The organism is Pseudomonas sp. BB438 (genome assembly GCF_057180225.1).
In genome coordinates this window covers 4486666-4542610 of sequence record NZ_CM170001.1, presented here as the reverse complement: position 1 = coordinate 4542610, position 55945 = coordinate 4486666, and the positions used below count along the sequence as shown (strand labels likewise).

Sequence of the window (55945 nt, the reverse complement as noted above, 5' to 3'; positions counted from 1 at the left end):
CCAGGCCGATGGCGTCGCCCAGGGCGGTATCCTTGCCGGCGATGCCGATCAGCGCTTCGTCCAGCCAGATGCGCACGGTGTGGCGGTCGAAGGTCAGCGGTGCCTGCAGGTAGGCGCGGGTGCCGAACAGGATCAGTCCGACGCGATCGCCCCGGCGGCCTTCGATGAAGTCGCCGAACAGCTTTTTTACCAGGCTCAGGCGGCTCACTTCCGCGCCGTCCCAGGTCATGTCGGCGTAGTCCATGGAGCCGGAGACATCGACCGCCACCAGCAGGTCGCGGCCTGTGGCGGGAATCGGCAGGGGGTCGCCAACCCACTGCGGGCGCGCGGCAGCCAGCAGCAGGAAGAGCCAGAGCAGGGCGAAGGGAGCCTGCTGGCGCCAGGCGGGAAGGCGCGCGCGGGCACGACGGCCGGCGAGTCCTTCCAGTTCCTTGAGGAAGCTGATCCTGATTGCCGCCTCACCGTTATCGGCAGGCGGCAGGATGAAGCGCATCACCCAGGGCAGCGGGGCGAGCAGGAAGATCCAGGGCCAGGCGAACTCAAACATGTTTGCGCACCCAGGTTTCCACCGAGGCAGCCAGGCCGTCGATGGCCTTGTCGTCCAGCTGGCATTCGGCGCGGTAGCCGCCCTCCACCAGGATCATCCAGCGGGTCAGGCCGGCGGCCGGGCAGCGGGTGTCGAGGAAGGCCAGCCACGCGCGGCCGCTGAGGGTGTGGCTGTGGCTTTCCGGCCAGCGGGCGCGTGACAGGCGCTTGAGCAGACCGTTGAGCGATTGCAGCCAGGGACCGGCCGGCGCGCGGTCATAGGGGCGCGGCAGGCTCCTGAGTTCTTCCAGGGCAGCCTCACGCAACGGGTCCAGCGGGGCCTCTTCGACGGTACGGGTCTTGCGCTTGGGCAGCCAGCGCCGGCGGTGGCGCCACACTGCCCAAAGCAGCAGCGGCACCAGCGCGGCGAGCAACCACCAGCCCGGCGCTGGCGGCCACGAGGGCACTGCGGCCGGTTCGATCAGCGGCTGCAACTGGTCGAGGGGATTCATTGGGCGTATCCCGGCTGGTGCTGTTCCAGCAGGTTGCGCAGCTGCTCCACCAGTTCTTCCTGGGTGGTCAGCGGCAGCAGCGGCACGCCCAGGCGCAAGGCGAGGCGCTGCCAGCGTTCGCGACGGGCCTCGCCGAGGGCGCGATAGGCCAGGCGCTGTTCGTCGATGTGGGTGTCCAGCTCCAACTGTGCCTGACCCTCCGCAAAGCGCAGCAGCCCGGCGGCAGGCAGCGCGTGGTCGAGCGGGTCGGACACCGGCAGCATCACCAGGTCGGTGTGGCGTGCCAGCAGGGACAGCTGTTGCTCGGCGACATCACTGAGCGCGCGCTCGTCGCAGATCACCATGATCAGGCTGCCCGGGCGCAGCACCTCGCGGGCGCGGCGCAGGGCCATGCCGAAGCCGTCGCCACTGTGGCTGAGGTGGGAGCCGGCGAGCAGGGCGTTGTTGGCGCGGACGATCAGGTTGAACAACTGCAGCAGGCTCTGCTTGCTGCGCCGTGGCTTGATCTCGTGGCATTCGCTGTCGGTGAAGACCAGCCCACCAATGCGGTCGTTGTGCGCCAGTGCGGCCCAGCCGACGAAGGCGGCGGCGCGGGCAGCGAGCACGGACTTGAAGCACAGGCCGGAACCGAAGAACAGCCGCGCGCTCTGCTCGACCAGGACGAACACCGGGCGTTCGCGCTCCTCATGGAACAGCTTGGTGTGCGGCTCCTGGGTGCGCGCGGTGACGCGCCAGTCGATGGTGCGCACGTCGTCGCCGGCCTGGTAGACGCGCACCTGGTCGAAGTCCACGCCACGGCCGCGCAGGCGCGAGTGGTGCAGGCCGATCAGCGGGCTGCGCCGTGAGGGCGTGGAGAACAGCTGGACTTCGCGCAGGCGGTGACGGATCTCGATCAGCTCGCCGAGCGAGACGGCCACGCCGGGCGCCAGGACATTGTGCATGTCAGGCGACGGCGACCACGTCGAGGATGCGCTGGACCACACGGTCCTGGTCGATCCCGGCGGCTTCCGCCTCGAAGGTGAGGATCAGGCGATGGCGCAGCACGTCGAAGAGCATCGCCTGGATGTCCTCGGGGCTGACGAAGTCGCGCCCGGCGAGCCAGGCATGAGCGCGTGCGCAGCGGTCCAGTGCAATGGAGCCGCGTGGGCTGGCGCCGTAGGACAGCCATTCGGCCAGCTCGGCGTCGTACTTGGCCGGGGTGCGCGTGGCCATGATCAGCTGCACCAGGTATTCCTCCACGGCATCGGCCATGTACAGGCCGAGAATTTCGTGGCGGGCGGCGAAGATGGCCTCCTGGGTGACCCGGCGCTCGGGCCGGGTCTCGCCGTGCAGCGCTTCGCCACGGGCCTGTTGGAGGATGCGGCGCTCCACGGAGGCTTCCGGGTAGCCGATCTTCACGTGCATGAGGAAACGGTCGAGCTGGGCTTCGGGCAGCGGGTAGGTGCCTTCCTGCTCGATGGGGTTCTGCGTCGCCATCACCAGGAACAGTGGCGGCAGGTCATAGGTGCTGCGGCCCACGCTGACCTGGCGCTCGGCCATGGCTTCGAGCAGGGCGGACTGCACCTTGGCCGGCGCGCGGTTGATTTCGTCGGCCAGCACCAGGTGGTGGAAGATCGGTCCCTGCTGGAACACGAAGCTGCCGTTCTCCGGTCGATAGATCTCGGTGCCGGTGATGTCCGCCGGGAGCAGGTCGGGGGTGAACTGGATGCGGTGGAAGTCGGCCTCCAGGCCTTCGGCCAGGTCCTTGATCGCCTTGGTCTTGGCCAGGCCCGGCGCACCTTCCACCAGCAGGTGGCCGTCGGCGATCAGGGCGATGAGCAGCCGCTCGATGAGCTTTTCCTGGCCGAGGATCTGGCTGGAGAGATACTGGCGCAGTGCAAGGAGCGACTCACGATGTTCCATCGCGTGGATTTCCTGGACGAAAAGGTGGGGCTGTCGGGCCGCCTACTTTACTGCATCGGCCGTCACTCTTGCAGCGCTGCGCTTCGAGCCTTGTGCGGCGCTAGTGGTTCCTGGGGCACCTGATCACCGGGCAGAGCGGTCAGGCAGCGCAGCGACGTGTTGGGGTTGCGCTGATGGCGCATGTCGCGCGCGCCGCCGTGGATCACGGCGAAACGATAGACCCAGGCCACCAGGCGCGGCATGCCGGCGTCCAGCAGCATGCGGTGGAACAGCTCGTCCGCCTCGGCCTTGGACACCGGGGCGACATTGAGGAACTGGTACAGCGCGTCATGCACGAGACTGGCGTGGTGCGCCACCGGCCAGAACATCACGCGCTCCTTCTGCTGGCCGTATCGCAGGCACTGCACGCTTTCCAGGTGTTCCCACCAGTCCGGCGTGCCGAGCGTGGCGACCCAGAAGAACGGCACTTTCGGTGAGCAGCCGTCCCAGGCGTAGGTGCGGGTGCAGTCGAAGTCATAGCTCACGGTGCCGGCGGCGAGGTCTACGCTGGCGGGGCCCGGGTTGATGATGATGCGCCCGTCGTGCACCACCAGCCACTCGCTATAGAAGAAGCGGCCTTTGAACACCGGGTCTTCGCAGACCAGCGGGAAGTCGATGTAGTTGATCCACGGGCCGTTGCGGTCGCGGCTGCAGAATCCCCACGCGCGCACCGAGCGTTCACGTGCAGCCTGGACCCGGCGCAGGCGCTCTTCGCGGCCGACGACGCGTGGCAGCAGCACCCCGAGATAGACCGGCACCGCACCGATCAGCAGTGGCCGCACGGCTTCGTCGAGGAACAGCCAGGCGAGGACGAGCAGCGCCGCGCCCAGCAGGGTGACCAGCAGGTTGTCCAGGTGGCGCAGCAGCGGGCGGTGCAGGGGTGGGTGGCGTTGCATGGCGTCCGTTCCGGAAGCGGAGTCACCATAATAGCGCTTTGATATTTGTGGCGGCAGATGCGGAACGAACGCACTGCGAAATCGGTCGTCTCTGCGTGAGAGCGGCGCCTGCATGCCGTTGACCGAATATGTCGCAGCCCCGTAAGCCAGCGCCGGGTGACTCCCGATAAGCTCGGTGCGATCGGTGACCGCCCGGTCGGGGCTGTCAATCGAGGGTCACACTGCCCGGCTATACCTGTGGCCCGACACAAGACGATATGCGTTCTACGCTCAATCCAATAAAACGAGCCCAGCGGAGTAACAACATGGCGTTCTTCACCGCAGCCAGCAAAACCGACTTCCAGCAACAACTGAAAGCGGCCCTGGCGCAGCACGTCGACGACAAGGGTCTGCCACAAGTGGCCCTGTTCGCCGAGCAGTTCTTCGGCTTCATCTCCCTCGACGAATTGACCCAGCGCAGGTTGTCCGACCTGGTCGGCTGCACCTTGTCTTCCTGGCGCCTGTTGGAACGCTTCGACCCCGCCCAGCCTGAAGTGGCGGTCTACAACCCCGATTACGAAAAGCACGGCTGGCAGTCCACCCACACCGCCGTGCAGGTACTGCACCCGGACCAGCCGTTCCTGGTCGACTCGGTGCGCATGGAGCTGAACCGCCGCGGCTACAGCATCCACACCCTGCAGACCAACGTGCTCAGTGTGCGCCGCAACGCCAAGGGCGAACTGCTGGAGATTCTCCCCAAGAACAGTACCGGCAAGGATGTGCGCCAGGAATCGCTGATGTACCTGGAGATCGACCGCGTCTCCCAGGCCGGCGAACTGCGTACCCTGGAGAAAGCCCTGCTGGAGGTGCTCGGCGAGGTCCGCCTGGCGGTTGCCGACTTCCCGGCCATGCGTACCAAGGCCGAAGAGCTGCTGGCCTGGCTGGGCAAATCCAAGGTCAAGGCCCGTGCGGAAGAGACCGCCGAGGTGCGCGCCTTCCTCGAGTGGCTGCTGGACAACCACTTCACCTTCCTCGGCTATGAGGAATTCACCGTGCAGGAGGAGGCCGACGGCGGCCACCTGGTGTACGACGAGAAAGCCTTCCTCGGCCTGACCCGCACCCTGCGGGCCGGCCTGAACAAGGAAGACCTGCACATCGAGGACTACGCGGTCGCCTACCTGCGCGAGCCGGTGCTGCTGTCCTTCGCCAAGGCTTCCCAGCCCAGCCGTGTGCACCGCCCGGCCTACCCGGACTACGTGTCGATCCGCGAGATCGACGCCAAGGGCAAGGTCGTCCGCGAGTTCCGCTTCCTTGGCCTGTACACCTCGGCGGTCTATGCCGAGAGCGTGTTCGACATCCCGTTCATCCGTGGCAAGGTCGCCGCTGTCCTGAAGAACTCCGGCTTCGACAGCAAGGCGCACCTGGGCAAGGAACTGGCGCAGATCCTCGAGGTGCTGCCGCGCGACGACCTGTTCCAGACCCCGGTGGACGAGCTGTACAGCACTGCCATGTCCATCGTGCAGATCCAGGAGCGCAACAAGATCCGCCTGTTCCTGCGCAAGGATCCGTACGGCCGCTTCGCCTACTGCCTGGCCTATGTGCCGCGCGACATCTATTCCACCGAAACACGGATGAAGATCCAGCAGGTGCTGATGGAGCGCCTGAAGGCCAGCGACTGCGAGTTCTGGACCTTCTTCTCCGAATCCACCCTGGCCCGCGTGCAGTTCATCCTGCGCGTCGACCCCAAGAACCGCATCGACGTCGACGCCGCTCAGCTCGAACAGGAAGCGATCCAGGCCTGCCGCTCCTGGCAGGACGACTACGCCGCACTGGTGCTGGAGAACTTCGGCGAAGGGCAGGGCAATACCCTGCTGGAAGACTTCCCGAAAGGCTTCCCGGCCGGCTACCGCGAGCGCTTCGCCCCGCACTTCGCGGTGGTGGACCTGCAGCACCTGTCCAGCCTGTCCGAGACGCGTCCGCTGGTGATGAGCTTCTACCAGCCGCTGGCCCAAGGTGAGCAGCAGCTGCACTGCAAGCTGTACCACGCCGATACGCCGCTGGCGCTGTCGGACGTCCTGCCGATCCTGGAGAACCTCGGCCTGCGCGTGCTCGGCGAGTTCCCCTATCGCCTGCGCCACACCAATGGCCGCGAGTACTGGATCCACGACTTCGCCTTCACCTACGCCGAAGGCCTGGACGTCAACATCCAGGAGCTCAACGAGACCCTGCAGGACGCCTTCGTCCACATCGTCAACGGCGACGCCGAGAACGACGCCTTCAACCGCCTGGTGCTGACCGCCGGCCTGCCGTGGCGCGACGTGGCGCTGCTGCGTGCCTATGCGCGCTACCTCAAGCAGATCCGCCTGGGCTTCGACCTGGGCTACATCGCCAGCGCGCTGAACGCCCATGTGGATATCGCCCGTGAACTGGTGCGCCTGTTCAAGACCCGCTTCTACCTGGCCCGCAAGCTCACCGCCGAGGATCTGGAAGACAAGCAGCAGAAGCTCGAGCAGGCCATCCTCACGGCGCTGGACGATGTCCAGGTGCTCAACGAGGACCGCATCCTGCGGCGCTACCTCGACCTGATCAAGGCGACCCTGCGCACCAACTTCTACCAGCCGGATGCGGCCGGGCAGAACAAGAGCTACTTCAGCTTCAAGTTCAACCCCAAGGCCATTCCGGAAATCCCGCGTCCGACGCCGAAGTTCGAAATCTTCGTCTACTGCCCGCGCGTGGAAGGCGTGCACCTGCGCTTCGGCGATGTGGCTCGTGGTGGTCTGCGCTGGTCTGACCGCGAGGAAGACTTCCGTACCGAAGTGCTGGGCCTGGTGAAGGCGCAGCAGGTGAAGAACGCGGTGATCGTGCCCACCGGTGCCAAGGGCGGCTTCATCCCGCGCCGTCTCCCGGTCGGCGGCAGCCGCGATGAAATCCAGGCCGAGGCCATCGCCTGCTACCGCATCTTCATCTCCGGTCTGCTCGACATCACCGACAACATCAAGGAAGGCCAGATCGTGCCGCCGGCCAACGTGGTTCGCCACGACCCGGACGATCCCTACCTGGTGGTGGCGGCGGACAAGGGCACCGCAACCTTCTCCGACATCGCCAACGGCATCTCCGCCGACTACAACTTCTGGCTCGGCGATGCCTTCGCCTCTGGCGGCTCCGCCGGCTACGACCACAAGGGCATGGGCATCACCGCGCGTGGCGGATGGGTCTCGGTGCAACGCCATTTCCGCGAGCGCGGCATCGACGTGCAGAAGGACAGCGTCACCGTCATCGGTATCGGTGACATGGCCGGCGACGTGTTCGGCAACGGCCTGCTGATGTCGGACACGCTGCAGATGGTTGCCGCCTTCAACCACATGCACATCTTCCTCGATCCCAATCCGGATCCGGCTACGAGCTTCGCCGAGCGCCAGCGCCTGTTCAACCTGCCGCGCTCCAGCTGGTCCGACTACGACGCCTCGCTGATCTCCGCCGGTGGCGGCATCTTCCTGCGTAGCGCCAAGAGCATCACCCTGACGCCGGAAGTACGTGCGCGCTTCGACATCGACGCCGAGCGCCTGACGCCGACCGAGCTGATCCACGCGCTGCTCAAGGCGCCGGTGGACCTGCTGTGGAACGGCGGTATCGGCACCTACGTGAAGTCCAGCGATGAAACCCATGCCGACGTCGGCGACAAGGCCAACGATGGCCTGCGCGTGGACGGCCGCGAGCTGCGGGTGAAAGTGGTGGGCGAGGGCGGCAACCTCGGCATGACGCAGCTGGCGCGGGTCGAGTTCGGCCTGAACGGCGGCGCGTGCAACACCGACTTCATCGACAACGCCGGTGGGGTGGACTGCTCCGACCACGAGGTGAACATCAAGATCCTGCTCAACGAGGTGGTGACGGCCGGCGACATGACCAGCAAGCAGCGCAACAAGCTGCTGGCGGAAATGACCGACCAGGTGTCCGACCTGGTGCTGGGCAACAACTACAAGCAGACCCAGGCGCTGTCCCTGGCCGAGCGTCGTGCCCGCGAACGCATTGCCGAGTACAAGCGACTGATGAGCGACCTGGAAGGCCGCGGCAAGCTGGACCGCGCCCTGGAGTTCCTGCCCACCGACGAGGGCCTTGCCGAGCGCATCGCCGCCGGCCAGGGCCTGACTCGCGCCGAGCTGGCTGTGCTGATTTCCTACAGCAAGATCGATCTGAAGGAGCAGTTGCTGGGCTCGTTGGTGCCGGATGACGACTACCTGACCCGCGACATGGAGACGGCCTTCCCGCAGACGCTGGTCGATACCTTCGGCCAGGCCATGCGCAAGCACCGCCTGAAGCGCGAGATCGTCAGCACGCAGATCGCCAACGACCTGATCAACCACATGGGCATCACCTTCGTGCAGCGCCTGAAGGAGTCCACCGGCATGACGCCGGCGAATGTGGCGGGCGCCTACGTGATCGTGCGCGATGTCTTCCATCTGCCGCACTGGTTCCGCCAGATCGAGGCACTGGACTACCAGGTGCCGGCAGAGGTGCAACTGACCCTGATGGATGAGCTGATGCGCCTGGGCCGCCGTGCAACCCGCTGGTTCCTGCGCAGCCGCCGCAACGAGCAGGATGCCGCGCGTGACGTCGCGCACTTCGGTCCGCGCATCGCCGCACTCGGCCTGAAGCTCAACGAACTGCTCGAAGGCCCGACCCGCGAGCTGTGGCAGGCGCGCTACCAGGCCTATGTCGATGCGGGTGTGCCGGAGCTGCTGGCGCGGATGGTCGCCGGTACCAGCCACCTCTACACCCTGCTGCCGATCATCGAAGCGGCGGATGTCACCGGCCGCGACCCGGCCGATGTGGCGCGCGCCTACTTCGCCCTGGGCAGCGAACTGGAACTGACCTGGTACCTGCAGCAGATCAGCTCCCTGCCCGTGGAAAACAATTGGCAGGCGCTGGCCCGCGAAGCCTTCCGCGACGACCTGGACTGGCAGCAGCGGGCGATCACCGTCTCCGTGCTGCAGATGCAGGATGGCCCGGCGGAGATCGACGCACGCGTGGCGCTCTGGCTGGACCAGCACGCCCCGATAGTTGCCCGCTGGCGGGCCATGCTGACCGACCTGCGTGCGTCCACCAGCACCGACTACGCCATGTACGCCGTGGCCAACCGCGAGCTGCTCGACCTGGCGCAGAGCAACCAGCAGGGCGTCTGCCCGGCCTGATGCCCTGAACCGTTTGACCTTTTGATGCTCCAGCCCCGCCTTGTGCGGGGCTTTTTTTCGGCTCGGGATTGGTCGGCGGAAGCGCTAGCAATGGGCACGGGCTCCCCGGCAGGAGCGTCCCATGGATGCGAACACGGGCCTGACCCGCTCCTGCAGGGGGCGGACGTCGGAATTTCCAGAAGGGCGTCAATGGCGCGGCGATGGAGGTCGTGCAGACGCGAGAAGAACGGCGCTTACGGGGGGGCGGGATCAGCTCCCGCTGCGCCCATCCTCGCGCGGCTCGGTCAGCGCCCGGCGGTACTTGGCGTACAGCTCGTCGGACAGGTTGCTGGCCCCCAGCATCTTCAGTGCGAAGGACTTCACTTGCTCATCGCTGTAAGGCTCTTGCTGCGGTGCCGGTTGGCTGGCGCAGCCGACCAGCCACAGGGGCAGGGTCAGAGAGAGAAGGGCGAGGGCACGGTTCATGATTTTCACACGCAGGCTGGTTCGGGATGGTTGTCAGGCTATCAACCGCCCGACGCGAGCAGAAATCATCCCGTTCGATAATGGGTATTGCTTCTGGCGACTTCCGACCGATCGGTCTGTCAGAAGGTTCCCCAACTACGGCGTTTTTCCCGTAATCCGGATATCCTTCCCGGCTGTTCATCTCTCTTCAGGACTTCCCCATGAAAGCGCAAATCGCCGAACTCCTCACGCTGATCAGCTCCGGCTGCCTGGGCGAGGAGGAGATCCAGCAGATCGCCGACGAGGCCTCGCAGGCCTATGCCGATCCGGCGGCGTTCCTGGCGGCCAATGCGGACATCAATTACGACGACGACTTCCCCATTCCGCTGGGTGAATGGGTCGTGGTGGGCAGCCTGCCGGAAATCGTGCTGTTCATGGGCGACAGCTACGAGGAGCTGTTCGGCGAGATCCGCGCCTCCTTCGACCCGAGCGTGAGCTTCGTGCTGCAGGCCAAGCAACTGCGCAAGACCGAACCGCTGACGGCGCTGAATCGCATCCAGACCCAGCTTGGCGCGCTCTATCCGGAAAAGGGCGGTTACGTGCTGGTGGATTTCAGCGAGCCGCTGGATACCGAGCTGCAGTGCGTGCTGGTCTACCGCAACGACCTTGAGCGCGTCATGGCGCTCTGCGTGGAAATCGGCATTCCTGCGGTGCCGGCGCTACAGGCGGCCCAGGAAGCGGATCAGGACTGACCCGGCGGGTGTCCGGCGCGGGGCGTCAGGCTCTTCGATCCGGTCGAGGGGGCTGGATGTCGAGGGTTCCAGCCTGCGCCCGTCGATCCATCTGGTGCGGTACTGGACGGTCAGGGCGCTGTACAGCGCCAGTTTCGGGGAGGATGCCCTGAGGGACTGAGCCTCAGGGCAGCTTGCCGGCAGCGCGCAAGTAGGCGATCACGTCCGGCGCGCCGGCTTCCCGCAGCCCCTGGCCGAAGGCGTCCGACTGCGGGTGATCCCGTGGCAGCAGCAGGCTTTCCGGGGTTTCCGAGTTGAACAGGCCGAAGCGTGCGTAGGGCATGCCGGTTTCCAGCAGCAACCCCATGAACGACGCGTCGCTCCAGGCCTTGGCCGGCATGGCCAGCATATGGAAGTCGCGTTCCAGCTCATCCAGTACGGACGGTTGCAGCTCGAAGCGCTGGATGCTTGCAGGCAGGACGATTTCCAGCCCGCGGCGGCGCGCGTAGACCACCGCATTGGCCAGCTCGCAAGGATGGTTGTCGTCGTCCCAGAACAGCCGTGCGCCATGCCAGCCGGCACTGCGCAACTGCAATTGCGCCTTTCGCTCGAAGCCGGGCAGGGCCACGCCCAGCACCTTGGTGAAGTCGTTGTAGCTGATGATCCGCACCTTGCGGCACTGCTCGCAGTTGGACAGCTCTTCCAGGCCCGCCAGCGGGCTGTCGAGCAGGCTGCGGCAGCACAGGCCATCGATGCTGCGCACGTCGACAGCGGGGTGTTCCTCGCGGTGGCTGGCCACCAGGCGCTTGAGGACTGCGTGGATGCGTGCCTTGTCTTCCTGTACAGGGCCGGACAGCGCGCCGCGCGGCAGGTCGATCAACCGGTAGAGCGGCGGGCCGGATTGCCAGCCAAGGCCGGCAGGCCAGTCCGGGAGGGGCTCGAAGGGCAGGGACAGGCTCCGGCTGCGCTCGGCGACGTTACGCCCATCGGCACTGCCGATGCCCAGGCGCTGGGCCAGGGCGGCCAGGCGGCTGGTCACGCTGCGGGGGCGGGGTGGTTGACTCATGGACGACGCTAGACTCCCGATGGCCAGTTGGTCAATGCAGGAAGCGCCGAGCCCGATGCACGGCGAATTGCCCTAAGCATAGAAAACCCTGGCGCCGTTGGGCGCATGCGTTGTGGCAAAATTCTTTCCTTCACTTCCAGGAGGCCTCCATGGCTTGCGTTGTGCTGGATATTTCCCTGCCGGCGGATCGGCTGCAGGCGCTCTATCGCGGGCAGGCGAACCGGGTTCAGGTGACCAGTCGGGATGGTCGGCAGGTCAATCTACCGGCGCATTACCTGCGCCCCTTCGTCACTCACTCCGGAGTTCACGGCAGCTTCGAGCTGGAATTCGACGATTCCGGGCGGCTGCTGGCGCTGCGTCGCCTCGCCTGAGCGAGGCCAGGCTGGCTATAATAGCGCCCCATTTTGCCGACCGATGCCCGACCATGTACAGCCTGGCCCGCGAGCTCCTGTTCAAGCTCTCCCCGGAAACCTCCCATGAATTGTCCATCGACCTGATCGGCGCGGGTGGCCGCCTGGGCCTCAATGGCCTGCTGACCCAGGCGCCAAAGAGCCTGCCAGTAAAGGTGATGGGCCTGGAATTCGCCAACCCCGTGGGGCTGGCCGCCGGCCTGGACAAGAACGGCGACGCGATCGACGGCTTCGCCCAACTGGGCTTCGGTTTCGTCGAGATCGGTACCGTTACCCCGCGTCCGCAGCCGGGCAACCCCAAGCCGCGCATCTTCCGCCTGCCGAAAGCCACCGCGATCATCAACCGCATGGGCTTCAACAATCACGGCGTCGATCACCTGATCGAGCGCGTCAAGGCGGCCAAGTACAAGGGCGTGCTGGGCATCAATATCGGCAAGAATGTCGATACGCCGGTCGAGCGGGCGGTGGATGACTACCTGATCTGCCTGGACAAGGTCTACGCCCACGCCAGCTACGTTACGGTCAACGTCAGCTCGCCGAATACGCCCGGCCTGCGCAGCCTGCAGTTCGGTGATTCGCTCAAGCAACTGCTCGAAGCGCTGCGCCAGCGCCAGGAAGACCTGGCCGTGCAGCACGGCCGCCGTGTGCCGCTGGCGATCAAGATCGCCCCGGACATGAGCGACGACGAAACCGCGATGGTCGCCGCCGCGCTGGTCGAATCGGGCATGGACGCGGTGATCGCCACGAACACCACCCTCGGCCGCGAAGGCGTCGAGCACCTGCCGTTCGGCAACGAGGCCGGCGGCCTCTCAGGCGCACCGGTACGCGAGAAGAGTACCCACATCGTCAAGGTATTGGCCGCTGAACTGGGCGGTCGCCTGCCGATCATCGCCGCCGGTGGCATCACCGAAGGCGCCCATGCGGCGGAGAAGATCGCGGCGGGTGCGAGCCTGGTGCAGATCTATTCGGGGTTCATCTACAAGGGCCCGGCACTGATCCGCGAAGCGGTGGACGCCATTGCAGCGGCCAAGCGGGCGTAAGTACAGGCAGTGGAAATAAGTAGGGCTCCTTTCGGAGCCCTTGGGCTTACGCCCTTTTCCGCCCGGATGGGGCGGCCTGGGGAAGTCGTGGGTGACCCTGGATTCAGCCTGTTGCGTGCTGCAATTGGTTCACTCGTTGAATACCGGCGGCGCCGGTCAAACCATCCCAGTTGTCGCCGCGGCCCTCACGCCAACCGTTGAGCCAGGATTGCCGGGTAGTGGGATGGGTAAACGGACAGAGGTCGCGAGATTTTCCAGTAATGCCGTGCTGATAACCGCGCAAAAAGGCTCTTTCCAACGGATCACGCTTAAGTCTTCTCATAGGGTGTTGCCCTCACTTGTTGACTGTTATGTCCCGTTGGCCCCCCTGGGAGGCCGGGCGGAAGTTTCCGCCAATGGGGCGCATTGCCGGCGTGACGCGCCCCGCCCAACACCATTGCGGTGAAGGATTACCCCGAGTTCTATCGAAAGGTTCCGGGGCTGTGAATGACCAATTTGTCATAAGGACGTAACTCTTATGGGGTCAGGCCATAAGGTTCGCCCGGTTTGCAAAGTGCCATTACGGCATAACCCGCCAGGGGCGGGTGGTTGCCGAGGATCAAGAGGAATGTGTGTCTAATTGAGACCATCTCTCGTTCCGACGAGTGGGATGACTTTCTGCGACGCGAGGCCGCAGGCCGGTCGCCGGTTCATCCCTGAAAATGAATACACGGGCCTCCTTGGATGAACAAAAGGTGGCCGACGAAGCCGTAAGCGGCTTTGCTGAAAGGGCTGTGGCCCGGGAACTATTTGCATGGCGGATTTGCACGATCTTTTCCTCACCTGCCCGAAAGGGCTCGATGGCCTGTTGCTGGAGGAAGCCCAGGCGCTCGGGCTGACCGAGGCGCGCGCCCAGGTTTCGGCTATTCGCGGCAAGGGCGACCTGGAGACGGCCTACCGCCTGTGCCTCTGGTCGCGCCTGGCCAACCGCGTGCTGCTGGTTCTCTCGCGCTTCCCGGTGAGCAACGCCGAAGACCTCTACCTGGGCGTCAATGCCGTGTCCTGGAGCGACCACCTGGACGCTGGCGGCAGCCTGGCCGTGGAGTTCAGCGGAAAGGGCTCGGGCATCGACAACACCCACTTCGGCGCGCTGAAGGTCAAGGACGCCATCGTCGACAACCTGCGTGCCGAATTCGGCAAGCGTCCGACCGTGGACAAGGTCAACCCGGATATCCGTGTGCACCTGCACCTCGATCGCGGCCAGGCCGTGCTGTCGCTGGACCTGTCCGGCCACAGCCTGCACCAGCGCGGCTACCGCTTGCAGCAGGGTGCCGCGCCGCTGAAGGAAAACCTCGCCGCTGCCGTGCTGATCCGTGCCGGTTGGCCGAAGATTGCCGCTGAAGGTGGCGCCTTGTCCGACCCCATGTGTGGTGTCGGCACCTTCCTCATCGAGGCCGGCCTGATCGCTGCCGACATCGCGCCGAACCTCAAGCGTGAGCGCTGGGGCTTCAGCAACTGGCTCGGACACGTGCCCGCGATCTGGAAGAAGCTCATCGAGGATGCCCAGCAGCGTGCGGAAGTCGGCTTGGCCAGGACGCCGCTGTGGATCCGCGGCTACGAGGCCGACCCGCGCCTGATCCAGCCCGCTCGCAACAACATCGAGCGCTCGGGCTTGGCCGAGTGGGTGAAGATCTACCAGGGCGAACTGGCCACCTTCGAGCCGCGTCCGGACAAGGGCCAGAAAGGCCTGATCATCTGCAACCCGCCCTACGGCGAGCGTCTGGGTGACGAAGCCAGCCTGTTGTACCTCTACCAGCACCTGGGTGAGCGTCTGCGCCAGAGCTGCCTGGGCTGGAGTGCCGGTGTGTTCACCGGCGCGCCGGAACTCGGCAAGCGCATGGGCATTCGTAGCCACAAGCAGTACGCCTTCTTCAACGGTGCGCTGCCTTGCAAGCTGATCATGCTTGACGTGGAACCACGCCAGTTCGTGACCGGTGACCGCGGCGAGCGCAGCGAAGCGTCTCCCGCTCAGGGCGCCACCGTGATCGAGCAGGCACGCCTGAGCGAAGGCGGGCAGATGTTCGCCAACCGCGTGCAGAAGAACGTCAAGGCGCTCGGCAAGTGGGCGCGCAAGGAAAAGATCGAATGCTACCGGGTGTATGACGCCGACATGCCCGAGTACGCACTGGCCATCGACCTCTACCGCGACTGGGCGCACGTGCAGGAATACGCTGCGCCCAAGTCCATTGATCCGGAGAAGGCACAGACCCGTCTGCTCGATGCGCTCGCCGCGTTGCCTCAGGCGCTGGGCATTCCCACCGAGCGCATCGTGATCAAGCGTCGCGAACGCCAGACCGGCAAGAAGCAGTACGAGCGCCAGAATGCCGAAGGCCGTTTCATGGAAGTCGAAGAGGGCGGTGTGAAGTTGCTGGTCAACCTGACTGACTATCTCGATACCGGCCTGTTCCTCGATCACCGCCCGATGCGCCTGCGCATTCAGCGCGAGGCTGCCGGCAAGCGCTTCCTCAACCTGTTCTGCTACACCGCCACGGCCACCGTGCATGCGGCCAAGGGCGATGCCCGCAGCACCACCAGCGTCGACCTGTCCAAGACCTACCTGGACTGGGCGCGGCGCAACCTGTCGCTCAATGGTTTCTCGGACAAGCAGCGCCTGGTGCAGAGTGATGTCATGGAGTGGCTGCGCGAGGACCGCGGCGAGTACGACCTGGTGTTCATCGACCCGCCGACCTTCTCCAACTCCAAGCGAATGGAAGGCGTGTTCGATGTGCAGCGCGATCATGTCGAGCTGATCGACCTGGCCATGGCCCGCCTCGCCAGGGGCGGAGTGCTGTACTTCTCCAACAACTTCCGCAAGTTCGAACTGGATGAAGGGTTGGCGGCGCGTTACCAGGTCGAGGAAATCAGCGCCCTGACGCTGGACCAGGACTTTGCTCGCAACAGCAAGATTCACCGCGCCTGGCGCATCACCGTCCGTTAAGGCCCGAGCGGCGTGCGGCCTGGGCCGTGCGTCGCGCCAACGCTGGGCAAAGGGCCATCGGCTGCTATAAAAACTGAGTCACCCTGAGAACGGGAATCCACATGACTCAGTTGCCGGCCTTCGAGCAGTTGCCTGCCGCTCAGGGAGTCGCCCGTCAGAGGAAGGCCCTGCATGCTGCCAGCGTAGTGTTGGTGGCGGGGCTGCTGCTGACGGCGCTGCTGGGCTGGAATGTCTGGCGCAATGCCCGCATGGCTCTGGAACAGCAGTTCGTGCTCACCGCAAATGAGCGCATCGACCGGGTGCGCGAGCGGTTGTCGATGCAGTTGAGCGAACTGGAGTCGATCCAGCGCTTTTTCGAGAACTCCCAGGACGTTTCCCGCGAGGAGTTCGAACACTTCGTTAGTCCATTGCTCGGCGATACCTTGGGGTATGCCTGGCTGCCCCGTGTCGATCAGCGCCAGCGCGACGCATTCGAGGCTCGCGCCCATACTGCCGGCATGCTCGACTACATGCTGTTCGAACTGGACCTGCAGGGGCGGCCGATCCCGGCACAGGTTCGCGAGCGCTACTTTCCTGTCCTGTATGGCGCCTCTGAATACCTGGAGGAGATGCCCCTGGGGCTGGACCTCAACTCCACCCTGCCGGGGCGGGAACTGACTCAGCGCGTGATGAAGACGCGCGCGGTGGCCGCCTCGATGCCGGTTGTGCTGCCCGGCGCGCCGCCGGCGGACTCCACCGGCCTGCTGCTGGCGGCCCCCCTCTATCGCAACAGCGCGATGCCCAGCTCGACGGCGGAGACGCGCATCGGCATCCGGGGCATTCTGCTGGCGGCGATCAGTTACCGTCTGCTCATCGAGCAGGGCTCGCAAGTACGTGGCGAGCAGTTGGCGTTGACCCTGCGCGATGCCGGCGATCCCCGTCCGGACGTGCCGCTATACCGCAGCCCGGTGTCGGCGGACCAGACGGCAGGGCTGGTCTCGGAACGCCACCTGCCGTTCGCCGGCCGCGACTATCTGGTGCGCGTCGAGCCGTCCAGTGACTTCCTCCGACGCAATCAGGGGCACCCGCAATGGTGGGTGGTGTTTGCCGGCGGGCTGACTTCGCTCCTGCTGGCCGGCTACGTGCTGACGCTGCTCGGCCAGCGCCAGCGCGCCCTGCAACTGGTGGACGAGCGCACTGCCGAGTTGCGGGCCAACCAGTTGGAACTGCAGGAGAATCAGGCGCGCCTGCACTTCGCCATGGACAGCGCGGGCCACGGCGTCTGGGACTGGAGCCTGGATACCGGCGACGTCTTCTACTCCCATGCCTGGAAGGCCATGCTCGGCTACCGCGACAGCGAGGTGGGCGCGACCACGGAGGAGTGCCTGAGTCGGGTCCACCCGGACGACAAGGACCTGCGTTGCGAGGCGTTGCGCCGGCATCTTCGCGGCGAGTGTTCGCTTTACCAGAGCGAGCACCGGCTGCGCTGCAAGAGCGGTCGCTGGCTCTGGGTGCTTGATAGGGGACAGGTGGTGGAACGCGACAACGAAGGTGCGCCGCGCCGCATGATCGGTACCCAGACCGACATCAGCTCGCGCAAGGCGGCCGAGTTGGAGCTGGGAGAGGTGAACAGTCGTCTGCATGGCTTGCTGGATGCGGCGACCCAGGTTGCCATCGTCTCCACCGACCTGCGCGGATTCGTGCGCAGCTTCAATGTCGGGGCGGAGCGGATGTTTGGCTACAGCGCCCAGGAAGTGATCGGCCGGCCGGTGCCGGAGAACGTCTTCGTCAAGGATGAGATCCGTCGGCGCGCACAGGACCTGTCGAGCATCCTCGGGCGGGAGATTCGCGGCTTTGATGTCGTCGGCGCACTAGTGGGCGAGGGACACGAAGAACACGAGTGGACCTGTGTGCGCCGTGACGGCCGCCAATTGAAGATCAATCTGATCATCACCGGCGTACGCGATTCGGTGGGGAACACCACGGGCTACCTGGGTATCGCCACCGATATCACCCGGCGCAAGGAGGCGGAGATGGAGCTGCGACGTCTGTCGGTGACCGATGCGCTGACCGGCATCCACAACCGCCGCTACTTCAAGGAGCAATTGGACCAGGCCATGGCGCGCTGTGCTCGCAGCGGCGAGCCGCTGTCGCTGGTGATGTTCGATATCGACCACTTCAAGGACATCAACGACCGCTTCGGCCACGAGGCGGGCGATATCGTGCTGGTGACCCTGTGCCAGCGGATTGCCCAGCGCCTGCGCAAGGTGGACGTTTTCTGTCGCCTGGGTGGAGAGGAGTTGGTGGTGCTCTGCCCGAGCAGTACCACGGAGCAGGCCTGGCAATTGGCAGAGGCGCTGTGGCAAGGCCTTCGCGGTCAGCCGATGGAAGGCGTCGGCGTGGTGACCGCGAGTTTCGGGGTCGCCTCCTGGAGCGCTGGCGAAAGCGCGGACGATCTGATGCGTAAAGTGGACCGCGCGGTCTATCGCGCCAAGCGGCTGGGCCGGGATCGCCTGGAGAAAGTCGAGGCCTGATGCGAGAACCCCGGCCATCGGACCGGGGTTCGCAAGGGTCAGTGCTTGGTGCTGCTGTAGAGGTCCAGCAAAACCTGATCGAGGATCGACGAGGCGCCCCACGGCCGATTGCTGTTGAGGATCGCCACCACCACCCAGGTGCGGCCGTTGGCGTCGCGGCTGAAGCCGGCGAGGGCTCGCACGGTGTTCAGGGTGCCGGTCTTCACGTGGGCTTCGCCCGCCATGGGCGTGCCGCGCAGGCGTTTGCGCATGGTGCCGTCCTTCGCCACGATCGGCAGCGAAGAGATGTATTCCGCGGCGTAGGGGCTGTGCCACGCAGCCTGGAGCATCGCTGCCATCTCGCGGGCGCTGACGCGCTCGTCACGGGAGAGGCCCGAGCCGTTCTCCATTACCAGGTGGCTCGCGGTGATGCCCTTGCGTGCCAGCCATTGGCGGATCACTCGCTGCGCAGCCTGGGCGTCGTCTGCGTCGGCACCGTTGCGGTACTGGCGGCCGACCGAAAGGAACAGTTGGCGGGCCATGGTGTTGTTACTGTATTTGTTGATGTCGCGGATGATTTCGACGACGTCCGGCGACATGGCGCGGGCCACCAGGGTGGCGTTTTTCGGCACGGTGCCTTCGCGGTCCTTGCCGAGGATGCTGCCGCCCAGCTCCTGCCAGATGCCGCGTACGGCGCCGGCGGTGTAGGCCGGGTGCTCGAGCAGCGACATGTAGGTCTGTGCGCTGCAGCCCTGGGGAATCTGTCCAGTGGCGACCAGCGAGGTGCCGTCGAACTGGGTCACCGGGTTGAAGCGCAGTTTTGGCCAGGCCGGGCAGGCTGCAGCCTTGCCCACCTGAATCTGGTTGTCGATGCGCACGTTCGCCAGTGGCGGGTCCATCAGCACGGTGGCCTTGCTGCCTTCGGTGCGGATCACCAGGCGCACGCTCTTCAGGTTGACCATCAGCGAGTCCGGGCCGACCAGGAACGGCTTGTTGTCGTCACCGCCGTCATCGTTGAACACCGGCAACTGCGGGATGTTGAAGTAGCTGCGGTCCAGCACCAGATCGCCGGTGACCTTGCTCACGCCATTGGCACGCAGGTCGCGCATCATCAGCCAGAGCTTCTCCAGGTTCAGCTTCGGGTCACCGCCCCCCTTGAGGTAGAGGTTGCCGTTCAGGATGCCGTCCTTGAGCTGGCCGTCAGTGTAGAACTCGGTCTGCCACTGATAGGTTGGGCCGAGCATTTCCAGGGCGGCGTAGGTGGTGAACAGCTTCATGGTCGACGCCGGGTTCACCGAGACATCGGCATTGAAATAGGTGGCGTTGCCGGGGCCTTCCAGCGGGATCATCACCAACGACAGGGCGTCATCGGTGAGCTTGCTGGCCCGAAGCGCTTTCTGTACGCGCTCGGGCAGGGTGTTGTTGATCTGGGCAACGGCCGGCAGGGCGAAAGGCAGCAAGGTGGCGAGAGCGAGGACGCGCAGAGACTTGAACATAGAAAAGATGACATCCCAATGGTAGGGCATTGACTTGAAAAAATGAAAAGATGAAGCGCAACACTACAGATGAAATACTCCCTGCTGGATCGGGAGCTGCGGCACATTATGCCGCAAGCCGATACGGTATGCGCAGACCTTCGGCTGCCGGTCGTCTCGCAGAAGCGCGCTGTGACTGAGGGACTAGGCGGCGGTGGATTGCACTGGGCGCATTAATCAACGAGAGGCAATTGTCCTCCTGAGGAGAGTTCGGATGGCTACCCATCGTTCCCGTCGTTTGCGCAAGAAGTTGTGTGTCGATGAGTTCCAGGAACTCGGGTTCGAATTGAGCTTCCAGTACAAGGAAGGGCAGGATGAAGAGGCTATCGACGCCTTCATGAAGCGCTTCGTCGAGACCGCCGTCGAACCCAATGATCTGGTCTATAGCGGGTGCGATGAGTACGGCTTCATCTGCCTGGCTCGGCGAGGGTCGGTGAGTGTGGAGCAGCGGGAGAGGGTCGAAGGGTGGCTGAGGCAGCAGCCTGAACTGGCGGGGGCTATCGTCAGCCCGCTGATCGACGCCTGGTATCCGGATCAACCCGTCAATCCACCTGTTCGCTGAGATGCCGACGAGGCCGTTTACCGCAACCTGCACCCGCCTGAGACAGGCCCCCCGCGGGCCTGTGCGGATGTGTGCGTGATTTGAATGATAGTTGCAAAGTGCGCTTCCCCTTCGCTTTTGATCATTCAGCAGGACTGGCCGGCGAGCACCACAGACATCAGCAGTCTATTCGATGTCATCAGAACTTCCAGATGTTGAAATTTCGGAAGTACTGATCAAGCAGGTTCTAGTGGTGCCTGCGTATTTTATTATTCTCAGTACAACCTTCGATTTGAAGGTGATCAGTTGATTCAATGTTGTACGTTATTAATGAGCTTGAACGTCAGTCTTCGCAGACGCGCCTCTTCTTCGCGGTGCATCTGTTTCGATATTCATGGTAGTGCCTGATTATACCGGGGGAGGGAGCTTTTTCTGGCTTCGGATTTGCTTTTTCTGAGTGTTTCGATGTTTGTGGGCTTAGCGATTGAGAGTTTGCTTGTGCTATTTCGCTCACAACGTATTGATAGTGCGATCATGGCTTGGCAACGTAAAGCTGCACTCGCAAGATCCCATGGCATGCCGATGTAGCCTGACCCCGTTAGCGGAGTTCTTGATGTGAGCAGGTTCTCGTTGTTTTGGGTGATAGAGAGACTGCTGGCGTTCGGAAAACAGGTAGATAGCTAAGGCATTTGCCGAGGCTTCGTAGGGTTGAATTCCGATCCAATCCTACTCATTGTCGGAATATTCTTATTGATTGAGTGGGATTGACGGGAGTGCGGTGCTTTTTTGTAGGATTTTTTTATAAGTTTGGTAGGAATTCCCTCTAACGATCAATAATGGAGGCGGGGCATCTCGACAGAATGAGGTCGGCATATATCTTACTGACGGATATTTCGTTTCTATCGGTCTGTGAGAGAGCCTGATGAGTAAAATTATTATTGTTGACGATCACCCGGTTATTCGCATGGCAATGCGCGTGTTGCTGGAAAAGGAAGGCCATATCATCGTCGGGGAAACTGACAATGGGGTCGACGCGCTTTCACTTGTGAAGGAACTGCTGCCCGATCTCGTCGTTCTGGATATCGGCATTCCTCGACTTGACGGTCTGGAAGTCATCAGCCGCATTTCTGCCCTCGAACTGTCGCTCAAGGTTCTGGTGCTGACGGGCCAGAGCGCCTCGCTGTTCGCCATGCGCTGCATGCAGGCCGGTGCGTCGGGCTTCGTCTGCAAGCAGGGTGGCCTGGCGGAATTGATCAGCGCGGTCAACGCGGTTGTCGCCGGTTACAACTACTTTCCCAGCAAGGCCGTACGCCAGCCTCGTCGCAACAACGAGCAGATGGACGACCAGGAACTCATCCAGCGTCTCTCCGATCGCGAGATGGCTGTCCTGCAGTATCTGGCCAATGGTTATTCGAACAAGGAAATCTCCGAGCAGATGTTCATCAGCAACAAGACGGTCAGTACCTACAAGACCCGACTGCTGCTGAAGCTCAATGCACATTCGCTGGTAGATCTGATCGAGTTCGCCAAGCGGAACGCGCTGGTTTGAGGTGCGTGATGTCCTGCTTGCGCCGTTGTATCGCCACGTTGTTGCTCATCGGTTGTGGATGGGCGATGGCGGAGCCGCGCGACTGGAGTCCAATGAACCTGCTGGCACGTCCGCTGGATGAGTCGGTCAAGGTAACGTTGGACGACAGGAGCTGGCAGTGGTTGAGGGACAAGCGGACACTCCGTCTGGGGGTTACCGCTCCGGACTATGCCCCATTCGATGTCACCACCACCGGCACGGAACTGGAGGGTGTCACGGCCGATATACTGGGCGTGCTTGCCGACACGCTCAACGTTCGGGTGGAGGTTCGGCGCTATGCTGACCGGGACGCGGCAGTCGATGCATTGGCCCATGGCGACATCGACCTGCTGAGTCGTGCCACGAACTACGAGTCGGCTCGGCCCGGCATCGTTCTGACCCGTCCGTATTTTTCCAACCAGCCCGTGGTCGTTGGCCCGGAAGGCACGCGGCTGGCAAGTGCGGGGCAACTTGTTGGCAAGCGCATCGCTGTGGTCAGCGACTATTACTCGGCCGAAGAGCGCGACAGGTACTTCAGTGGTGCATCGGAGAGGAGCTATCACTCCGTGCTCCGAGCGCTCGAGGCCGTGGCCTTCGGTCAGGCCGACTTGTATGTCGGTGATGTTTTCAGCGCGCAGTACCTGATCAGCCAGAGAAACCTGGCCAATCTCAAGGTACTTAATTTCGCGGGCTTCGATGGTCCAGGGTTCAGCTTCGCGGTAAGTGCATCGGAGCCGCAGCTTCGGGACATCCTTGACCGTACCCTGGCCGCTATTCCGCGCTCAGTGGAAGCCGCCATTCAACGTCGATGGAGTCCCGGTGGCGCCTACTCGATTGCTGATCAACGCCTGATACTGACTCCCCGCGAGCAACGCTGGCTGGACCGCCATCCCAGGCCAGTGGTTGTGGTTGACCAGGCCCTGGCTCCCATCTCGTTCTTCGATGCTCATGGCAAGTTTCGCGGCATCGCCGCCGATGTGCTGGAACTTATCCAGAGCCGTGTCGGCATTGATTTTGACGTGCGGCCGCAATCCAGTGCGGCAGCCATGTTGAGCCAGGCCCGCGCCGGCAAGGCCCAGGTGATAGCGGCCATGACGCCGACGGCAAAGCGAGAGGAGTGGCTGGGTTTTACCCGGCCTTATATGACGAATTCCTTTGTTGTCGTCGTATCTCAGCAGGCTGACTGGTTGCACTCACTGGATGACCTGGACGGGCGCCGCGTTGCGGTGTCCAAGGATTCCGCAATAGCGGAGTTCATGCGTGAGCGGCATCCCAAGGTGAAACTCGTCGAGGTCGAGACAAAACTTGACGACCTGTCCATGATCAGTGAGGGAAAGGTCGATGCGGGCATCCATATGCTGTCGCCTGCAAACTATCTGATTTCCCGGTATTACCCTGATTTGCGCGTCGCACTCGCCCTCGACCGGGAGCCGGGGCAGTTCTCCCTCGCTGTTTCCCGCGCGGATCCTGAGCTGCTCGGAATTCTGAACAAGGCAATTCTCGCCATCTCGCCCGAGGACATGAGCAACATCGTTGCTCGCTGGTCGGCCAGTGTGGAAAAGCCCGACAGCATCTGGCAGGGCTATCGTCTGCAATTCGTCCAGCTTGCCTGGGCCGCAGTCCTGATGTCCCTTCTTCTGCTGCTGTGGAACTGGCGCTTGTGGTTGAAGGTTCGGCGGCGCCAGGCTTCCGAGCGGGAACTCAACTACCGGCTCGCATTCAAGCGAGCGCTGATTGACGGCATTCCCCAGCCAGTGGCGGTGCGCGATTGTGACGGGCGTCTGGTCACGTGCAACATCGGTTTCCTCAGGGAGACTGGCATGTCCCGTGAAGCAGTCGCTGGCACCCGGGTGGGTGACTGCTCCTGGCTGGCGGCGCAGGATGCGGAGATGCTCGAGCTGATCCACCGGCAGGCGATGGATTCGGACGGCAATGTGGCTTCCGATCTGATGCTGCCGATTCACGATGATGTGCGCGAAATCCATTACTGGGCCACGCCGTATCGCGGTCCGGGTGGGGAGATATCCGGCGTAGTGACCGGCTGGATAGACGTCACCGAACGCGAGCGTCTCTACCATCAGCTGGAAACCGCCAAGGAGCAGGCGGAGGAGGCGAGTCGTGCCAAAAGCACCTTCCTTGCCACCATGAGCCACGAAATCCGTACGCCTATGAATGCGGTGATCGGAATGCTGGAGTTGGCGCTGACGCGTGCGGACCAGGGGCACTGGGAGCGGGAGCCGGTGGAGGTGGCCTACGACTCGGCGCGCTCGCTGTTGACGCTGATCGGCGACATCCTCGACGTGGCCAAGATCGAATCCGGACGCTTGATGCTGATGCCGGAACGCGCCCATTTGCGTGATCTGGTGGAGTCCGTTGCGCGCGTGTTCGATGGACTGGCGCGGCAGAAGGCGTTGGAGCTCAGGATGGAGATCGAGGCTGATGCGGCCTGCGACGTGCTGATTGATCCGCTGCGATTCAAACAGATCCTGTCGAACCTGGTCAGCAATGCCATCAAGTTCACCGACTTCGGCCATGTGAAGATCCGCGTCTACGGCGAGCGTGTCGCAGGTGAGCGTCTCGCACTCGAAGTCAGCGTACAGGACAGCGGTATCGGTATTTCCGAGGTGGACCAGCGCCAGTTGTTCGAACCGTTCAGTCAGGTTGCCCGCGGTGGCAGTACGAGCCGTGGCGGCACGGGATTGGGGCTCACCATCTGCCGCAAGCTGGCAGAGATGATGGGGGGCACGGTGCGAATGGAAAGCCGTCCGGGCGAAGGCACCACTGTCATCGTGCGCCTGCTGCTGCAGACGCTGGAAAGCCTGCCCGAAAGCGAAATCGTTGCGGCTGTGGCCCTTCCGAGGGCTGCGCAGCCACTGAAGGTCCTGGTGGTCGATGACCACGCCGCCAACCGCTTGTTGCTGAGCCAGCAACTGGAACACCTAGGACATCAGGTCGAGGTAGCGTCAGACGGTTCCCAGGCACTTCAGCTATGGCATCCGGGTGATTTCGATCTGGTGATCACCGACTGCAACATGCCGGTGCTCAACGGCTATGCTCTGGCCCGGCGAATTCGTGAGCTTGAAGACGAAATGGAAGCTGAGCCCTGCGTGGTCTTCGGGTTCACCGCCAACGCGCAGCCCGACGAGATCGAGAACTGCCGGCATGCAGGCATGGACGATTGCCTGTTCAAGCCCATTGGCCTGGACAATCTTCGTAGGCGCTTGGCGGCGGTGCCGAAGATTTCCTCTGCTGATAGCCTGCCAGCGAAGGAGCGGAACCGCGCCGAGGTGTTCGATCTGACGTCGCTGCAGGCAATGACCGGAGGCAATCCTGGTCTGACGCGCCGTTTGCTGGAGGAGCTGCATAGCAGCAACCGGTTCGATATCGATCAGATCGAGCCGCTTTGTGCGGCGGGTGACTGGAAACAATTGGCCAATCTGGCCCACCGCATCAAAGGCGCGGCGCGGCTGGTTCACGCCGAAAAGCTTCAGGATCTGTGCGACAAGCTCGAAGCTGGCTGCAAGGATGGGCTCGATAGCGTAGAGCTGCGCAGTCGGGCATTGGCGGTGGAGGCGGCGATGTCCGCCCTTCAGGATGACCTCCTGCAGCAGTTGAGCGCACCGGCCGCCTAGGGCAATCGCTGCTTCAGCTCGGGCTGGAACGGCCGGTCATCTCGCGGGCCATTTCGGTGGCGTAGCTGTCGGTCATGCCGGCGATGAAGTCTGTTACGCGCAAGAAGGAGCGATAGAGCGTCCAGCTCGGGTCCGGCGCGTAGTGACTCAACAGGTCGAGGATGCGCTGGTTCTTGAACGACGGTGAGCTCTGACGGTGCTGTTCGAGCACGGCGCCACAGAAGGAGTTCAGCAGTATTTCCAGGGTGGTGTAGGCGCCGATCTCATGCAGCGTCTTGCGCTTGTCCTGGAATATCTTTTCCCGGGCCATGCCTTTGGCTCGCTGCACACATCGCTTGGCCGGGCCATGCATGTGCTCCACCAGGTCGCCTTGCAGGGTGCCTGCGAGCAGGGCCGGCTCCTGCTCGACGAAAGCCCGTGCGGCGGCATTGGTGAGGTGCTCGATGGCCTTGCCTCGCAGGATCGCCATCTTGCGCCGGCGAGAGTCCTTCGGGCCGAGTTGGCGGTAGGTTTCAGGCAGGTCGTCACCTACCAAATCAAGCAGCAGGGCCTCCACTTCGCTGTAGTCGAGCAGCTCCATTTCCACACCGTCTTCCAGGTCGATCAGGCCGTAGCAGATGTCGTCTGCGGCCTCCATCAGGTAGACCAGCGGATGGCGCGCCCAGCGTTCGTCTTCCAGTTGCGGCATGCCCAGCTTCTGGGTGATCTGCTCCAGCAGCGGCAGCTCGCTGCGGTAGCAGCCGAACTTGTGTTTCTTGTATCCCAGGGAGTCGGCGTGACGTGCTGTCCACGGGTACTTCAGGTAGGTGCCGAGGGTGGCGTAGGTCAGGCGTGTGCCGCCGTCGAACTGGTGGTATTCGAGCTGGGTGAGGACACGGAAACCCTGTGCATTACCCTCGAAGTGCAGGAAGTCCGAGCGTTCTCCGTCGCTCATGCCATCCAGCCAGCCGCGCCCGGCCGCCTGCTGGAACCAGTGGCGGATGGCGTCTTCGCCGGAGTGGCCGAAGGGCGGGTTGCCGATGTCATGGGCGAGGCAGGCGGACTGTACGATCACGCCCATGTCGGCGGGGTCGCACCATTCGGGCAGGCGGTCGCGAATGATCTCGCCGACCCGCATGCCCAGCGAGCGGCCGACGCAGCCCACCTCGAGCGAGTGGGTCAGGCGGGTATGGATGTGATCGTTGCTCGAGACCGGGTGCACCTGGGTCTTGCGACCCAGGCGGCGGAATGCACCGGAGAAGATGATGCGGTCGTGGTCCTTGTGGAAGGCGCTGCGGCCGAGTTCGGCACTGCTGTGCACCGGTTTGCCGAGACGCTCCCGGGGGAGCAGGGTGTGCCAATCCATTCTTCTTTCCGCGATCGAGAGAGTTACCGGCAACGCTAGCCGTTCGCGCCGGCAATCTCAATCGCGGCGCTAGAGGCCTTCTGCGTCGATGTCGATGAGCAGAAGGCGTCGACCCTGGTCGATGAACTGACCGGCAGTCATGCAGTACTGGTTGGTGGTGGCGTCACGGTAGGTGTTGGAGAGTGTCAGGCGACGCTCTTCCCAGCCTTCGGCGAGCAACTGGTAGAAGTACGGCCGCCAGGACCAGTTGTGTCCCAGGTAGCGACGGTTCTCTTTCCAGAACAGGCCATTCCACTCCAGGTTCGGTGAGGTCTGGGTGCCGTGGCGGTCGCACTGGTAGATGCGCAGCAGGCGGCTGAAGGAATCCGGCGCCGGCGGCAGGCTGCTGAGCATGGCGCCGCCTTCTGCCCAGGGACGCAGCATGTTCATCAGTTCGGCGAGCTGTTGGCGCAGTTGGATGAGGTTGGCGCGTTCCTGCAGCTTGCGGTGTACGTAGTGGTCGCGGCGCTGGGCGAAGGCGTCGCGGAAGGCGTCGCTGGCCGGGAAGTCCAGCGCCGGTTTGGCGAACAGGAAGCCCTGTACGTAACGTGCTCCGCACTCCAGGGCGAAGTCCATTTCCTCTTCAGTCTCGACGCCCTCGGCGATGATCCAGCAGCCGGTCTTCTCGGCCATCTGTGCCAGCGCTTTCACCACCTCGCCGCTGGGGCCGCCGCGGGCGGCCTCCTGGAATAGGCGCATGTCCAGTTTGAGAATGTCCGGCTGCAGGGCGAGCACGCGGTCCAGCTGCGAGTAGCCGGCGCCGAAGTCGTCGATGGCGATGCGCGCACCGGCATCCCGATAACGCGCTACCACTTCCGGCAGGCGTTGGTGGGCGCCTCCCAGTTCGGTGATCTCGAAGACCACGCGCTCTGGCGGCACTCCCTGTTGCTGCAGTTGCTTGAGGCTGGGCAGCGGCTGGTTCGGACGCAGGCGGCTGATCCAGCGCGGCGAGATGTTCAGGCTGAGAAACCAGTCGCTGGGCGCTTCATGGATGCGAGCAAGGGCGGCGTCGCGGATCTGCCGATCAAGCCGGCGCAGTTCGGCCAGGCCGACTCTTGGGTTGAAGAACAGCGGGCCGACCGATTGCAGGTCGCCGTTGTCCTGGCGCAGCCGGCCCAGTGCTTCGACACCGGCGATCAGGCCGGTCGCGGTGTCGATGAAGGGCTGGAAGCAGGCGATGGGTTGCCCGTCGATCAAGGGACACATCCTTAGTGGCGTGACAGGAATGCGCTGGGGCGCGGCTTCCTGTTACTTAGCAAGAATGTGGCCAGTCTGAGCGTCAGAGATGCGTCGAAGGGGCGGGCGGCTCCGGGGGCTCGGGCTTCTTGCGCATCTGCAGGATGATCGGTGCAAGGGCCAATCCTACGCGTAGCAAGCGTATCCAGCGGTGCTTGCGGCTGAACAGCAGCGCCAGCGCTGCGGCGCCGCCAGCGCCCCATAGCGGGGTTGCGCTCCCCAGGCTGCTGCGCACGCTCTGTCCAAGGTTGCGGGCCTGCTTCAAGGGCTGCAGCAGGAGTTCGCCTTCCTGGCGAATCTGTTGGCGCTGCATTTCCATGCGCAGGCGGACAATGGCCTTGCGCAATTCGGCACGGCTCAGGTTGCGGGCGTCCGGCATTTCGCTCATGGCAACAGTCGCTCCCGGTCTCGGGCCAGTTCGTCGAGGGTTGCACTGAACGGCGAGCTTTCATCGCTGACCAGCATGTGCAGGCGCCAGGCGCAGAGCAGGCTGCCGCCGACGTAGAAGAGGCACAGGCCGATGGCGGCCTGCAGGCGGTAGGTGTCCCAGAAGAGGATCAGCACCAGCACCGACAGGGCGACCAGCAGGAGCAGGGCGAAGACCAAGGCGAGGCCGGCCATCAGCAGCATCTGCACCGTGCGGGTCTTTTGCTCCTGTAGCTCGATGCCGAGCAGCTCGACGTGCCCGTGCAGGAGGCCCAGGACCGCGGCGCCGAAGCGCCGCGGGGAAGGGGAGTTGGCCGAAGACTTCGGCCCGGCGTCCATTCCGTCGCTCATGAATCAGCGCCGGCTGACCAGCAGGCCGAGAAGGAAGCCGACACCGGCGGCGATACCGACTGCCTGCCACGGATGGTCACCGACATAGTCCTCGGTGGCGTCCACGGCGGCCTTGCCCTGGTCGCGCACGGAGTCCTTGGTGGAGTAGATGGCATCGCGGGCGCGCTTGAGGCTCTCGTGGATCTGCGCGCGCATCTGGTCGGCTTCGGCGCCAGCCAGGTCGGCCGAGCTTTGCAGGAGTTTCTCGGTGTCGCTGACGAGGGCCTGGAATTCGGCCAGGAGTTCATCCTTGGCGGCGTTCACTGCGGTCTTGCGAGGCATGTGATGCTCCTTGTGCGGGTTGAGGTTCCTAGATTTCGAGCGCCGGGGGTGCGGGAAAGTTTCTCATAATTTTGTCGCGGGGCTGCTCCCGCGTGCGAGCTAAAGCCTAGCCGTTGATTGATGCACCGGTGGTATGCCGCTTGCATTTCCCTGGTGCGCATGGAGAGCGGAGCGCCCCACGGCGGGGCGTTTCCGGTGCCTTGAATGGCCGGGAATCTGAGCTCAAATCACTGAAAAATCTAAGGAAGTACAGGAAATTGCGATGCTGGTCGGATAGCTCGTGGGCCAATCTGGATCAGCGCTCGGCTCCCCTGTAGTGCGCCACTGCTTCAGCGTGGTGCGACCCAGGGGCGCCGCGAGCCGTTTTGGTGCTTCCCCCTTGACCTCCGGGGCTGCCTGTAGCGATGGAAAACCTCAATAGTGCCGTAGAGACGCTGGTCCACGGCTCCAACACGCTGTTCCTGCTGATGGGTGCGGTCATGGTGCTGGCCATGCACGCGGGCTTCGCCTTCCTGGAAGTGGGCACGGTGCGCCTGAAGAACCAGGTGAATGCCTTGTCGAAGATCCTCTCGGACTTCGCCATCTCGACCCTGGCCTACTTCTTCATCGGTTACTGGATCGCCTATGGCGTCACCTTCCTGCAGCCGGCTGCGACGCTCGCGCAGGAAAACGGCTATGCCCTGGTGAAGTTCTTCTTCCTGCTGACCTTTGCCGCCGCGATTCCCGCGATCATTTCCGGCGGCATCGCCGAGCGCGCCCGGTTCGGCCCGCAATTGTGCGCCACGGCGCTGATCGTGGCCTTCGTCTATCCGTTCTTCGAGGGGCTGATCTGGAACGGCAACTTCGGATTCCAGGGGTGGCTGAAAGCGGAGTTCGGCGCGTCCTTCCATGATTTCGCCGGCTCCGTGGTGGTGCATGCCTTTGGTGGCTGGCTGGCGCTGGCGGCGGTGGTGTTGCTGGGGCAACGCAATGGCCGTTATCGCGAGGGCCGACTGGTCGCGTTCGCACCGTCGAACATCCCGTTCCTCGCGGCGGGCTCCTGGATCCTTATTGTCGGCTGGTTCGGCTTCAACGTGATGAGCGCGCAGTCCCTGGCCGGCGCCAGCGGGCTGGTGGCGGTGAACTCGTTGCTGGCCATGGTCGGCGGCACTGTGGCGGCGCTGCTGGTCGGCCGCAATGACCCTGGCTTCCTGCACAACGGCCCGTTGGCCGGGTTGGTGGCGGTCTGCGCTGGTTCCGACTTGATGCACCCGATCGGTGCCCTGGCGACGGGCATGGTGGCGGGTGCGCTGTTCGTCTGGGCGTTCACGGCGACCCAGGTGCGCTGGAAGATCGACGACGTACTGGGCGTCTGGCCGCTGCACGGCCTGTGCGGTGCCTGGGGTGGCATCGCCTGCGGCATCTTTGGCCAGCAGGCGCTCGGCGGCCTGGGCGGGGTCAGCTTGGCCAGCCAGACCATCGGCACCTTGCTCGGTGTGACGGTAGCCTTTGCCGGCGGACTGCTCGTATACGGCCTGGTGAAGTCCGCTGTGGGCATTCGCCTGACGAAGGAAGAGGAGTACTACGGCGCGGACCTGTCGATCCACAAGATCGGTGCGCTCAGCCAGGACTGATTCGTCCATGGAGGCAAAGAAAAAGCCCGGCCAATGCCGGGCTTTTTCGTCATGCCGTGCGGATTACCAGAGCGGCATGGTGTAGCTGACGATCAGGCGGTTCTCGTCGTAATCGTTGGTGTAGTTGGTACGCATGGTCGCGTTACGCCATTTCACGCCGAGATTCTTCAGCGGGCCGTCCTGGAAGACGTAGGCGATGTCGGTATCGCGTTCCCATTCCTTGCCTTCGCCGTCGGTGGTGATCAGGTCGATGTTGTCGCCTTTCACGTAGCGGGTCATGAAGGTCAGGCCGGGGATGCCGAGGCCGGCGAAGTTGTAGTCGTAGCGTGCCTGCCAGGACTTTTCGTCCTTGTTGGCGAAGTCGCCGATCTGGATGTAGTTCACCAGGTAGGGATCGGTGCCGTTGATGTAGGCGAAGCCGGTGTCGCCGCTCATCTTCTGGTAGCCGACGCCAAAGGCGTGGTAGCCCAGCGAGTAGGTGAACATGGCGTTGAGCGCCTGGTTGTCGACGTTGCTGCCGCCGTCGTCATCGGACTTGGCCCAGCGGATGTCGGACTTCAGCGACTGCTTGTCGGCGATCGGCAGCACGTGGATCAGTCCCAGGTAGTGCTGCTTGTAGATATCCTCCAGGCCGCCGTAGTGGTAGCTGGTGCTCAGGCTGTCTGTCCACTTGTAGGTGAGGCCGCCAAACAGGAACTTGTTGGACGTGAGGCTATCGCCGAGCTTGATGTTGCGCTTGCCGCCGCCGGTGATGGTCATGTCCTCGTAGTCCGAGGAGTCGCGCTGGTTGACCTGGTAGAGGCGGCCACCGTCGACGGTCAGGCCGTCGAGTTCCGCGGAGTTCAGGGCAAAGCCGCTGAAAGTCTGCGGCAGCAAGCGGGTGTCGTTGTACTGCACCACGGGCATCTTCGGCAGCAGGGTGCCGGCTTTCAGGGTGCTCTTGGACGCGCGCAGCTTGGCGGTGATGCCCAGGTCGCCGTAGCTGTCCTCGGCGCGCTTGTCGCTGAGCGAGCGCTGCAGCAAACCAGTGCCACTGCGGTCAGGCGAGGAATCGAGCTTCAGGCCCAGGGTGCCCAGGGCATCCACGCCGACACCGATGGTGCCGTCGGTGTAACCCGATTCGTACTTGAGAATGAAGCCTTGGGCCCATTCTTCGGCCTTGTTCTGGGTAGGTGCTGGACTGTCCTGGCGGAAGTCGCGGTTGAAGTAGAAGTTACGCAGTTCGACGGTGGCCTTGCTGTCCTTGATGAAGTCAGCGTGGGCGAGTGTCGGAAGGATAAAGCTGGTACCCAGCGTGGACAATGCCACGGCACGGGCGATCGGGGTCTTGCTCATTGTTATTGTCTCCTCGAGCGCTTGGGGCAGTTTGATGATGCCGACTGGATCAGGGTCGGCATGTCAATCTGTTACAGCCTATCTACTAAATCATTACCGAATGTTGACGACTCTTAGACCTTAGTCGCTGATTAGTGAGCTGGCTATTGAAGCGTCGAGCGGCGGCTGGCGTGGCTTTCACTGAATCCAGTGGGGGTAGTAGCCGAGTTTGTCCTGCACCAGGGCATCGTGGGCGGGCACTACGGTCAGCTTGGGGTAGGCCAGCATCAGTTCGTGGACGCGGGCCACTTCGGCCAGCGTCTGTTCGCGGTTGTTGTCCACCATGTTGCGGCTCACCCAGAACTTCTCGTGCGGCCCGGTGAAGCCGGACAGACGCCAGGTGGTGTCGCCGCTGAAGAAGAAGCGCCGGCCGTCGTCGAGGGTGATGAACAGGCCGACCGAACCCGGTGTGTGGCCGCGCATCGGCACCAGCACCAGGCTGCCATCGCCAAACAGGTCGAGGCTGCGGTCGTAGCTCAGGAAGGGGCCGGAATCGAACTGGAAGGGCACCCATTTCACCGGGTGGCGGAACTGGCTGGGGAACACCGCCGGCGGTTGAGCGATATGGGCATAGTTGATCTCGTCATAGGTTGCCCAGACCGGGACTTCAGGGAAGTCAGACAGTGCCGAAGCATGGTCCCAGTGGGCGTGGGACAAGATGATCCGATCGATGGAAATACCGCTGCCCTGCAATTGCTCGCGTGCCGGTTTCAGGCCTTCGTAACGGAACAGCGGCTTGTCCCACCACGGCATGTCCTGCTTGAACTGCGCGTCCGCCTGGCTGCCTAGCCCGGTGTCGAACAGCAAGGTGGCGGCATGGTGTTGGACCAGGACTGCGGTGTGGTTCATCGGGACTTTCCGCGTCCAGTCGCCCCCGGCCACGGTGAAGGCATCCAGGGTGGTGATGCCGGAGGTTCGGATCAGTGAGAAGCGCAGGTCGGCGGCCGGGGCGTTAAGGCTGGTGAGGGCGAGCAGAGCGACCAGCAGCAGGGATGGCAGACGCATCGGAATTTCCTTTTCGTGGAGCGGAGGGACGCCGCCGTATGGGCGGCGGCGTGGTCAATCGGACGAGCGTCAGAAGGCGGGTTGTGCGACGTAGCCGGGAAGGGCGCGCACACGGGCCAGCCAGTCGTTTACGTAGGGATAGCCGGACGGCTCCAGGCCACCTTCCGCCGCCAGGGCGACGTAGGGATAGATGGCGATGTCGGCGATGCTCGGTTGAGCCGTCTGCGCCAGCCAGGGGTGATCGGCCAGCGTCGCATCGAGCAGTTCCAGCGCGTGGCGGCCCTTGGCCTGTGCGGCCCCCAGGTCGCCGGGGCGCTTGAACAGCTGGATCACCCGCGCCATTGCCAGGCCGTGCTGCACCTCGTTTGCCGAGAAGCTCAGCCAGTTGGCGATGCGCCCCTGGGTGATGGCGTCCTGCGGGTACCAGTGCGCCTCGGCATACTGCCGGGCGAGGTAGGCAAGGATGGCGTGGGAGTCGCCCAGGCGCAGATCACCGTCCTCCAGCGCTGGCACCTGGCCGCGCGGGTTGATCGCCAGGAAGGCTGGGCGCTTGTGTGCACCGCCTTGCAGGTCCACCGGCACCAGCTCGGCCTTCTGACCGATGAGTCCGAGGAACAGGCGGACCTTGTAGCAGTTGCCGGAAAGTGCGACGTCGTGGAGTTTCATGGCGAGAGCCCTGTTCAGTGTTGTGGGGACGACGACATAGATATTAGACAGACAGGTCTGTATAGTTCAAGTGAAATGACCGCTTGCCAATCGAGGTCGCGTCGTCGATCCCGGCAACGCTCCGGCTCCCCACGGTCGCCGAGCCTCGCGCATAATGTGCGGTCAGGAGGAAATGCCATGGCATCCAGCAAACGCGAGCTGCTGCTCACCACCGCTCAGGACCTGTTCTACCGCGAGGGCTACCACGCCACCGGTATCGACCGAATCCTCGCCGAGTCGGGCGTCGCGAAGATGACGCTGTACAAGTATTTCAAGTCCAAGGACGAACTGATCATGGCGGCGCTGGAAGAGCGCCATGCCCGCATGGTCGAGCGCATGGAAGTGGCAGAGCGCGTCCTTGCCCCGCGCGAGTCGATCCTGGCGGTCTTCGACGGGTTGCAGGACGTGCTGAACAGCCCGGACTTCTGCGGCTGTGCCTTCATCCATGCCGCCGGCGAGTTCCATGACCGCGAACATCCCATTCATCAGCAGGCTGCCGAGCACAAGGCTTTTCTCGGCCGCTTCTTCGCTGCCCAACTGACGCGACTTGGCGTCGCAGAGCCGGAAGCCCTGGCCCGCCAGCTGCAATACCTGCTCGAAGGCGTTCTGGTGATGGCGCACATGCAGGGACCGGCGCAGCAAGGGCGCGAAGCCCGCACCGTCGCCGACACACTGCTCAAACACGCCGGAGTCTGAATCGATGTCGCCAACCCTGGAGTCCGCCATGCCCCCGGAATGCCAACTCTTCGGCACCCTTGGCTGCCACCTCTGCGAACTCGCCGAAGCCGTGCTGATGCCCTTTGTCGAACACGGCCTGCTGGTCGAACTGGTGGACATCGCCGACCGCGAGGAATGGGTCGAGCAGTACGGCCTGAGCATCCCGGTGCTGCGCCGTTGCGATTCCGGCGCCGAGCTGAACTGGCCCTTCGACGCCGAGCAGGTCGCCGCCTTCCTCAGCCGCTGATGCCTTCGGCGGCTTTCCCCCTCCTCAATCAACCGATGCGAGGCGCAATGCAATGAAGATCGGATTTCTCGGACTGGGTGGCATGGGCGCCGCCATGGCTGCCAACCTCATCAAGGCCGGTCACCAGGTCATCGTGTGGAACCGTTCCCCCGGTGCCGCCGAGCCGCTGGTGGAGTTGGGTGCCATCGCCGCCAGCACGCCTGTGCAGGCGTTCGATGTCGAACTGGTGATCTCCATGCTGGCAGACGATGCCTCCACTCGCGCCGTGCTGCTGGACAGCGGCGCACTGGCTTCGGCCAGGGCCGGGCTGGTGCACCTGAGCATGGCCACGTTGTCTACCGCCTTCGTTGGCGAACTGATCGAGTTGCACCGGGAGCGGAGCGTCGAGTTCGTCGCCGCGCCGGTGTTCGGCCGCACCGATGTCGCCGCCGCCGGAAAGCTGAACATCCTGGTGGCTGGCCCCGAGTCGGCCATCGCCAAGGCGCAGCCCCTACTCGACGTGCTGGGGCAGAAGACCTGGCCGCTGGGCGACGATCCGCTACGCGCGGTCGCGGTGAAGATCGCCGGCAACTTCATGATCGCCAGCGCCATCGAGGCGATGGGGGAGAGCGCTGCACTGGTGAAGACCTACGGTGTGGCGCCGGGCGAGTTCATGGAGATCATGGGCAACACCCTGTTCAACGCACCGGTGTACCGCAACTACGGCGCGCAGATCGCCGAGCAGCGCTTCGATCCGGCAGGTTTCCGTCTGGTGCTGGGGCTCAAGGACGTCGGCCTGGCGCTGTCGGCCGGGCATGAACAGCGTGTGCCGCTGCCGTTCGCCAGTATCCTGCGTGACAACCTGCTCGAGGCCATCGCCCACGGTGACGGCGAGCTGGATTGGAGCGCCCTGTCGCAAGTCGCGTTGCGCAAGTCCGGGCAACTCTGAGTCGCCCATAAAAAAGCCCGTCCTGGTGGATGGGCTTTTGTGCCTGCGAATTCTTTGTCCGAGGAAAAATCGCGAGCAATAAAAAACCCGCCGTTAGGCGGGTTTTTCGGGATTTGGTCGGAGCGACTGGATTCGAACCAGCGACCTTCTCGTCCCGAACGAGACGCGCTACCAAGCTGCGCTACGCTCCGTTTGTTGGCGCGCATTCTACCGAAAAACTTTTGATGCACAAGGGGTTAGCGAAAATTTTTTGAAAAAAGATTCTGCCCCCATGAAAACGCGAACGCCCCGCAGACCGCTCAGGGCCTGCGGGGCGTTTTCACCGCCGGGAGAATCAGAGGTCCTTGACGGTCCGAACCTGATCCTTGTTCACACGGGCGGTTTTACCATCCAGCTGTTCGAACTCATAGAAGCCGGATTCTTCGTCGTACTTGGGTTTGTCGACCGACTGAATCTCGCGACCATCGTTCAGAGTGATGACGGACGGAGTGGAGCAACCAGCGAGTACTCCAAAGCCCAGGGCGAGCAGGAAGGCGGGAAGCATCCGTTTGTTCATGAGTGAATCTCCTGATGAGCGAACAAAAAAGTACGAAAAGTCTGACCGGGTGCTTTGCGCCATAGTTCCCGGAAAATTTTCGAGTACGTCGCTATCGGTCGTGATAGAGCAGCTCCGGCGTATTCAGATTGGCCAGGCGAGGGTCATCGGCCGGGCAGTCCACTGCCTGCAGGCCCAGGTTCGCGAAGACATGACGGGGGCTGCGGTCACCCTGGCTCCAGGCTTGCTCGATTGGTGCACGCATCGCTACCGGGATGATGCTGAACAAGGGCTCCCATTGCGTCCCGCAGCGCAGCATATGCACGGCGTCCGGCGCCGCGGCCGAGGCACGCAACAGGCGCTCCAGCAACTCGGCATCCAGGCGCGGGGCGTCGCAGGGCAATACCAGAAGATGCGTATGCCGCGCAGCGGCCAGGCCGGCACGGATGCCGGCCAGCGGGCCGGGGAAGTCCGGGCTGTCGTCCTGCACCAGGCGGTCGGCGAAGCGGGCATAGGTATCCGCGTTGCGGTTGCAGGAAATGATCAGGTCGTCGCCGAAGGGGCGGGCGACAGCGGCGGCGTAGCTGACCATCGGTTGACCCTGCCAGTCCAGCAATCCCTTGTCCTGGCCGCCCATGCGCTGGCCGCGTCCTCCAGCAAGAATCAGGACGGAACAGGGGGACAGCGGGGCTTGTGGCATGTCAGGGTCTCCGGGGCGGGCCTGTGATATAACACCGCGCATTCCAACCTCACAAGCAAGGGCCCTCATCATGAGCCACAAGGCCGAGCAGCCATTCGTCCCGTTGAACATTGCCGTCCTCACCGTCAGCGATACCCGCACCCTGGAAACCGACACCTCCGGCCAACTGTTCGTCGATCGTCTTAAGTCCGCCGGCCACACTCTCGCCGCCCGCGTCCTGCTCAAGGATGACCTCTATCGCATCCGCGCGCAGGTGGCGACCTGGATCGCCGAGGACGAGGTGCAGGTCGTGCTGATCACCGGCGGCACCGGTTTCACCGGCCGCGACAGCACGCCGGAGGCGGTGAGTTGCCTGCTGGATAAGGTAGTGGACGGTTTCGGCGAGTTGTTCCGGCAGATTTCCGTGGCCGACATCGGTACCTCAACCGTGCAATCCCGCGCGCTGGCCGGCTTGTCCAACGGCACCCTGGTCTGCTGCCTGCCGGGCTCCACCAATGCCTGCCGCACCGCCTGGGACGGCATCCTCGCTGAGCAGCTGAACGCCAGCCACCGCCCGTGCAATTTCGTGCCACACCTGAAGAAGGCGGCGCCCTGCGAGAGCCGCGGATGAGCTGCTGCGACAAGCCGGGCCTGCTGCCGGTCGAGGACGCTCTGGCGCGCCTGCTGAGCCTGGCGGAGCAGGCGCCGATCCTCGACACCGAAACCTTGCCGCTCGCCGAGGTGGACGGCCGCGTGCTGGCCGAGCCGTTGCTGGCCGGGCTGGACCTGCCGCCATGGCCGAACAGTGCCATGGATGGCTATGCGCTGCGCCAGGCCGACTGGCAGGGCGAGGCGCTCGTGGTCAGCCAGAAGATCTTCGCCGGGCAGGCGGGCGAGCCGCTGCAGCCCGGTACCTGTGTGCGCATCTTTACCGGCGCGCCGGTGCCTGAAGGCGCCGATTGCGTCGAGATGCAGGAAAACGTCGACGTGCTGGAAGACGGCCGCGTGCGTTTCCTCGAGGTGCTCACGGTGGGCCAGCACGTGCGTCCGCAGGGCCAGGAAACCCGAAAGGGGGACTGCGTGCTGCCGGCCGGTACGCGCCTGGGGCCGATCGAGGCCGGGCTGGCCGCATCCCTCGGCCACGCTGAGCTCACTGTGCGCCGCCGTCCGCGCGTGGCGCTGCTGTCCACCGGTGACGAGCTGGTCGAGCCCGGCAAGCCGCTGGCGCTTGGGCAGATCTACAACAGCAACCGCCATCTGCTACGCACCTGGCTGCAGCGCTTCGGTTGCGAGGTGGTGGACGCCGGCATCCTCCCGGACGACCTGGCGCGCACTCGTGCGGCCCTGGCCGGATTGTCGACTGTGGACCTGATCCTTTCCACCGGCGGCGTCTCCGTTGGCGAGGCGGACTTCCTCGGTGCAGCCCTGCGTGAGGCGGGCGAGCTGGCACTGTGGAAACTGGCGATCAAGCCGGGCAAGCCGTTGACCGTCGGCCACTACCAGTTGGTCCCGGTAATCGGCCTGCCGGGCAATCCGGCGTCCACGCTGGTGACCTTTGCGCTGCTGGCGCGGCCCTACCTGATGCGTCGCCTTGGCATGCAAAAGGTCGAGCCGCTGCGCCTGCAGGTGCCGGCCGGGTTCAACTGGACCAAGCCGGGCAATCGCCGCGAGTACCTGCGTGCGCGCCTGGAGAATGGCCGTGCGGTGCCTTTTGCCAACCAGAGCTCCGGCGTGCTGCGCAGTGCCGCCTGGGCCGAAGGGTTGGCGGAAGTGCGCGAGGGCACGACGCTGGCCGAAGGCGATTGGCTGACCTTCATTCCCTTCAGTGAGTTGCTGGACTGAGCCAGCCTTCGTAGGCGCATTCCTAAGGGGCAGGTCCGGGCCGAGAGCCGGAGCGAAACCGCGCTATCCAATGAAAAACGCCGGTCTCAGACCGGCGTTTTTTTATGCTGCTGGCGGTACTCGCCGGGCGTCTGGTCGGTCCAGCCCTTGAAGCTGCGGTGGAATGATCGCGACTCGGTGAAGCCCAGGTACTGGGCGATGTCCTGGATCGGCAGGTCGCTGTGCACCAGGTAGTGCTCAGCCAGTTCCTGGCGCAGCTCGTCGAGGATCTGCTGGTAGCTGGTACCAGCCTGCTGCAGGTGGCGCTGCAAGGTGCGCACGGTCATCTCGAAGCGCTCGGCGACGCGCTCCTTGCGCGGCAGGCCATCCTTGAGCAGCAGGCGCAGGGCGTTCTTCACCCGCAGCGGTAGCGGTTCGTCGTCGTCCAGCCCGGCCATCAGCGCCAGGGCGTGTTCTTCCAGGGTGCGCAGCAGGTTGGCGTCGGCCTGGCGCAGCGGGTAGCTCAGCAATGGCAGCGGCACCAGCAGGGCGCTGAAGGATTGCTCGAAGCGCACCGGGCAGCCGAACAGCTGTTCGTATTCGACGACGTCGGTGCCCTCGGGCTGCGCGTGCTCGAACCAGACTTCCTGGGGCGAACCGTGGGTGTCGGCGATCCAGCGGGCGTAGAGCAGCCAGGACGCCAGCACATTCTCCACCATGTGCCGACGGATCTGCGCGGCCTCGTGGCGGCAGTTCCAGATCAGCTTGATGTGATCCGCCCCCGGTTCCAGGCGGCTGACGCCCATGTCGCCGACCAGCTTTTCGTAGGGAATGATGCGGCCCATGGCCTCACCCAGGTTGGCGCAGTTCATGGTGATGTAGCCCAGCACGCTCCAGGAGCCGGGCTGCACGAAGCGCGCGGAGTGCAGGCCGAACAGCGGATCGCCGGAGTGTGCGCACAGATGCTGCAGCAGGCGCTCGTGGGCCTCGCTGGGCAGCCGCTGGCTGTTGTCGTTCAGCTGTGAACGCTCAAGGCCCGCCGCTTCGAGGGCGACCTCCAGGTCCATGCCGAGGGACTCGGCGTGGCGCAGGTATTTCAGCAGTGCGGGGACGGATGTATAGCCGAGGGAATGCATGGCGTGAGTTCTTGTTCTTGGGTGTCTCGATCGGCAACTGCGCCTGTCTTGATCCGACAGTGACAGGGCAGGGCGGCTGGCTAGTATAGGCAGCCATCAAGCAGCACCGAAATAGCAATCGAAATAGCGGGTTCAGACCCTGAACAAGAAGGAGCGGGCATGCGACGCTGGAACGGCTGGGGTGAAGAAACGACGGTGGTGGAACTGCCCGACAACGGGCGCGGTTTTCTCGCCGAACTGGTCGGCCCGGGCCTGACGCTGCCGGACGCCACGCTGGAGCAGGTGCTGGCCAAGGTGCCAGCGTCGCGCCTGCCCGAGCATCCGCTGGTCGTGCGCGAGGCGCGCGATCGTCTGCTGCACGCCCGCGGCCAGAGCCTGCCGGACTGGCTGGCGATGCGCGAAGGCGAATTCGGCGTGTTCCCGGACGGTGTGGCCTATCCGCAGACCGCCGAGCAGATCCGCGAGCTGCTGAAGTTCGCCGAGCTCTGGGACTGCCTGGTGATTCCCTACGGCGGCGGTACCTCGGTGGCCGGCCACATCAACCCGCCAACGTCCGACAAGGCAGTGCTGACCGTTTCCCTGGAGCACATGAATCGCCTGCTGGAGCTGGACGAACAGAGCCTGATCGCCACCTTCGGCCCCGGCGCCAACGGCCCGCAGGTGGAAAGCCAACTGCGCGCCCGTGGTTACACCCTCGGCCATTTCCCGCAGTCCTGGGAGCTTTCCACCCTCGGTGGCTGGGTTGCCAGCCGTTCGAGCGGCCAGCAGTCGCTGCGCTACGGGCGCATCGAGCAACTGTTCGCGGGCGGCACCCTGGAAACCTTCGCCGGCAGCCTGGAGATCCCGACATTCCCGGCATCCTCCGCCGGTCCCGACCTGCGCGAAGTGGTGATGGGTTCCGAGGGCCGCTTCGGCATTCTCTCGTCGGTGAAGGTGCGGGTTACGCGCATCGCCGAGGACGAGCGCTTCTACGCGGTGTTCCTGCCGTCCTGGGGGCAGGCGCTGGAGGGTATCCGCACCCTGGTGCAGGCGCGCGTGCCGCTGTCCATGCTGCGCCTGTCCAATGCCGTGGAAACCACTACCCAGCTGGCACTGGCCGGCCATCCGGGGCAGATCGCCTGGCTGGAGCGCTACCTGAAGCTGCGCGGCGCGGCCGAGGGCAAGTGCATGCTGACCTTCGGCGTTACCGGCGACCGTGCGCAGAACGCGACGTCGCTGCGTGCTGCGCGGCGCATTCTGAAGAGTTTCGGCGGCGTGTTCACCGGCACCCTGCTGGGCAAGAAGTGGGCGCAGAACCGCTTCCGGTTCCCTTACCTGCGCGAGGCGCTGTGGGAAAACGGCTACGTGGTCGACACCCTGGAATCCGCCACCGACTGGTGCAACGTCGACAACCTGCTGAACCGCATCGAAGCCAGCCTGCGCGACGGCCTGGCCGCCGAGGGTGAGCGCGTGCATGTGTTCACTCACCTGTCCCACGTCTATGGCGAAGGGTCGAGCATCTACACCACCTACGTGTTCCGCCCAGCCGCCAGTTATGCGGAGACCTACGAGCGCTGGCGCAAGCTCAAGCATGCCGCCAGCCAGACCATCGCCCACAACCGCGGCACCATCAGCCACCAGCACGGCGTGGGCAAGGACCACGCGCCCTACCTGCCGGTGGAGAAGGGAGCGCTGGGCATGGCGGCGATCAAGGCGCTGGCCGGGCATTTCGACCCGTCTGGCCGGCTGAACCCCGGCACCCTGCTGCAGGACTGAGCCGATGCCTGCCTGGAATGCGGTGTGGCGCGCCGAGGCACTGCCAGTGCTGGCGGCGTGCGACTGGGACCTGCTCGTCGTCGGCGGCGGCATCACCGGCGCCGGCATCCTGCGCGAAGCTGCGCGGCGCGGCTGGCGCTGCCTGCTGATCGAGCAGCGCGACTTTGCCTGGGGCACCTCCAGCCGTTCGTCGAAAATGGTCCACGGCGGCCTGCGCTACATCGCCAAGGGCCAGTTCGGGCTGTCCCGCGATTCGGTGCGTGAGCGCCAGCGCCTGCTGGGTGAGGCGCCGGGGCTGGTCGATCCGCTGAGCTTCATCATGCCGCACTACCAGGGCGGCTTCCCCGGCCCGCGGGTGTTCGGCACGCTGCTGTCGCTGTACGACGCGCTGGCCGGGCGGCGCAATCACCTGTTCCATCGCCTGGAGGAGCTGCGTTACCTGGCGCCGGGCCTGAAGGAGGATCGCCTGCTCGGCGGCACCCGCTTCCAGGACGCGGTGACCGACGACGCGCGCCTGGTGATGCGCGTACTCGGTGAAGCGCGGGCCGAAGGTGGCGAAGCGCTCAATGGCCTGAAGGTGATGGAACTGGATCGCCGCGATGGCCGTGTGCAGGGGCTGGTGGCCGAGGATACTGAAAGCGGCGCGCGCTTCACCTTCCGCGCCCGCGCCGTGGCTGTGGCCACCGGCGCCTGGGCTGATGGCTTGCGCCAGAAGCACGGCAGCGAGCACATCCGCCCTTTGCGTGGCAGCCACCTGCTGATTCCGGCCTGGCGTCTGCCGGTCGCCCACGCCTTCAGCTTCATGCACGGGCAGGACAAGCGCCCGGTGTTCGTCTTTCCCTGGGAGGGCGCGACCGTGGTCGGCACGACTGACCTGGACCACCGCAACACGCTGGATGACGACGCCGCGATCAGCCGCGAGGAGGTGGATTACCTGCTGGCCGCCTGCGCGCAGCAGTTCCCCTCGGCGCAGATCAGCGCGAAGGATGTGCGCTCGACCTGGGCCGGCGTACGCCCGGTGGTCAGCGATGGCGCGCCGTCACTCAAGCCGTCCGACGAGAAGCGCGAGCATGCCCTGTGGGTCGAGCCCGGCTGCGTGACCCTGGCCGGCGGCAAGCTCACCACCTTCCGCTTGCTGGCGCTGGAGGTGCTGGCCGCCTGCGCGCCGATGCTGGATCGTCGGCTGGAAGTGGCAGGTGAGCAGGTCTTCGAGACGGTCGATGACGTCGATTTGCCGGGGCTGATGCCGTCGCAAAAGCGTCGCCTGCGTGGTCGACATGGCCGCGCGCTGACGGAACTGGCGCGGGTGCTGAATGCCGTGGGCAGCGAATGCATCGGCCACACCGATTCGCTCTGGGCCGAGTTGGCCTGGGCGGCGGAGGGTGAACTGGTGCTGCACCTGGATGACCTGCTGCTGCGCCGCACGCGCATCGGCCTGCTGCTGGCTGACGGCGGCGCCCACGAACTGTCGAGGATTCGCGCGCTATGCCAGCCACGCCTGGGCTGGGACGACGCGCGCTGGAAACGCGAAGAACAGGACTACCTGGCCTTGTGGCGTCGCTGCTATAGCCTTCCGCACTGACCCAGGTTCCACTGACCGAGAGCCCCATGGATAACAAGAACTACCTGCTGGCCATCGACAACGGCACCCAGAGCGTGCGCGCGCTGCTCTTCGATCTCCAGGGCAACCTGGTGGGCAAGGGCAAGGTCGAGCTGGAAGCCTATTTCTCCTCGCAGCCCGGCTGGGCCGAGCAGCACCCGGATTACTATTGGGAGCAACTGGGCGAGGCCTGCAAGCGCTTGTGGGCCAGCGTGGACATCGATCGCAACTGCATCCGTGGCGTCTCGCTAACGACCCAGCGCGGCACCGTGATCCACGTTGACGAGGCGGGCCAGGCACTGCGTCCGGCGATCATCTGGCTGGACCAGCGCCGCGCCGAACTGGGCGAGTCGATCAAGGGGCCCTGGGGCTGGCTGTTCAAGCTGGTGGGTGCGCAGGGGGCGGTGGACTACTTCCGCACCCAGGCGGAGGTGAACTGGGTCGCCCAGCAGCAACCGGACATCCACAGGCGCACGCACAAGGTGCTGCTGCTTTCCGGATTCCTCACCCAGCGCTTGTGCGGGCGCTACGTGGACTCGGTGGCCTGCAGCGTTGCCTACCTGCCGTTCGACTACAAGAAACTGCAATGGGCGGCGCCGCGCGACTGGAAGTGGCAGGCGCTGGACGTGCGCCGCGAGCAACTGCCGGAGCTGTTCAAACCGGGAGAAAAACTGGGCGAGATCAGCGCCGAGGCCAGTCGCCTGACCGGGATTCCCGAGGGGCTGCCGCTGATCGCCGCGGGCGCCGACAAGGCCTGCGAAGTGCTTGGCGCAGGTGCCATCGATCCGACCGTGGCCTGCCTGTCCTACGGCACCACCGCGACCATCAACACCACCCGCTCGCGCTACCTGGAGACCATCCCGCTGATCCCGCCGTACCCGGCGGCGATTCCCGATCACTTCAACACCGAGGTGATGATCTATCGCGGCTTCTGGATGGTCAGCTGGTTCAAGCAAGAGTTCGGTCTGCGCGAGATGCAGCGCGCCGAGGCGCTGGGCGTCGAGCCCGAGAAGCTGTTCGACGAACTGGTCAACAGCGTGCCCGCCGGCTCCATGGGCCTGATGCTGCAACCCTACTGGACGCCAGGCATCCGCGAGCCGGGGCTTGAGGCCAAGGGCTCGATCATCGGTTTCGGTGATGTGCACACCCGCGCGCACATCTACCGCGCCATTCTCGAAGGCCTGGCCTATGCGCTGCGCCAGGGCAAGGAGCGCATCGAGAAGCGCTCCGGCACTCGCATCCAGCGCCTGCGCGTGGCCGGTGGCGGATCGCAGAGCGACGCGGCGATGCAGCTCACCGCCGACATCTTCGGCCTGCCGGCGGAGCGCCCGCACGTCTATGAAGCGTCCGGTCTGGGCGCGGCTATTGATTGCGCGGTGGGGCTGGGGCTCTATCCGGACTTCACCAGTGCCATCGCCGCGATGACCCGCGTCGGCGATGTCTTCCACCCGCGCCCCGAGGCGCAGCGCACCTACGAGCGGCTGTACAGCGAGGTTTACCAGCGCATGTACAAGCAGCTCAAGCCGCTCTACCAGAGCATCCGGGAGATCACCGGCTACCCGGCCTGAAGGGCAAAACAAGTGAGAGGAAATGTCCTCGCGCTAGTCTGAGTCCATATCCAATGGACTCACCGGGAGGACACCCACCATGACGCAACCCAAGGCCCTGCTGATCCTGCATGGCAAACAAGCCGCCAACGACGAGGTGCGCGCCGCGGTGCTGGACGCGCGCAAGGCGGGTCGAGCGCTGGATGTCCGGGTGACCTGGGAAGGTGGAGACGCCCGGCGGCTGGTGGAAGAGGGGTTGGCGGCGGGTTACACGACGCTGATTGCCGGCGGCGGCGATGGCACCGTGCGGGATGTCGCCGAGGCGCTGGCCCAGGCTGGCGGCAAGGCGAGCCTGGCGATCCTGCCGCTGGGCACCGCCAACGACTTCGCCCGCGCGGCCGGCGTGCCGCTGGAGCCGGCCGCCGCGCTGGCGCTGCTGGACGTGCCGGCGCGGCCCATCGACCTGGGCGAAGTGGACGGGCAGATGTTCCTCAACATGGCCACCGGCGGCTTCGGCTCGAAGGTCACCGCCAACACCCCGGAAGACCTGAAGAAGCTGCTCGGCGGCGTTGCGTATCTGCTCACCGGGTTGACGCGATTTTCCGAGGTGCATGCGGCGCAAGGGCGCTTCACCGGGCCGGATTTCAGCTGGGAGGGCGAGTTCCTTGCCTTGGGTATCGGCAACGGCCGTCAGGCGGGTGGTGGGCATGTGCTGTGTCCGCAGGCCACCGTGGACGACGGGCTGCTGGACGTGAGCATCCTGCCGACGCCGCAGGACATGGTCGGTACCCTCGGTGCGCTGCTGGGCGGTGGTCTTGGCACCCAGGACGTCTTCGTTCGCGCGCGGGTGCCCTGGGTCGAAGTGGAGGCCCGCGAGGGGCTGGACGTCAACCTCGACGGCGAGCCGCTGGAAGGCCGCAAGCTGCGTTTCGAGGTACGCCCGGCGGCGCTCTCCATGCACCTGCCGGCGGACTCGCCGCTGCTCGCGTCCACTGGGCGACTCGGCACGCAGACGGGCTGATCGGTCTGGCCCGGACCGGGTAAGTCGTGCATGATGGCTCACGGCCAGTATCTTGTTCCGCAGGATTCGGCCGATAGCGTTCCCGCACGACTCATTCCGAATCTGGAGCAGGCATGGCCGGTATTCTCGACACTGTCGATCAACGCACCCAACTGGTAGGCGAAAACCGCCTGGAAATCCTGGTCTTCCGCCTGGCCGGACGACAGCAGTTCGCGATCAACGTGTTCAAGGTGCAGGAAGTGCTGCAACTGCCGCGTCTGACCCTGATCCCGCAGCGCCACCCGATGATCTGCGGGGTGATCAACCTGCGCGGCCAGACCCTGCCGGTGATCGATCTGTCGCGCGCCATCGGCATGCGCGCGCTGACCCCGGATGCCAACAGCACGATCATTGTCACCGAGTACAACCGCTCGGTGCAGGCCTTCCTGGTGGGGGGGGTGGAGCGCATCCTCAACCTCAACTGGGAGTCGATCCAGCCGCCACCCGGAGGCGCCGGCCGCCAGCATTACCTGACCGCGATCACCAAGGTCGAAGACCGCCTGGTGGAAATTATCGACGTGGAGAAGGTGCTGGCCGAGATCGTGCCGATGAACACCCGCGTCTCCAGCGACCGCCTGGACGACACGTTGCTCAGCCAGACCCGCGGCCGCGAAGTGCTGGTGGTGGATGATTCCAGCGTCGCCATCTCCCAGCTGCGAGACACGCTCGGCCAACTCGGCCTGCGCCTGCACGTCGCCACCGACGGTCTGCGCGCGCTGCAGCAGCTCAAGCGCTGGGCGGATGAAGGCGACGACATGGAAGAGAAGTTGCTGATGATCTTCACCGATGCCGAAATGCCGGAGATGGACGGCTACCGGTTGACCACGGAGATCCGCAACGACCCGCGTCTGCGCGACCTCTACGTGGTGCTGCATACCTCGTTGTCGGGCAGTTTCAACGACGCCATGGTGAAGAAGGTTGGCTGCGACGATTTCCTCTCCAAGTTCCAGCCGGATCAACTGGTGGAAGTGGTGCGTCGCCGGTTGCAGAAAGTCCCCGCCTGACACCGATCTTTCTCTTGTAGGAGCGAGCTTGCTCGCGAACCGCCTGCTGCCGATGTGCCAGGCAAAAAGCGTTCGCAAGCAAGCTCGCTCCTACACTGTACGTTGCCATTGCTAGGCGCCCGTTCCACGCCGTATAAGGTCCCTTTCGCCCGTACGAAAGGATGCTTCCGATGTTCACGCTCAGCGAGCTCTACCGCTACCCGGTCAAGTCCACCGCCTACGAGCCTCTGGAGGCTGTCCAACTGGACGCCCTGGGCCTGGAAGGGGATCGACGCTGGATGGTGGTGGAGGCATCCAATGGCCGCTTCCTGACCCAGCGACTGTTGCCGCAGATGGGGCGCATCGAGGCGCGTTGGCAGGATGGGTTCGCCGCCTTGCGCCTGCGTGCGCCGGGCATGGATGACCTGCTGGTGGACGTGCCGGGGCGCGACGACAACCTGCGCGGCGTGCTGATCTGGCGCGATATGCTGCAGGTGCCGGATGCCGGCGATGCGGCTGCGCAATGGCTGAGCGCCTTCCTCGGTCGCGACGTGCGCCTGGTGCAGATGCCTGAGCAGCGCGCGCGGCAGGTCGATACCGCCTACGCCGAACCCGGCGAGCACGTGCACTTCGCTGACGGTTTCCCGCTGCTGCTGATCGGCCAGGGCTCGCTGGACGATCTGTCGTCCAAGGTTGGCCGCCCACTGGAGATGCTGCGCTTTCGCCCGAACCTGGTGGTGACCGGCGCCGAGCCATTTGCCGAGGATGGCTGGAAACGCATCCGCATCGGTGACGTCACCTTCAAGGTGGCCAAGCCGTGCTCGCGCTGCATCCTCACCACCATCGACCCGCACACTGGCGAGCGCGATGCCACCCGCGAGCCGCTGGCGACCCTGCTGGGTTATCGCAACGTCAATGGCGAAGCCATGTTCGGCCAGAACCTGTTGGCGGAGAACCGCGGCGAACTGAAGCTGGGCATGCCGGTGGAAGTGCTGGAGTAACGCTGGAATGACGCTGAAGTGGCGCGCCCGGACGGGCGCGCTGGATGACGCGGGATTTACAGCTTGCTGTCGACGCAACCGGTGCTCTGGCACTCGCGCTCACGTTCGCGCAGCACGCTCAGGCGTTCATTGGTCTTGTCCACGGCGCACTGCAGGTTGACGAAGTAGCCGCCGTCGCGCTCGTAGCTGCACTGGGCGTCACGGTCCTTGATCCAGGCGATCTGGCTCTTCTTCAGCGCGGCCTTCTGGCCGTCGTTGAGCATCTTGCGCAGGGTGCCGAATTCGTTGTTCAGCTCGCGGTCGACCTGGGCGTATTCGGTGCTCAGGCAGTACACGCTATCGAAGGCGTTGCGCGGCTTCTCGCAGGCGGCCAGGGCCAGGTCCGCGCTGAGCAGGCCGGCGGCCAGGACGGTGAGGGAGAGGAGCGACTGGCGCATGGGAATTTCCTTTTCCTTGAAGGGATGAAGAACGCCCGGCGGGTGCCGGGCGGGTAATGGATCAGAGTTCGTCGAAGAAGCGCTCGTGCCAGTCGACGATGGGCTGCGGCGCGTTGAGCTTCTGCCCGTAGATCACCGCATAGGACAGCACGTTCTGCACGTAGGCGCGGGTCTCGTCGAACGGAATGGTCTCGACCCAGACGTCGAACGCCAGGTGGCGCGCATCCTTCAGCCACTGGCGGACGCGGCCGGGACCGGCGTTGTAGGCGGCGGTGGCGAGCACGCGGTTGCCGTTGAACTGGCCGTGCACCTGGCTCAGGTACGCAGCGCCGAGCTGGATGTTCACGTCCGGGACGATGAGTTGCTGCGGCGAGGCCAGCGGAATGCCGAACTTCTTCGAGGTTTCCTTGGCAGTGGCCGGCATCAGCTGCATCAGGCCGGTGGCGCCGACACCGGAGCGCGCATCGGACATGAAGGCGCTTTCCTGGCGGGTGATGGCGAATACCCAGCTCGAATGCAGGCCGCGGTTGCGGGCCTCGCGGACCAGGGTGTTGCGGTAGGCCATGGGGAAGCGGATATCGAGATCGTCCCAGTACTTGGCCTGGCTGATCGCACGGATCGCCGGGAAGTACCACTGCATGTCGTAGGCGATCTTGGCCTGGGCCAGCAGCTCGTCGTGGCTTAGGTGGCGGGCGGCGTGGTACCACTCGCGGCGCGCGTTGATGATCTCGCCGCGGGCATAGAACTCCAGGGCGCGGCGGGTGCTCGGCGCGTTGCGCACGCGCTGCATCGTCCCGGCATCGGGCGAAACGGGACGGTTGTTCAGCTGGTAGGGCGCGTTGATCCGGTCGGCGGCGAGGAAGCCATAGAAATCACGCTCGCCGGCCACCGGCTGGTACAGGCTGATGGCCTGCTTGTTCTGCGGCTGCGCCAGTTGCAGCGAGCGCGCCTGCCAGTATTTCCAGCGGTTGGTCTCGGCCAGCGAAGGTGGCAGCGCGCGGGTCAGCTCGTAGGCTTCTTCCCAGCGGCCCAGGCGCAGCAGCAGGCGCAGGCGCCACTCGGTGACGGTGTCGTCGCGCAGTTGCGGGTCGTACTTGACCATCATCGGCAGTGCGCGCGGGTCATAGCGACGCGCCAGGCTCAGGCCGATTTCGCGGGCGATCGAGACTTTCTCGTCGCTGGAGAAGGGCAGCACCGAGCTGTAGTAGTCGAGCAGGTTGATGGCCTTTTCCGGGTCCTGCTTGGCCAGCCGGCGCAGGCCCAGCCCGACGACGTCGGCGGTGGCATGGTCGCGGGCGCCGAAGCGGGTGGTCTGGCTCAGTTGCGCCGGGTTCTGAGCTACGTTGACCATCAGCGCGCCCTGGCTGCCGAGGGTCGGCAGGCGTTTGGAGAGCACGGTGGCGAGGCTGTAGTTGCCTTTCTCGGCCGCCAGCTTCAGCCGCTTCCAGACCTTCTCCTCGGTGAGCTGGCCATCAGCCTGCCACAGGGCGAAGGTCGTGTCGCAGGCGTCGGGTTGCGGCTTGCCGACCAGCCAGAGCTTCTCGGCGGTGGCATAACCGTCGGCCTTGTTGCCGTGGCCCAGTTGGTACTGGCCGTAAAGGCAGTCCAGCTCGGTGAAGTTCATCTTCGGGTCGTAATAGCGGACGAAGGTGTTCCAGTCGCCGCGGTCGGCCAGCTGGCGCATCCAGCGCAGTTTCAGCCAGTTGATCTGCGGCAGGTCGCCGTGCTGCTCGATGAAACGCTCGATCTCGGCGTTGCTGGCGCTTTTCAGGCGGTTGGTCAGCTCGTCGTAGGCGAGGTAGGGCTGCAGGGGATAATCGGCCAGTGCCGACTGATAGCTGAAGTACGGGCCGCTGTCGTTGCGCGCCAGTGCCTTCTGCGCCTCGTCGTACATCTGGCGCTGTTGGGGCAGGGACGCTGCGTGGGCTGTCGAAGCGGACAGGCTGAGGATCAGGCAGGAGAACAGGGAGAAAAGGCGACCGCGCATGGCTCTTCCGGGAAGATGATCGGTGGGCGCTGGATGGCGCGCGCCCGCTGCTACGTAGCTTAGCCTGTTGCGCGAGGACGGCGAAAGCGCCGCCGGAAACGCGCCGCGCAAAGCCGGACGCATGTCTCGTCGCGCGAGTTTGTGTGCGACCCTCTGACTTTTGCGCGCTTTCCCTTAAACTGCGCGCCCTGTTTGTGGAGATACCCAATGACCCTGCTCAAGTTCACCGACGTGTCCCTTGCCTTTGGCACCACTCCGCTGCTGGATAAGGTGTCCTGGCAGATCGCTCGGGGTGAGCGGGTGTGCGTCATTGGCCGCAACGGCACCGGCAAGTCGAGCATGTTCAAGCTGGTCAAGGGCGAGCAGAAGCCCGACGACGGCGACATCTGGCGCGCGCCTTCGCTGAAGATCGGCGAACTGCCGCAGGAGCTGCCGCGCGCCGACGACCGTACCGTCTACGACGTGGTTGCCGAAGGCCTGGCCGAAGTCGGCGAGTTGCTGGCCCGCTACCACCACCTGAGCCTGCACATTGAAAGCGAAGAGGACCTGAACAAGCTGGCTCGCGTCCAGCAGGACCTCGAAGCCCGCGATGGCTGGCGCCTCGGGCAACTGGTGGACACCACCCTGAGTCGCCTGCAACTGCCGGCCGACAAGACCCTCGCTGAGCTCTCCGGTGGCTGGCGCCGCCGCGTGCTGCTGGCCCAGGCACTGGTGGCCGAGCCCGACCTGCTGTTGCTGGACGAACCGACCAACCACCTGGACATCGGTGCCATCGCCTGGCTGGAAAACGCCCTGGCGGACTTCCCTGGCGCCGTGCTGTTCATCACCCACGACCGTTCCTTCCTGCAGGCCGTGGCGACCCGCATCCTCGAACTGGACCGCGGCCACCTGATCGACTGGAACGGCGACTACGCCAGCTTCCTCGTGCATAAAGAGCAGGAGCTGGCGGCGGAAGAGGCGGCCAACGCCCTGTTCGACAAGCGCCTGGCCCAGGAAGAAGTGTGGATTCGCCAGGGCATCAAGGCCCGCCGTACCCGTAACGAAGGCCGCGTGCGTGCGCTGAAGGCGATGCGCAACGAGCGCGCCGAGCGCCGCGAGCGCCAGGGCAAGGCCAGCTTCCAGATGGAGACGGCCGAAAAATCCGGCAAGCAGGTGATCGTCGTCGAGAAGGCCGGCTTTGCCCATCCGGGCGGCCCGGCGCTGATCCGCGATTTCTCGCTGGTCCTGCAGCGCGGCGACCGTATCGGCCTGCTGGGCGCCAACGGTACTGGCAAGACCACCTTGCTCAAGCTGCTGCTGGGCGACTTGCAGCCGACTTCTGGCAGCGTCAAGGAAGGCACCCGACTGGAAGTGGCTTATTTCGACCAGCTGCGTCACCAGCTCGAGCCGGAAAAGACCGTCATCGACAACATTTCCGAAGGTCGCGAATTCATCACGATCAACGGGCAGAATCGCCACGTCCTCAGCTACCTGGGTGACTTCCTGTTCTCCCCGCAGCGCGCCCGCACCCCGGTGAAAGCGCTCTCCGGTGGCGAGCGGGCACGCCTGTTGCTGGCGAAGTTGTTCAGCAAGCCGGCCAACCTGCTGGTGCTGGACGAACCGACCAACGACCTGGACGTGGAAACCCTGGAACTGCTGGAAGAAGTGCTGCTGACCTTCGACGGCACCGTGCTGATGGTCAGCCACGACCGGGCCTTCCTCGACAACGTGGTGACCAGCACCCTGGTATTCGAGGGCGAAGGTCGCGTGCGCGAATTCGTCGGCGGTTACCAGGATTGGCTGCGCCAGGGTGGTTCGCCCAAGCTGCTCGGTGTGGGCGAGGAGAAGGGCGACAAGCCTTCTGCCGCCCCCGCTCCCGAGCAGCCGGCGGCGGTGAGCGCGGCCGTTGAAGCGGCGCCGAAGAAAAAGCTGAGCTACAAGCTGCAGCGCGAACTGGAAGCCATTCCCGGGCAGATCGAAGTCCTGGAAGGGGAGATGGCCGCGCTGCAGGAAGAAACCGCGTCGCCGGACTTTTACCAGCGCCCGCAGAGCGAGGCCCAGGCCGCCCTGGCGCGCCTGAGTTCCCTGCAGGAAGAACTGGACCGGCTGATCGAGCGTTGGGCCGAACTGGAAGAGTGATCCGTTCGGTCTGGCGATGTGCCCGTGCGAATCGCTGATCAAAGACTGTTAGGGATGGCCGAATGGCAATCGAATACCGCATCACCCTGGATGATGAGCACGAGTTCAGTTACCGCATCGAGCTGGAACGCCAGTACGACCCTCAAATAGCCGCGCAGACGCCGCGCTGGACGCGTCTCGAGAACAACCGCTGCAGCAACTGCCCGCTGAACCCCGGACAGTACAGTCACTGCCCGGCGGCGGTGGACCTGCACCGGGTGATCGAGGATTTCCGGGGCCTGCCGGCTTTCAAGAAGGTCTCGGTGCTGGTCCGGACACCGGAGCGCGAGTACATCAAGCATGCCGGCCTGGAGGAAGGCCTGCGGGCGCTGCTCGGCGTCATCATGGCCACCAGCGCCTGCCCGCTGCTGGGCAAGCTCAAGCCGATGGCGCAGCAGCACCTGCCGTTCGCCAGTAATCAGGAGTTCATTCTCCGCGCGGTGTCGCTCTACCTGATGCGACAGTACTTCAACTTCCGCGAAGGGCGGCATGCCGACTGGGAATTGAAGGGGCTGGTAAAGCAGTTCCAGCAGCTGCAACTGGTCAACCAGGCGTTCTGGCAGCGCATTCACGAAACCTGTGATGGCGACTCGAACCTGAAGGCTTTCCTCAGCTTCTTCTCCATGGCCTCGAGCATGAGCTATTCGCTGGAGGCGCAGTTGCAGAAGGTGCGGCCGCTGCTGATGAGCGGGGACATGCTCGGGGCCTGAAACGATTCGGGCCCCGCGGGGCCCGATTCTACCTGGCGTGTTTCAGCTGGTTTTCTGCAGGCGAACGGCGAGGACGTCGCAAGGCGCACCGTGCAGCACGTCGTTGGCGGTGGAGCCCAGCAGCAGGGCGAGGCCGTGGCGGCCGTGGCTGCCGACGACGATCAGGTCGCAGTCCTGCTCATCGGCGAGGCGGTGAATCTCCTGGCGCGGCTGGCCATAGACCAGGTGGCATTGGGAGCTGGTGATCTCGGCGTAGGTGAGGGTGAACTGGTGCAGGCGCTCCTTGGCCTGGTCGAACTGCTGCTGTTGCAGCATCGACAGGTCCATCGGCACGTCGCCGCCGAACGCCATTGCCATGGGCTCGACCACATGCACCGCCGAGAGCCGGGCGTCATTGGCCTTGGCCAGGGCGACCGCCCGCTTCATCACCGGATCGCATTCTTCGGTAAGGTCGACGGCGACCAGAATGTGTTGGTAGGGCATGAGCGTCTCCTCCGGGGGACTCGTTAGTAATCAGTATGGCCCCAATGGCCGTGCTTGACCTGTTTGACCGGTATAACCGATATGACCGCCTGGATGGTAATTCTTCTCATCGCTTTGGTACTCAGCCCGCTGACCTGGCTGATTCCCTCTCGCGGCCAGCGTGGGCAGATGGACCTGCGCCTGCAGGCGAGGCGCCTGGGCCTGGCGATGCAGATGGCGCAGCAGGAGTGGCCGCACTGGCTGGAGCGGCAGCCGCCGCGTCAGTGTGCGCAGTACCACCGCGCCCGTGGCAGGAACCGCGAGACCTGGTGTTATTGGCAGAGCGAGCCGGGAGTGTGGCTGGACCGCTGGCGCGAGGCGAGCGCTCCGGCCGAGCTGGCACAGGCGCTGGCCAGCTTGCCGAAGGACGTCTACATGGTCGAGGCGACGCCCCAGTTCCTGGCGCTTTACTGGGGCGAGCGAGGCGACAGCAGCGACCTGGAGCGAGTCGCCACGTTCCTTAAGCAGCATGCCTGACGCGATCAGCTCTGCTGCGCGGCATAGAGACCGGAGACTTTCTCCAGGTCTTCGATGATGCGGTCGGAGTACTTGTTGATCAGGAAGGGCACGCTGTTCTGGTTGTAGTTCTGCAGCGATTTCTCGATGTAGCGCCACTTGATCGCCACGCCGCGCAGCTCCTGGCCGATCTCCGGCGTGGTCTGCGGCGCCTGTTGCAACTTCACCAGGTTGATCGCGAAGCGGTTGGCCAGATCGTCCAGCGGGCGTTCCTCGCCACCGCCGAAGAAGCTGGCGCCCACCGAAGCGTTGCGCGAGGCGTAGTCCACCGCGATGTCCTGCATCAGCAGGCTCTGCTCGCGGGTCTGCTGGGTCAGCGGCGGCACCTTGCTACCGCTTTCCTCCTGGATCCTGGTATAGAGCTGCTCGGCGGTATCCAGCAGCTTGCGGTTCTGTGCGGCGAGGTCGGCCACCGGCTGCAGGTCGGTGTAGCCACTCTTGTCCAGCGCACCGGTGAGCGTCTTCAGCTGACCCGCATAGGCCTTCCATTCATCCTGCAACTCGGCTTTGAGCTTCTTCGATTCGTTGCCGGGCATCTCCCCGAGCTTGCCCAGGGCGTCGGTGGCGCTCTGTGACGAGGCGTCGACCATCCTGGCGTACTTCTGGTCGCCCTCCATCGCATTGAACATGAAGAAGTCGCCGAGGCTGCGCTGGGCGGCGAGGCGGGCCTGATGGACATTGAGCAGGTCGCTGGCGGCGTCGGCGGCAGCGATGAGGGGCAGGGCGGTGAGCGCGAGCGCAGACAGCAGACGCACGAGCGGACGGCTGGGCATCGTTCCAACTCCTTGGAGCCATGGGCTTCTTGTTGTTTTGTATTCCACAGGTTCCAGGCGCCTGCCGCTGTTGGCAGAAGGCAGATCGCCATTGCGCCCGACTCTAGCGCGGGCCATGGGGTTTGAACAGTGGCTGTCGGGACGACGGTGCCAGCTCGCAAATGTCACGATAGACGTGGTGAATAGGGTGCCAGGGCCGCGCTGAATGCTCCGGCCCAGACGCCCTGGCCGCTTTGCGACTGTTACGTCTCGCCGATTGACAAGCATTGGCTTTTGCTAGAAGGTGGGCGCACCCAAATCAAACGGGCGTATGAATCGAGCGTTTGCCATGTGCGATGACTCGATCAGAACGCCCCGGCTATCGCGTCGGCGGGTGTGCCGCAAGCTTTGGGACTATCCTCGGCGCTGCCGAACGGTCCCGATACACGGTGTCCGACGTGTGATTTCAAGCTTCCCTAGCGTGGAGATCAGTTGATGATTTACCAAGGTAAAGCCATCACGGTTAAGGCTCTTGAGAGCGGCATCGTCGAACTGAATTTCGACCTCAAGGGCGAGTCCGTCAACAAGTTCAACCGACTCACCCTGAATGAACTGCGCCAAGCAGTCGATACCATCAAGGCCGATGCGTCCGTCAAGGGCGTGATCGTGACCAGCGGCAAAGGCGTGTTCATCGTCGGTGCCGACATCACCGAGTTCGTCGACAACTTCAAGCTGCCTGACGAAGAGCTGCTGGCTGGCAACCTCGAAGCCAACAAGATCTTCAGCGACTTCGAAGACCTGAACGTTCCGACCGTAGCCGCAATCAACGGCATCGCCCTGGGCGGCGGTCTGGAAATGTGCCTGGCTGCCGACTTCCGTGTCATGAGCGCCACCGCCAAGGTCGGCCTGCCGGAAGTGAAGCTGGGCATCTACCCGGGCTTCGGCGGCACCGTTCGCCTGCCG

At 64.5% G+C, this 55945-nt stretch carries 49 protein-coding genes and 1 tRNA gene (2 of these 50 running past the window's edge); 25 read left to right on the top strand and 25 right to left on the bottom strand.

Annotated elements, in window-relative coordinates; translation table 11 throughout:
• The 5 genes from AC1ZV1_RS20755 to AC1ZV1_RS20735 form a co-directional block, all read right to left on the bottom strand.
• Positions 1–547, bottom strand: partial view of a vWA domain-containing protein gene (locus AC1ZV1_RS20755; protein WP_484293404.1) — the 5' portion only. 488 nt of this gene lie to the left of the window's left edge; only the first 547 of its 1035 coding nucleotides appear in the window; the start codon lies at positions 545–547; the stop codon falls past the left edge of the window.
• Positions 540–1037 (bottom strand): DUF4381 domain-containing protein, encoded by a 498-nt coding sequence (locus tag AC1ZV1_RS20750; RefSeq protein WP_484293403.1) that lies wholly within the window; start codon positions 1035–1037, stop codon positions 540–542. The genes AC1ZV1_RS20755 and AC1ZV1_RS20750 overlap by 8 nt, the downstream gene beginning before the upstream one ends.
• Positions 1034–1978, bottom strand: coding sequence for a DUF58 domain-containing protein (locus tag AC1ZV1_RS20745; RefSeq protein WP_484293402.1), 945 nt, complete (start codon positions 1976–1978; stop codon positions 1034–1036). The genes AC1ZV1_RS20750 and AC1ZV1_RS20745 overlap by 4 nt, the downstream gene beginning before the upstream one ends.
• A 1-nt stretch (position 1979) precedes the next feature.
• Positions 1980–2939, bottom strand: coding sequence for an AAA family ATPase (locus AC1ZV1_RS20740; protein ID WP_484293401.1), 960 nt, complete (start codon positions 2937–2939; stop codon positions 1980–1982).
• A gap of 62 nt (positions 2940–3001) precedes the next feature.
• A complete protein-coding gene (locus AC1ZV1_RS20735; protein WP_484293400.1) occupies positions 3002–3874 on the bottom strand; it encodes a DUF1353 domain-containing protein in 873 nt (290 codons plus the stop codon).
• A 305-nt stretch (positions 3875–4179) separates the two neighbouring features.
• On the opposite strand from AC1ZV1_RS20735, the gene AC1ZV1_RS20730 reads away from it, so the two are divergent.
• Positions 4180–9042, top strand: a complete 4863-nt coding sequence (locus tag AC1ZV1_RS20730) for an NAD-glutamate dehydrogenase (RefSeq protein WP_484293399.1) — start codon at positions 4180–4182, stop codon at positions 9040–9042.
• Positions 9043–9291: 249 nt separating this feature from the next.
• On the opposite strand, the gene AC1ZV1_RS20725 is transcribed toward AC1ZV1_RS20730, so the two are convergent.
• Positions 9292–9507: a hypothetical protein gene (locus AC1ZV1_RS20725; protein WP_484293398.1), complete on the bottom strand. Its 216-nt coding sequence runs from the start codon at positions 9505–9507 to the stop codon at positions 9292–9294.
• 200 nt (positions 9508–9707) lie between these two features.
• Between AC1ZV1_RS20725 and AC1ZV1_RS20720 the strand changes: the two genes are divergently transcribed.
• A complete protein-coding gene (locus AC1ZV1_RS20720) occupies positions 9708–10238 on the top strand; it encodes a hypothetical protein (protein ID WP_484293397.1) in 531 nt (176 codons plus the stop codon).
• Between the two features lie 163 nt (positions 10239–10401).
• On the opposite strand, the gene AC1ZV1_RS20715 is transcribed toward AC1ZV1_RS20720, so the two are convergent.
• Positions 10402–11283, bottom strand: coding sequence for a DUF6685 family protein (locus tag AC1ZV1_RS20715; protein ID WP_484293396.1), 882 nt, complete (start codon positions 11281–11283; stop codon positions 10402–10404).
• A gap of 149 nt (positions 11284–11432) precedes the next feature.
• Here AC1ZV1_RS20715 and AC1ZV1_RS20710 point away from each other — a divergent pair, with 149 nt between their 5' ends.
• Together AC1ZV1_RS20710 and AC1ZV1_RS20705 are read left to right on the top strand one after the other, a co-directional pair.
• Positions 11433–11654 (top strand): DUF2835 domain-containing protein, encoded by a 222-nt coding sequence (locus tag AC1ZV1_RS20710; RefSeq protein WP_484293395.1) that lies wholly within the window; start codon positions 11433–11435, stop codon positions 11652–11654.
• Between the two features lie 53 nt (positions 11655–11707).
• Positions 11708–12733: a quinone-dependent dihydroorotate dehydrogenase gene (locus AC1ZV1_RS20705; RefSeq protein ID WP_484293394.1), complete on the top strand. Its 1026-nt coding sequence runs from the start codon at positions 11708–11710 to the stop codon at positions 12731–12733.
• A gap of 103 nt (positions 12734–12836) precedes the next feature.
• Here the strand turns inward: AC1ZV1_RS20705 and rmf are convergent, their stop codons facing one another.
• Positions 12837–13055, bottom strand: a complete 219-nt coding sequence (gene rmf, locus AC1ZV1_RS20700) for a ribosome modulation factor (RefSeq protein WP_081519407.1) — start codon at positions 13053–13055, stop codon at positions 12837–12839.
• 471 nt (positions 13056–13526) lie between these two features.
• Between rmf and rlmKL the strand changes: the two genes are divergently transcribed.
• Together rlmKL and AC1ZV1_RS20690 are read left to right on the top strand one after the other, a co-directional pair.
• Positions 13527–15710 carry a bifunctional 23S rRNA (guanine(2069)-N(7))-methyltransferase RlmK/23S rRNA (guanine(2445)-N(2))-methyltransferase RlmL gene (rlmKL, locus tag AC1ZV1_RS20695; RefSeq protein ID WP_484293393.1) on the top strand — a complete coding sequence of 728 codons (2184 nt, stop codon included), beginning with the start codon at positions 13527–13529 and terminating at the stop codon, positions 15708–15710.
• A gap of 101 nt (positions 15711–15811) precedes the next feature.
• On the top strand, positions 15812–18223 hold the full coding sequence (locus AC1ZV1_RS20690) for a sensor domain-containing diguanylate cyclase (RefSeq protein ID WP_484293392.1): 2412 nt from the start codon (positions 15812–15814) through the stop codon (positions 18221–18223).
• Positions 18224–18261: 38 nt separating this feature from the next.
• Here AC1ZV1_RS20690 and dacB read toward each other — a convergent pair whose 3' ends face one another.
• A complete protein-coding gene (gene dacB, locus AC1ZV1_RS20685) occupies positions 18262–19698 on the bottom strand; it encodes a D-alanyl-D-alanine carboxypeptidase/D-alanyl-D-alanine endopeptidase (RefSeq protein ID WP_484293391.1) in 1437 nt (478 codons plus the stop codon).
• 253 nt (positions 19699–19951) lie between these two features.
• Between dacB and AC1ZV1_RS20680 the strand changes: the two genes are divergently transcribed.
• The 3 genes from AC1ZV1_RS20680 to AC1ZV1_RS20670 all read left to right on the top strand — a co-directional run bounded on the left by AC1ZV1_RS20680 (position 19952) and on the right by AC1ZV1_RS20670 (position 25477).
• Complete coding sequence (locus tag AC1ZV1_RS20680; protein ID WP_484293390.1) at positions 19952–20299, top strand: YggL 50S ribosome-binding family protein; 348 nt, start codon at positions 19952–19954, stop codon at positions 20297–20299.
• Between the two features lie 901 nt (positions 20300–21200).
• Complete coding sequence (locus AC1ZV1_RS20675) at positions 21201–21827, top strand: response regulator (protein ID WP_484293389.1); 627 nt, start codon at positions 21201–21203, stop codon at positions 21825–21827.
• A gap of 92 nt (positions 21828–21919) precedes the next feature.
• Positions 21920–25477 carry a transporter substrate-binding domain-containing protein gene (locus AC1ZV1_RS20670; protein WP_484293388.1) on the top strand — a complete coding sequence of 1186 codons (3558 nt, stop codon included), beginning with the start codon at positions 21920–21922 and terminating at the stop codon, positions 25475–25477.
• A 13-nt stretch (positions 25478–25490) separates the two neighbouring features.
• Here AC1ZV1_RS20670 and AC1ZV1_RS20665 read toward each other — a convergent pair whose 3' ends face one another.
• The 5 genes from AC1ZV1_RS20665 to AC1ZV1_RS20645 form a co-directional block, all read right to left on the bottom strand.
• Complete coding sequence (locus tag AC1ZV1_RS20665; protein ID WP_484293387.1) at positions 25491–26822, bottom strand: deoxyguanosinetriphosphate triphosphohydrolase; 1332 nt, start codon at positions 26820–26822, stop codon at positions 25491–25493.
• Positions 26823–26891: 69 nt separating this feature from the next.
• Entirely contained in the window at positions 26892–28058 is a 1167-nt protein-coding gene (locus tag AC1ZV1_RS20660) for an EAL domain-containing protein (protein ID WP_484293386.1), read from the bottom strand.
• A gap of 82 nt (positions 28059–28140) precedes the next feature.
• Positions 28141–28485 carry a hypothetical protein gene (locus AC1ZV1_RS20655; protein WP_484293385.1) on the bottom strand — a complete coding sequence of 115 codons (345 nt, stop codon included), beginning with the start codon at positions 28483–28485 and terminating at the stop codon, positions 28141–28143.
• Positions 28482–28862 carry a phage holin family protein gene (locus AC1ZV1_RS20650; RefSeq protein ID WP_484297596.1) on the bottom strand — a complete coding sequence of 127 codons (381 nt, stop codon included), beginning with the start codon at positions 28860–28862 and terminating at the stop codon, positions 28482–28484. The genes AC1ZV1_RS20655 and AC1ZV1_RS20650 overlap by 4 nt, the downstream gene beginning before the upstream one ends.
• Positions 28863–28877: 15 nt before the next feature.
• Positions 28878–29195 carry an ElaB/YgaM/YqjD family protein gene (locus AC1ZV1_RS20645; RefSeq protein WP_045211754.1) on the bottom strand — a complete coding sequence of 106 codons (318 nt, stop codon included), beginning with the start codon at positions 29193–29195 and terminating at the stop codon, positions 28878–28880.
• Positions 29196–29599: 404 nt separating this feature from the next.
• Here AC1ZV1_RS20645 and AC1ZV1_RS20640 point away from each other — a divergent pair, with 404 nt between their 5' ends.
• Entirely contained in the window at positions 29600–30808 is a 1209-nt protein-coding gene (locus AC1ZV1_RS20640; RefSeq protein WP_484293384.1) for an ammonium transporter, read from the top strand.
• A gap of 63 nt (positions 30809–30871) precedes the next feature.
• On the opposite strand, the gene AC1ZV1_RS20635 is transcribed toward AC1ZV1_RS20640, so the two are convergent.
• From AC1ZV1_RS20635 to AC1ZV1_RS20625, 3 genes are all read right to left on the bottom strand, one after another.
• Entirely contained in the window at positions 30872–32143 is a 1272-nt protein-coding gene (locus AC1ZV1_RS20635) for an OprD family porin (protein WP_484293383.1), read from the bottom strand.
• Positions 32144–32320: 177 nt separating this feature from the next.
• Positions 32321–33187, bottom strand: a complete 867-nt coding sequence (locus tag AC1ZV1_RS20630) for an MBL fold metallo-hydrolase (RefSeq protein WP_484293382.1) — start codon at positions 33185–33187, stop codon at positions 32321–32323.
• A gap of 69 nt (positions 33188–33256) precedes the next feature.
• Complete coding sequence (locus AC1ZV1_RS20625; protein ID WP_484293381.1) at positions 33257–33853, bottom strand: glutathione S-transferase family protein; 597 nt, start codon at positions 33851–33853, stop codon at positions 33257–33259.
• A 177-nt stretch (positions 33854–34030) separates the two neighbouring features.
• On the opposite strand from AC1ZV1_RS20625, the gene AC1ZV1_RS20620 reads away from it, so the two are divergent.
• The 3 genes from AC1ZV1_RS20620 to AC1ZV1_RS20610 are packed head-to-tail and all read left to right on the top strand — an operon-like array spanning position 34031 to position 35784.
• Positions 34031–34588: a TetR/AcrR family transcriptional regulator gene (locus AC1ZV1_RS20620; protein WP_484293380.1), complete on the top strand. Its 558-nt coding sequence runs from the start codon at positions 34031–34033 to the stop codon at positions 34586–34588.
• A gap of 28 nt (positions 34589–34616) precedes the next feature.
• Positions 34617–34856, top strand: a complete 240-nt coding sequence (locus AC1ZV1_RS20615) for a glutaredoxin family protein (protein WP_484297595.1) — start codon at positions 34617–34619, stop codon at positions 34854–34856.
• 52 nt (positions 34857–34908) lie between these two features.
• Positions 34909–35784, top strand: a complete 876-nt coding sequence (locus tag AC1ZV1_RS20610) for an NAD(P)-dependent oxidoreductase (RefSeq protein WP_484293379.1) — start codon at positions 34909–34911, stop codon at positions 35782–35784.
• 114 nt (positions 35785–35898) lie between these two features.
• Here the strand turns inward: AC1ZV1_RS20610 and AC1ZV1_RS20605 are convergent.
• The 3 genes from AC1ZV1_RS20605 to mobA form a co-directional block, all read right to left on the bottom strand.
• Positions 35899–35975, bottom strand: a tRNA-Pro gene (locus tag AC1ZV1_RS20605).
• A 143-nt stretch (positions 35976–36118) separates the two neighbouring features.
• The gene (locus AC1ZV1_RS20600; RefSeq protein ID WP_017519306.1) at positions 36119–36340 is read right to left on the bottom strand and encodes a YgdI/YgdR family lipoprotein; all 222 of its coding nucleotides are present in this window, start codon (positions 36338–36340) and stop codon (positions 36119–36121) included.
• 91 nt (positions 36341–36431) lie between these two features.
• Entirely contained in the window at positions 36432–37019 is a 588-nt protein-coding gene (gene mobA, locus AC1ZV1_RS20595; protein WP_484293378.1) for a molybdenum cofactor guanylyltransferase MobA, read from the bottom strand.
• Positions 37020–37089: 70 nt separating this feature from the next.
• Between mobA and moaB the strand changes: the two genes are divergently transcribed.
• Together moaB and AC1ZV1_RS20585 are read left to right on the top strand one after the other, a co-directional pair.
• The gene (gene moaB, locus AC1ZV1_RS20590; RefSeq protein ID WP_484293377.1) at positions 37090–37629 is read left to right on the top strand and encodes a molybdenum cofactor biosynthesis protein B; all 540 of its coding nucleotides are present in this window, start codon (positions 37090–37092) and stop codon (positions 37627–37629) included.
• Positions 37626–38840: a molybdopterin molybdotransferase MoeA gene (locus tag AC1ZV1_RS20585; RefSeq protein ID WP_484293376.1), complete on the top strand. Its 1215-nt coding sequence runs from the start codon at positions 37626–37628 to the stop codon at positions 38838–38840. Before moaB ends, AC1ZV1_RS20585 begins: the two co-directional genes overlap by 4 nt.
• A gap of 86 nt (positions 38841–38926) precedes the next feature.
• Here AC1ZV1_RS20585 and gliR read toward each other — a convergent pair whose 3' ends face one another.
• On the bottom strand, positions 38927–39955 hold the full coding sequence (gliR, locus tag AC1ZV1_RS20580; protein WP_484293375.1) for an AraC family transcriptional regulator GliR: 1029 nt from the start codon (positions 39953–39955) through the stop codon (positions 38927–38929).
• Between the two features lie 159 nt (positions 39956–40114).
• Between gliR and AC1ZV1_RS20575 the strand changes: the two genes are divergently transcribed.
• The 6 genes from AC1ZV1_RS20575 to AC1ZV1_RS20550 all read left to right on the top strand — a co-directional run bounded on the left by AC1ZV1_RS20575 (position 40115) and on the right by AC1ZV1_RS20550 (position 47901).
• Positions 40115–41710, top strand: coding sequence for an FAD-binding oxidoreductase (locus AC1ZV1_RS20575; RefSeq protein ID WP_484293374.1), 1596 nt, complete (start codon positions 40115–40117; stop codon positions 41708–41710).
• Between the two features lie 4 nt (positions 41711–41714).
• On the top strand, positions 41715–43292 hold the full coding sequence (locus AC1ZV1_RS20570; RefSeq protein ID WP_484293373.1) for a glycerol-3-phosphate dehydrogenase/oxidase: 1578 nt from the start codon (positions 41715–41717) through the stop codon (positions 43290–43292).
• 26 nt (positions 43293–43318) lie between these two features.
• On the top strand, positions 43319–44878 hold the full coding sequence (locus AC1ZV1_RS20565; protein ID WP_484293372.1) for an FGGY-family carbohydrate kinase: 1560 nt from the start codon (positions 43319–43321) through the stop codon (positions 44876–44878).
• A gap of 79 nt (positions 44879–44957) precedes the next feature.
• Positions 44958–45878, top strand: a complete 921-nt coding sequence (yegS, locus tag AC1ZV1_RS20560; RefSeq protein WP_484293371.1) for a lipid kinase YegS — start codon at positions 44958–44960, stop codon at positions 45876–45878.
• 113 nt (positions 45879–45991) lie between these two features.
• A complete protein-coding gene (locus AC1ZV1_RS20555) occupies positions 45992–46921 on the top strand; it encodes a chemotaxis protein CheV (RefSeq protein ID WP_484293370.1) in 930 nt (309 codons plus the stop codon).
• 170 nt (positions 46922–47091) lie between these two features.
• Positions 47092–47901 carry an MOSC domain-containing protein gene (locus tag AC1ZV1_RS20550; protein ID WP_484293369.1) on the top strand — a complete coding sequence of 270 codons (810 nt, stop codon included), beginning with the start codon at positions 47092–47094 and terminating at the stop codon, positions 47899–47901.
• Between the two features lie 56 nt (positions 47902–47957).
• On the opposite strand, the gene AC1ZV1_RS20545 is transcribed toward AC1ZV1_RS20550, so the two are convergent.
• Both AC1ZV1_RS20545 and AC1ZV1_RS20540 read right to left on the bottom strand, forming a co-directional pair.
• Positions 47958–48338, bottom strand: a complete 381-nt coding sequence (locus AC1ZV1_RS20545; protein ID WP_484293368.1) for a lysozyme inhibitor LprI family protein — start codon at positions 48336–48338, stop codon at positions 47958–47960.
• Positions 48339–48399: 61 nt separating this feature from the next.
• Complete coding sequence (locus AC1ZV1_RS20540) at positions 48400–50325, bottom strand: transglycosylase SLT domain-containing protein (protein WP_484293367.1); 1926 nt, start codon at positions 50323–50325, stop codon at positions 48400–48402.
• Positions 50326–50532: 207 nt separating this feature from the next.
• Here AC1ZV1_RS20540 and AC1ZV1_RS20535 point away from each other — a divergent pair, with 207 nt between their 5' ends.
• Positions 50533–52443 carry an ATP-binding cassette domain-containing protein gene (locus AC1ZV1_RS20535; protein WP_484293366.1) on the top strand — a complete coding sequence of 637 codons (1911 nt, stop codon included), beginning with the start codon at positions 50533–50535 and terminating at the stop codon, positions 52441–52443.
• Positions 52444–52505: 62 nt separating this feature from the next.
• Complete coding sequence (locus AC1ZV1_RS20530; protein ID WP_484293365.1) at positions 52506–53192, top strand: DUF6901 family protein; 687 nt, start codon at positions 52506–52508, stop codon at positions 53190–53192.
• Between the two features lie 42 nt (positions 53193–53234).
• On the opposite strand, the gene AC1ZV1_RS20525 is transcribed toward AC1ZV1_RS20530, so the two are convergent.
• Complete coding sequence (locus AC1ZV1_RS20525; protein ID WP_024766849.1) at positions 53235–53675, bottom strand: universal stress protein; 441 nt, start codon at positions 53673–53675, stop codon at positions 53235–53237.
• An 81-nt stretch (positions 53676–53756) separates the two neighbouring features.
• Here AC1ZV1_RS20525 and AC1ZV1_RS20520 point away from each other — a divergent pair, with 81 nt between their 5' ends.
• A complete protein-coding gene (locus tag AC1ZV1_RS20520; protein ID WP_484293364.1) occupies positions 53757–54191 on the top strand; it encodes a hypothetical protein in 435 nt (144 codons plus the stop codon).
• Between the two features lie 5 nt (positions 54192–54196).
• On the opposite strand, the gene AC1ZV1_RS20515 is transcribed toward AC1ZV1_RS20520, so the two are convergent.
• Positions 54197–55003, bottom strand: a complete 807-nt coding sequence (locus tag AC1ZV1_RS20515) for a hypothetical protein (protein ID WP_484293363.1) — start codon at positions 55001–55003, stop codon at positions 54197–54199.
• Positions 55004–55477: 474 nt separating this feature from the next.
• On the opposite strand from AC1ZV1_RS20515, the gene fadB reads away from it, so the two are divergent.
• A protein-coding gene (gene fadB / locus AC1ZV1_RS20510; protein WP_484293362.1) for a fatty acid oxidation complex subunit alpha FadB crosses the window boundary here: on the top strand, positions 55478–55945 show its start. Its footprint extends 1680 nt past the window's final position; the window shows 468 of its 2148 coding nt (coding positions 1–468); the start codon lies at positions 55478–55480; its stop codon lies beyond the right edge, outside the window.

Bases quoted from the DNA above. Each gene is read 5' to 3' on its own strand.
- AC1ZV1_RS20750 (WP_484293403.1), bottom strand. From the start codon at position 1,037: ATGAATCCCCTCGACCAGTTGCAGCCGCTGATCGAACCGGCCGCAGTG.
- AC1ZV1_RS20745 (WP_484293402.1), bottom strand. From the start codon at position 1,978: ATGCACAATGTCCTGGCGCCCGGCGTGGCCGTCTCGCTCGGCGAGCTG.
- AC1ZV1_RS20740 (WP_484293401.1), bottom strand. From the start codon at position 2,939: ATGGAACATCGTGAGTCGCTCCTTGCACTGCGCCAGTATCTCTCCAGC.
- AC1ZV1_RS20735 (WP_484293400.1), bottom strand. From the start codon at position 3,874: ATGCAACGCCACCCACCCCTGCACCGCCCGCTGCTGCGCCACCTGGAC.
- AC1ZV1_RS20730 (WP_484293399.1), top strand. From the start codon at position 4,180: ATGGCGTTCTTCACCGCAGCCAGCAAAACCGACTTCCAGCAACAACTG.
- AC1ZV1_RS20725 (WP_484293398.1), bottom strand. From the start codon at position 9,507: ATGAACCGTGCCCTCGCCCTTCTCTCTCTGACCCTGCCCCTGTGGCTG.
- AC1ZV1_RS20720 (WP_484293397.1), top strand. From the start codon at position 9,708: ATGAAAGCGCAAATCGCCGAACTCCTCACGCTGATCAGCTCCGGCTGC.
- AC1ZV1_RS20715 (WP_484293396.1), bottom strand. From the start codon at position 11,283: ATGAGTCAACCACCCCGCCCCCGCAGCGTGACCAGCCGCCTGGCCGCC.
- AC1ZV1_RS20710 (WP_484293395.1), top strand. From the start codon at position 11,433: ATGGCTTGCGTTGTGCTGGATATTTCCCTGCCGGCGGATCGGCTGCAG.
- AC1ZV1_RS20705 (WP_484293394.1), top strand. From the start codon at position 11,708: ATGTACAGCCTGGCCCGCGAGCTCCTGTTCAAGCTCTCCCCGGAAACC.
- rmf (WP_081519407.1), bottom strand. From the start codon at position 13,055: ATGAGAAGACTTAAGCGTGATCCGTTGGAAAGAGCCTTTTTGCGCGGT.
- rlmKL (WP_484293393.1), top strand. From the start codon at position 13,527: ATGGCGGATTTGCACGATCTTTTCCTCACCTGCCCGAAAGGGCTCGAT.
- AC1ZV1_RS20690 (WP_484293392.1), top strand. From the start codon at position 15,812: ATGACTCAGTTGCCGGCCTTCGAGCAGTTGCCTGCCGCTCAGGGAGTC.
- dacB (WP_484293391.1), bottom strand. From the start codon at position 19,698: ATGTTCAAGTCTCTGCGCGTCCTCGCTCTCGCCACCTTGCTGCCTTTC.
- AC1ZV1_RS20680 (WP_484293390.1), top strand. From the start codon at position 19,952: ATGGCTACCCATCGTTCCCGTCGTTTGCGCAAGAAGTTGTGTGTCGAT.
- AC1ZV1_RS20675 (WP_484293389.1), top strand. From the start codon at position 21,201: ATGAGTAAAATTATTATTGTTGACGATCACCCGGTTATTCGCATGGCA.
- AC1ZV1_RS20670 (WP_484293388.1), top strand. From the start codon at position 21,920: ATGAACCTGCTGGCACGTCCGCTGGATGAGTCGGTCAAGGTAACGTTG.
- AC1ZV1_RS20665 (WP_484293387.1), bottom strand. From the start codon at position 26,822: ATGGATTGGCACACCCTGCTCCCCCGGGAGCGTCTCGGCAAACCGGTG.
- AC1ZV1_RS20655 (WP_484293385.1), bottom strand. From the start codon at position 28,485: ATGAGCGAAATGCCGGACGCCCGCAACCTGAGCCGTGCCGAATTGCGC.
- AC1ZV1_RS20650 (WP_484297596.1), bottom strand. From the start codon at position 28,862: ATGGACGCCGGGCCGAAGTCTTCGGCCAACTCCCCTTCCCCGCGGCGC.
- AC1ZV1_RS20645 (WP_045211754.1), bottom strand. From the start codon at position 29,195: ATGCCTCGCAAGACCGCAGTGAACGCCGCCAAGGATGAACTCCTGGCC.
- AC1ZV1_RS20640 (WP_484293384.1), top strand. From the start codon at position 29,600: ATGGAAAACCTCAATAGTGCCGTAGAGACGCTGGTCCACGGCTCCAAC.
- AC1ZV1_RS20635 (WP_484293383.1), bottom strand. From the start codon at position 32,143: ATGAGCAAGACCCCGATCGCCCGTGCCGTGGCATTGTCCACGCTGGGT.
- AC1ZV1_RS20630 (WP_484293382.1), bottom strand. From the start codon at position 33,187: ATGCGTCTGCCATCCCTGCTGCTGGTCGCTCTGCTCGCCCTCACCAGC.
- AC1ZV1_RS20625 (WP_484293381.1), bottom strand. From the start codon at position 33,853: ATGAAACTCCACGACGTCGCACTTTCCGGCAACTGCTACAAGGTCCGC.
- AC1ZV1_RS20620 (WP_484293380.1), top strand. From the start codon at position 34,031: ATGGCATCCAGCAAACGCGAGCTGCTGCTCACCACCGCTCAGGACCTG.
- AC1ZV1_RS20615 (WP_484297595.1), top strand. From the start codon at position 34,617: ATGCCCCCGGAATGCCAACTCTTCGGCACCCTTGGCTGCCACCTCTGC.
- AC1ZV1_RS20610 (WP_484293379.1), top strand. From the start codon at position 34,909: ATGAAGATCGGATTTCTCGGACTGGGTGGCATGGGCGCCGCCATGGCT.
- AC1ZV1_RS20600 (WP_017519306.1), bottom strand. From the start codon at position 36,340: ATGAACAAACGGATGCTTCCCGCCTTCCTGCTCGCCCTGGGCTTTGGA.
- mobA (WP_484293378.1), bottom strand. From the start codon at position 37,019: ATGCCACAAGCCCCGCTGTCCCCCTGTTCCGTCCTGATTCTTGCTGGA.
- moaB (WP_484293377.1), top strand. From the start codon at position 37,090: ATGAGCCACAAGGCCGAGCAGCCATTCGTCCCGTTGAACATTGCCGTC.
- AC1ZV1_RS20585 (WP_484293376.1), top strand. From the start codon at position 37,626: ATGAGCTGCTGCGACAAGCCGGGCCTGCTGCCGGTCGAGGACGCTCTG.
- gliR (WP_484293375.1), bottom strand. From the start codon at position 39,955: ATGCATTCCCTCGGCTATACATCCGTCCCCGCACTGCTGAAATACCTG.
- AC1ZV1_RS20575 (WP_484293374.1), top strand. From the start codon at position 40,115: ATGCGACGCTGGAACGGCTGGGGTGAAGAAACGACGGTGGTGGAACTG.
- AC1ZV1_RS20570 (WP_484293373.1), top strand. From the start codon at position 41,715: ATGCCTGCCTGGAATGCGGTGTGGCGCGCCGAGGCACTGCCAGTGCTG.
- AC1ZV1_RS20565 (WP_484293372.1), top strand. From the start codon at position 43,319: ATGGATAACAAGAACTACCTGCTGGCCATCGACAACGGCACCCAGAGC.
- yegS (WP_484293371.1), top strand. From the start codon at position 44,958: ATGACGCAACCCAAGGCCCTGCTGATCCTGCATGGCAAACAAGCCGCC.
- AC1ZV1_RS20555 (WP_484293370.1), top strand. From the start codon at position 45,992: ATGGCCGGTATTCTCGACACTGTCGATCAACGCACCCAACTGGTAGGC.
- AC1ZV1_RS20550 (WP_484293369.1), top strand. From the start codon at position 47,092: ATGTTCACGCTCAGCGAGCTCTACCGCTACCCGGTCAAGTCCACCGCC.
- AC1ZV1_RS20545 (WP_484293368.1), bottom strand. From the start codon at position 48,338: ATGCGCCAGTCGCTCCTCTCCCTCACCGTCCTGGCCGCCGGCCTGCTC.
- AC1ZV1_RS20540 (WP_484293367.1), bottom strand. From the start codon at position 50,325: ATGCGCGGTCGCCTTTTCTCCCTGTTCTCCTGCCTGATCCTCAGCCTG.
- AC1ZV1_RS20535 (WP_484293366.1), top strand. From the start codon at position 50,533: ATGACCCTGCTCAAGTTCACCGACGTGTCCCTTGCCTTTGGCACCACT.
- AC1ZV1_RS20530 (WP_484293365.1), top strand. From the start codon at position 52,506: ATGGCAATCGAATACCGCATCACCCTGGATGATGAGCACGAGTTCAGT.
- AC1ZV1_RS20525 (WP_024766849.1), bottom strand. From the start codon at position 53,675: ATGCCCTACCAACACATTCTGGTCGCCGTCGACCTTACCGAAGAATGC.
- AC1ZV1_RS20520 (WP_484293364.1), top strand. From the start codon at position 53,757: ATGACCGCCTGGATGGTAATTCTTCTCATCGCTTTGGTACTCAGCCCG.
- AC1ZV1_RS20515 (WP_484293363.1), bottom strand. From the start codon at position 55,003: ATGCCCAGCCGTCCGCTCGTGCGTCTGCTGTCTGCGCTCGCGCTCACC.